The following is a 53,380-nucleotide window of genomic DNA, read 5'->3' on the forward strand; positions in this document are numbered from 1 at the left end:
CTGGTGCCGGGCAGAGCCCGGCGCTACGTTTTCAAATGTTGGACCTGATGACCGCTCCCGTTCTCGACATCGCCAGCCTCGGTGGCCACACCATGGGCACCACCTGGCAGGTCAAGCTGACCGCGCCCGTTGGCCGCGACCTGCACCCGCTGCATGCGGGCATCCAGGCGCAGCTGGATGCCGTGGTGGCGCAGATGAGTACCTGGGAGGCAGGTAGCACCATTTCCGAATTCAACCGCGCAGCGGCCGGCACCTCGCTGCCGCTGCCGGCACTGTTCGCCGAGGTCGTCGAGGGTGCGCTGGATATCGCACGGCGAAGCGACGGCGCGTTCGATCCCACCGTGGGCCCGCTGGTGTCGCTGTGGGGCTTTGGTGCCCACGCGCATGCGCAGCGCATGCCCGACCCTGCCCTGCTCGCCGCCACGCGCGAACGCTGCGGGTGGCAGCGGCTGCAGTGGCACAACAACATGCTGCTGCAACCCGGTGGCCTGGAACTGGATCTGTCGGCCATCGCCAAGGGCTTTGCGGTGGATCTCATCCACCGCTGGCTTCGCGATAACGGCGTTGCGGCAGCACTGGTGGAAGTCGGCGGCGAGCTGCACGGCTACGGCCGCAAGCCCGACGGGCAACCGTGGCGCGTGCTGGTCGAAGCCGGTCCCGAGGAAGAGGCCGAGCTGTCACATCCGCCCCGCGTGCTGGCGCTGGACGACCTGGCCGTGGCCACCTCCGGCGACCGCTGGCACCAGTACACCCATGACGGCGCGCACTACAGCCACACGCTGGACCCGCGCGTGGGCACACCGGTAAGCCGGGCCGCCGCCGCGGTAACGGTGGTGGCGCGCGACGCCATGCACGCCGATGGCTGGGCCACCGCGCTGACCGTGATGGGCGCCGAGGCCGGGCTGGAGTTCGCCACGGCAAACAGTCTTGCCGTGCGCTTCATCACCCGCAGCGCGCGTGGCATCGAGGAACACCTGAGCCCGGCGTTCGAACAGCTGCTGGCGCAGCAGGCGGCCGCATGAGCGCCCGCCCCTCGCGCGCCGTGCTCGGCAACGTGCTGGTGATGTTGCTGCTGGCACTGCTGGGCTGGCTGCTGCTGCGGCTGCACCTGCAGGAACCGTGGTGGCTAAGCGCGCCGCTTGCCTCGCAGTGGCGCTGGGCGGCCGGCAGCCTGGCGGCCTATGCCGTGTTCTGCGCGCTGCTGTGGTGGCGCGGGCGCCGTCGCGATGACGCCGCGGCCGAGGGCGAGGCGGCGCCGCTGCTGCTGGCCTGGGCCAGCCAGACCGGCTTCGCCCAGCAACTGTGCGAGCGCAGTGCCGAGGTGTTGCGCGCTGCCGGCGTGGCGGTGCGCGTACGCGGCCTGCACGAGCTGGATGCGCCGCTGCTGCAGCAGACCCGCCGCATGCTGCTGATCGCCAGCACCACCGGCGAGGGCGACGCCCCCGACCATGCCTTGCCCTTCCTGCGCCGGGTGATGCCGCAGGACCTGGCGCTGCCGGAACTGCACTACGGCGTGCTGGCGCTGGGCGACCGCAGCTACGGCCACTTCTGCGCGTTCGGCCACCAGCTCGATGCCTGGCTGCGCCAGCACGGCGCACACCCGCTGTTTGACACGGTGGAAGTGGACAACGCCGACCCGGCCGCCCTGCGCCACTGGCAGCAGTTGCTGGGCCAGCTGGGTGGCGGCGCGACCGACCTGCCGGACTGGACGCCGGCGCAGTACGCGCACTGGCAGCTGCACGAACGCCAGCTGGAAAACGCCGGCAGCCCGGGCGCCGCGACGTGGCGGGTGGGCCTGGTACCGGCCGACGGCGTGCTGCCCGCGTGGCAGGCCGGCGACGTGGTGGAGATCGGGCCGCAGCATGGCCCGGCCGATGTCGAGGCATGGCTGGCCACGCACGCGCGCGACGGTGACGCCCTCATCAACGGGCAGCCGCTGCGCACTTACCTGGCCCGCTCGCACCTGCCGGTGCTGCCCGATTCGGTACCGGCCGATGATGCGGCATTGGTGGCCACGCTCAAGCCGTTGCCGCACCGCGAATATTCCATTGCCAGCATGCCGGTCGAAGGCCAGGTGCTGCTGCTGCTGCGCCGGCTGCTGCGCCCGGATGGCACCCCGGGCCTGGGCAGCGGCTGGCTCTGCGATCACGCGGCGCCGGGTGGGCGCATCGACCTGCGCTTCCGCAGCAACCCCAATTTCCATCCTCCCGCGCACGACGTGCCCTTGATCCTGATCGGCAACGGCACCGGCATTGCGGGGCTGCGCGCACATCTGCGCGCACGGGTGGATGCCGGTGTGGCGCGCAACTGGCTGCTGTTCGGCGAGCGCACCGCCGCGCATGATTTCCATTTCGGCGACGACCTGCAACGCTGGCAGCGCGACGGCATGATCGCGCGGCTGGATACGGTGTTCAGCCGCGACGGCGGCGAGCACCGCTACGTGCAGGACCGCCTGCGCGCGGAGCTGGACACGCTGCGCCAGTGGGTGCGCGAGGGCGCCACGATCCTCGTCTGCGGCAGCCTGCAGGGCATGGCCCCGGCGGTGGATGCGGTGATCGAGCAGGCGCTGGGCCGCGAAGGAAAAGAGGCATTGATCGTGGCAGGCCGCTACCGCCGCGACGTGTATTGATCGCGCAAGCGGTGTGCCGATCGAGGCGGCCTCGGTAGAGCCGACTGGGTAGAGCGGACTGTTAGTCCGCTGATGTTCGCGCAGGGCCGGAAGCAGCGGACTAACAGTCCGCTCTACCCCGGCGGTTTTATCCGGCGTCACTCCCGCTCAAACGAATGGCGAGCAACTCGCCACCGCCACGCAACGCGTAGCGGCGCCGCGGTCCTGCCGCCAGCCACGCGGTATCCCCCTGCTGCAGCGGCGGAAGATCAGGCTCGCCCTCGAACTCGGCCTGCCCGGCCAGCAGATGGATCGCCCACGCCGTACCGGGTTCGGTGAAGAAGAACATGCTGCCCACCAGCGGCCGGTGCAGCAGCTCGGCCTCGATGGCCTCGCGCCGCCACATCAGGTTGAAGTCGTGCGTCACCCCATCCACCAGCTCGCCATGCACCTCCGCCTCGCCCGCGAAACGCAGTCGATCGTGCGGCGGAAGCAGCGTGTGCAGGGCGCCGTCGGCGAAGCGCAGGCGCAGCCCTTCGCCGCGCAGCAGCACCAGTTCGCGTTCGATGCCGGAGAAGGATGAAAACGCGGCGTCCTGTTCGATCTCGGCAATCGACAACCTTACCTGCCACGCATCGCTGTCGGGCACGCGCAGGATCTCGCGGGTCCAGCCCAGGCCGTTGCGCCAGCGTTCGCGGCGGTACTCAAAACTCGGAATGACGCGCGTGGCAGCGCTCAGGGCAGTGGTCTCTGACATGCCGGCATTGTGCCTCAGCCGGCGCTGCCACCGCAGTCCGGGCCGAGCAGCTGTGAGCGTTCCAGCCACGCCTTGTCCGGGTAATAGGCAAACACCAGCGCTCCGTCGCGCAGGCTGTCGATCAACGGCCGTGCCACGGTGAGGCGCACCGCCGGGCAGCCCAGGCTGCGGCCCAGCCGCCCCTGCAACCGCGCGATGGTGGGGTTCACGTACGGCGCACCGTGGATGACGATCGCCCGGTCGCGTGCCTTGTCGTTGAAGCCCGGCTCCAGCCCTTCCAAACGCAGCGAATAGCCGTTGCCGCCCATGTAGGTCTCCTTGGCGGTGAACGCGCCCAGGCTGGACATGAAACTGCCATCGCGATTGGAGAAACGCTCGGTCTGGTTGCCGCCGCTGTTGCGGCCATGCGCCACCCACTCCTCGAACAGCAGCTTCTGCCGCGTCAGGTCGAACACCCACATGCGCTGCTCGGTGGACGGACGCGAATAGTCGATGACGCTCAATCGACCCGGATCGATGCCCAGTTCCGGCCGCCGCAGCGCGCAGGTCATGGCCCGCGCCGCCAGCTGCAGGACCTTGCGGTCCGCATTGGGTGCGGCACGCGCGAGCATGTCGGCCAGCTGCGCCGGGGGCAGCGCGCGCGGTGCGGGCGTGGGTGCCGCGCGGGCGGTGCCGGCCGGCGCGGTCAGCACCAGCCCGCACAGGACAACGGGAGCAAGGGAAAGCAGGCGCATCAAGACGGTACCGGCGGGGCCATCCCTACAAGGTGGACCCACCCGCGTCGGATTCCAACACCGGCTGCAGATTCTGTTCATCCGCCACCGGGCGCACCGCCGGCAGGCGGGTCACCAGCAGGGTGGTGCCCGGCACCAGCGCCTTGTACAACTGAGTGGCGAAGCTGGGCGGCAGCGCCAACGGCAGGCTGGGCGTGGCCAGCAGGTCCGGGCTGGCGTTGCCTGCGCTCTGGCCGAGCAGCGGGTAGGCGGTCCACTTGTGCAGCTTCTGGGTGGCATCGAGCGGGCTGGCGGTGTCCGAATAGCCCTGCTGCATGACGAACAGCGTGGTGCCCTCGAAGGCCGGCAGCGCCTTGGCTTGCAGCCGCGATTCGCCGATCAGCACGCCGTCGCGCAGCACGTACAGGCGCTGGTCGTGCAGGCTGACCAGGATGCCCACCTGGCCGGCGGGTGCGGCGCTGTCGTTCCAGTAATGGTCCGGTGCGTCGGTGGTCTCGAGCAGCGCCTTGCCGGTGCTGTTCACCGGGGCCAGCACCGCCGGGTAGGCCAGCGTCATCGGCGCGGATTTGGCATCGGCCACCACCACGGTGTCGCCGCGCTTGGTTTCGCCGAACAGCTTCTGCGCGAAGGCCTGCGGCAGCCGCACGCAGCCGTGCGAGGCCGGGTGCCCGGGCAGGTTGCCACCGTGCAGTGCGATGCCGTCCCAGGTCAGGCGCTGCATGTAGGGCATGGGCGCGCTGTTGTAGAGGTTGGACTTGTGGTCCTTGTCCTTCTGCAGGATGGTGAACACACCGGTCGGGGTTTCATGCCCGGCCTTGCCCGAGCTGATCGTGCTCAGGCCGATGGCGATGCCATTGCGGTACACGTAGGCGCGCTGCTCATCCAGGCTGACCACCAGCACGATCGGGCCGGCGGGGGAGATTTCCGGATGCCAGAGGAACTGACCGGGCTTGAGGTCGGTGGGGCCGGGCTGCGCCTGGGTTGCTGCGGGCGCAGGCGGGCTGGCGGCGAGCGCAGGAAATACAGCCGTGGCCAATAGGGACGCAAGTCCGACGGTGAGCAGCGTGCGGCGTGTGAGCATGTGGCCTTCCTTCGGGTGGGTCGAGGACACGCATGGCGTGTCGCTACGCATGATGCACGATGTGGAAAAACGCCATCGTCCTGCGCACGTAGAAATTCGTAGTGCCACGCCCTGCGTGGCAACCGCGCGCAGCGCGGCACAAGCATCCAACACCGCATCACCGCGGCATCGGCCAACCCACCGGAGTTGAAACCCACCGGCGTTCAAACCAACCGAAGCCAAACACCCCCGGAATTCCCCCCCCCAAAAACAAAATTGCCCGGTCACACATCCCTGTGCAGACCGGGCAATCATCACATCCGTGTCGGCTTCCCGCCTTCCCCCTGTGCGTCCTGCCCAGTGTGGGTGCCGGCCATGCTCCCTGCACTCGGCCGTATATCTTTCCGCCATCCCTCCCCTTCCCGGGTCTAGATGCCACCGTCCTGGCGGATCCGCGCCATTCCTTCCGCGCCGCGTCCCTGCGTGCCGCCTCCGTGCGGCTGTCGCGGCGAGCAGGCGTCGTGCCTGTCCGCCATGACCGGCGTCATGCCGGTCGCGACCCATCCTGTTGGTCAGCGCCTTGGTACGGGTGCCGGAACTGCCCTCCTGGGCGGTTCCGCCGTGGGTGCCGTCCTGGCCCCCACCGTCATCCGTCGTCGATTCCGTTCGACCGTTGCTGTCCCTATCCCCTTCACCCGTGCCAGGTCCTCGACCCGGAGGAAAGGTCCGCGTTGTCGCCGGTACGCGACGATCGCCTGGGCCTTGTGCGGCCCCACGTTCGTCAATCCCTGCTGCAGCGTCGACGCATCTGCCGTATTGATGTTGATGCGGTCGGCCGCCAAAGCGGCTCCGGTCAACAGCAGTCCCAGCGCAAGCGCCTTCCACGAAATCCAAGGCCCCACCGTGTAGCTCCCTGTGACCCGGAACCGACTCCTGCCGTCATCCCGTCGGAGCAGTCAGTGTCCCTCGCCACATACACATAGCCTATCGTCCACATCACCTTCACACAGCCAGCCAAATACCTGACGTGGTGTAGGGAAATACCTACCCTGCGCGCAGGCGTAGAATGTCGGGATCAGATCAATGCCTTCGGAGTTGCAGATGGACAGCGCCAAACTCGGCCAATTCGTCAACGAAAAGTGGGACAACGAAATCGTCCCGCAACTGGTCGAATACATCCGTATTCCCAACAAATCGCCGATGTTCGACGCAGATTGGGTCGCAAACGGCTATATGGAACAGGCCGTCACCCTGATGGAATCGTGGGCCAAGTCCCAGAATCTGCCGGGCCTGACGGTGGAGGTGGTGCGCCTGGAAGGCCGCACGCCGCTGCTCCTGCTGGAAATTCCCGCCACCGGCGCCGAGACCGGCGACGACACCGTGCTGCTCTACGGCCACCTGGACAAGCAGCCGGAAATGACCGGTTGGGACGACGACCTGGGCCCGTGGCTGCCGGTGCTGCGCGACGACAAGCTGTACGGCCGCGGCGGCGCCGATGACGGCTATGCCATCTTCGGCTCGTTGGCCGCCGTGTTGGCGCTGCAGGAACAGAACCTGCCGCACGCGCGTTGCGTCGTGCTGATCGAGGCCTGCGAGGAATCGGGCAGCTACGACCTGCCGGCCTACGTGGACCACCTGGCCGACCGCATCGGCAAGCCGTCGCTGGTGGTGTGCCTGGATTCGGGCTGCGCCAACTACGACCAGCTGTGGTGCACCACCTCGCTGCGCGGCCTGACCGGCGGCAACTTCTCGGTGAAGGTGCTCAACGAGGGCGTGCACTCCGGTGATGCCTCCGGCGTGGTGCCGTCCAGCTTCCGCCTGCTGCGCCAGCTGCTGTCGCGCATCGAGGACGAGAACACCGGCCGCATCCTGATCGACGGCATGCACGTGCAGATCCCGGAAGAACGCCAGGTGCAGGCCAAGCGCGCGGCCGACGTGGTGGATACCGAGATCTTCGAGAAGTTCCCGATGGTCGACGGCCTCACGCCGATGAACGACGACCTGACCGAGCTGGTGCTCAACCGCACCTGGCGCCCGGCGCTGTCGGTGACCGGCGTGGATGGCATGCCGCCGCTGGCCTCGGCCGGCAACGTGCTGCGCCCGTACACCGCAGTGAAGCTGTCGCTGCGCCTGCCCCCGACCGCCGATGGCAAGGCCTGCGGCGAGCTGCTCAAGGAAGCCCTGCTGCGCGACCCGCCGAATGGCGCCGAAGTGAAGCTGGACCTGGAAAAGGCCTCGTCGGGCTGGAACGCACCGGACATGGCGCCGTGGCTGACCCAGGCGATCGATGACGCCAGCCAGACCTTCTTCGGCAAGCCGGCGATGTACATGGGCGAAGGCGGCTCGATCCCGTTCATGGGCATGCTGGGCGAGAAGTTCCCCGGTGCGCAGTTCATGATCACCGGCGTGCTCGGCCCGCACTCCAACGCACACGGCCCGAACGAGTTCCTGCATATCCCGATGGGCAAGCGGGTGACCGCCTGCGTGTCCAAGGTGATCAGCGAACATTACGCGGCCAGCACGCGTGGCGAGACCAGCGGTTCGCCGGTGGCCGCCGACAGCGGCACCCGCCACGGCGGCCACGGCTGCTGCTGAACCAGGGCGTTGCACGCGGAGGGACGCAGCCTTTTGATAGGCTGCGTCCATCTCCTGCAGGAATCATGCGATGGACGGTCTGTTCGGCAGCTCCAGCTGGCTCTACATCATCCTGGTCGGCTTCATCGTCGGCCTGTTCGGGCGTTTCTTCATGCCCGGCAACAACCGCATGGGCTGCCTGCTGACCATCGTACTCGGCATCGTCGGTGCCCTGGTCGCGGGCTGGTTCGGCCAGTACATGGGCTGGTATTCACGCGGTGAACCGGCCGGTTTCATCGGCGCCACCCTCGGCGCGATCGCCGTGCTGGCGGTGCTGCGGCTTTTCAGCAGCAAACGCTGACCCTCACTCCCTCCTTCCCTTCCACGCGCGCCATCCGGCGCCGCTTCGACGTACCTGTCCATGAACGATCCTGCTTCCGACCCGCTGCGCGCCGACCAACGCCGGCAGTGGACCGTCGCCGCACTGGGCGACCCCGACCTGCACCTGGACCGCGCCTCGGTCGATGCGGGTTTCCGCAGCTATTGGCGTGCCACCAGCACGCGCGGCAGCCACATCGTGATGGACTCGCCGCCCGGGCTGGAAGACGTGCGCCCGTGGCTGCGCATGCACGACCTGCTGGAACCCAACGGCGTACGCGTGCCGCGCGTGCTCGCCCGCGACGAGGAACAGGGCTTCCTGCTGCTGGAAGACCTGGGTGGCCCGACGCTGGCGCGGCACATCGACGACGACAACGCCGATGCATGGATGGATGCGGCGTTCGCGCAGCTCATCCGCCTGCAGTCCATCCCGGTGCCCGAGGGCATGGGGTCGTTCGGCGAGGCGCTGCTGCAGCGTGACGCCGGTCTGTTCGACGAATGGTTCCTGCAGCGCCACCTGGGCCTGACCCTGGACTGCGGCGAGGTGGAGACCCTGCAACTGGCGCATCGCCTCCTGATGGACAACGCGCTGCAGCAGCCGCAGGTGCTCACCCACCGCGACTTCATGCCGCGCAACCTGATGCCAATCGACGGCGGTCCGGCCGTGCTCGACTTCCAGGACCTGGTGCGCGGACCGATCGCCTACGACCCGGTGAGCCTGTTCAAGGATGCCTTCCTGAGCTGGCCGCTGGAACGCGTGGATGCCTGGCTGGCGCGCTACCACGCACAGGCGCAGGCGGCCGGGCTGCCGGTACGGCCGTGGCCGCAGTTCCTGCGCGACGCCGACTGGATGGGCGTGCAGCGCCACCTGAAGATACTGGGTCTGTTCGTGCGCCTGCGCGACCGCGACGGCAAAGGCCACTACTTCGACGATGCGCCACGCTTCATCCGCTACCTGGATGAAGTACTGCCGCGCCATCCGGAACTGGCGGGCTTGAACACCCTGCTGCAGGAGCGGATCAAGCCGGCGATGGCCGCGCTGGCATTGCCGGTATCGAGCCGCGCATGAAGGCGATCATCTTCAGTGCCGGCAAGGGCGAACGCATGCGCCCGCTCACGCTCACCACGCCCAAACCGCTGCTGGTGGCCGGTGGCAAGCCGCTCATCGTGTGGCATCTGGAGCGATTGGCAGCGGCGGGCTTCCGCGACGTGGTGATCAACACCTCGTGGCTGGGCGACCAGTTCGAACCGGCGCTGGGTGATGGCAGCCGTTGGGGCCTGCGCCTGCACTTCATCGACGAAGGTGCGGTGCCGCTGGAAACCGGCGGCGGCATCCTCAATGCGCTGCCACTGCTGGGCGACGCGCCGTTCCTGGTGGTCAATGGCGATGTGTGGACCGACGTGGACTTCGCCACGTTGCCGAAGCAGCCGCAGGGCGATGCGCATCTGGTGTTGGTCGACAACCCAGTGCAGCATCCGCGCGGGGATTTCATCCTGCGCAACGATGGCACGGTCAGTGATGCAGTCGATGCACCGCGTCTGACCTATGCCGGTGTGGGCGTGTACCGCCCCGCGATTCTCGACGGATGGCGCGCCGTGATCGGCGACACCGACGGCGCCGCAGCGAGCCCGCCGCAGTTCGGCCTCGCCCCGTTGATGCGCCACGCGATGGCAACCAACCGGGTCACCGGGCAGCATCATCGCGGAACATGGACCGACGTAGGCACACCCGAACGCCTGGCAACGCTGGACGCAACCCTGACGTCGGATGCCACGCGCCGGTAGGGTTGGATCCCAATCAACTGCCGATAACGCCGATCGGCGCGACGAACGCATGACCACGGCCGAAGCCCACGCCGTTTGAGGTCATGCCACAAAAGAACGTTGCCCGGTTACGTGCAGTCGATTGGGATGCGACCCTACGAGGGGCTACCCTCACAACCGGTGCGAGCCTTCCTCGACCACCTGCCGCAAGAACGGCACGGTGATGCGCCGCTGTGCCGCGAGCGACTCGCGGTCCAGCCAATCCAGCAGGCTCACCAGACTGCCCAGTTCGCGCCCGGTGCGGGTCAACAGCCACTCGATGGCCGGCTCGTCGATCGACAGCCCGCGCCGCGCCGCACGCTCGCGCAGCACCGCCGCGCGGCCTTCGTCGTCCAGCGGCTGCAGCACCACGCGCACGCACTGCTGCAGGCGCGAACGCAGGTCGGGTAACACCAGGCCCAGCTGGTCCGGCGCGTGCTGCGCGGTATACAGCAGGGTGATGCCGGCACTGCGCGCGCGGTTGTGGAAATCGAACAGCGCCACTTCGTCCTCGCGCTGCCCGGCCACCGCGTCCAGCCCATCCAACGCAACCAGGTCGCGGCCTTCCAGCGATTCCAGCGCGGCGCGGGTGCGGCCCACCACTGCCTTCAGCGGCAGGTAGGTCGGCTGGCGGCCGGCCTGTTCGGCCAGCGAACACATGGCCAGCGCCTGGTGGGTCTTGCCGGTGCCGGCCGCCCCCTCCAGGTACACCCAGTGCTGATCCGCGCCCACGGCGATCGCGCGCAGCTGCGCCAGCGCACCGTCGGGTGCGCCGATGAAGGTTTCCAGTCGCTCGTCCTGCGGGTAGCGCAGGGCGAGCGGCAGCTGCGGAACAACGCTCACTTCAGATCCGGACCCTTGGAGGTATCGACGATCAGGGTCGGCTTGTCGATGTACGAATCGAGCACGATCGCGGTCGGCTCACCGGCATACAGCTCGCTCTCGCGGTAGCGCAGGTGCGCATAGCGCAGCAGCACGTTGGTGACCGCCGCCACCGGCAGCGCCAGCAGCATGCCCAGGAAACCGAACAGCTGGCCACCGGCCATCACCGCGAAGATCACCGCCACCGGGTGCAGGCCGATCTTGTCGCCGACGATGCGCGGGGTCAGCACGTAGCTTTCCAGCAGCTGGCCCACGGTGAACACCACGCCGACCAGGATCAGCAGCTTCAGGTCGAAGCCCTGCGCCTGTACCAGCGCAGCCAGCACGGCCATGACGATGCCGGTGGTGGCGCCCAGGTAGGGAATGAAGCTGATCAGGCCGGCAATCAGTCCGATCAACAGACCCAGCTTCAGGCCGACCAGCGACAGGCCGACTGCATAGATCAGGCCCAGCGCCACCATCACCAGGAACTGGCCACGGATGAACGCGCCCAGCACCTCGTTGGACTCGCGCGCCAGCTTGGTGATGGTGCCCACGTGGTTGCGCGGGATGGTCGAGGCCACGCGTTCAACCAGCTTGTCCCAGTCGCGCAGGAAGTAGAAGGCCAGGATCGGCAGCAGCAGGATGTTGACCACCCAGGTCACCATCGCAAAGCCCGAGCGCGAGACGTAGCCGAAGAAGGTCTTGGCGAAGCCGCCCGCCTGTTCCCAGTGGCTGCGCACCCATTCGATCAGGCGGTCCGGCTCCAGCCACGGCATGATTTCCATCCCGGTCTTCTGCTCGAACCACGGGATGGCGTTCTGCATCAGCCATTGCTGGGCCTGCGGAATGGCCGCGATCAGGGTCGAAATCTGGCGCTCGATCATCGGCACCAGGATCAGCAGCGCGGCCGTGATCACCAGCACCATCGCCACGAACACCAGCACCACGCCGGTGTTGCGCGAGCGGCCGGTGGCCTCGATCCGGTCCACCAGCGGGTCGCCCAGCCAGGCCAGCGCCAGCGCCAGCACGAACGGGGTCAGGATCGGGGCCAGCAGCCACACCACCCAACCGATCGCCAGGGCCAGCAGGATGTACTTGACGCGGCGCAGGAACTGCGCGATTTCGGCTTCCGGGGTGAGGATCATCGCAGGCGGTACTCGTTGCTGGCAGGCGGCGGCGGGGTGCCGGGCGCAGCGTTCTCATCGATCGGCACCGGCAGCGGGGCCAGCGGCACGATGACGCCGTTGTCGCCCAGCATGCGGTTGAGCCCGGCCAGGCCGGCAGTCATTTCCAGCGAGAGCTCCAGGCGGTTGCCCGAGGCGCGCAGCGGGGTGATGTTGCGCACCACCGGGTTCTCACGCAGCCCCGCGGCCAGGCGCATGTAGTCCTCGGCGCTGTCCAGGCCGGTCACGGCGATGGTGTAGGTGCCGGCGGCACCGGTGGCCGCGCCGGCCTTGGCATAACGGCGCACCAGCGCATCGGCGGTGCCGTCGGCACCACTGGCCATGGCGCGGCGCGCGTCGGTGTCCTTGACCGTCCACTTGTTCAGTTCCTTGCCGCCGTCCACGAACACCCAGTCGGCGACCCAGCCGCCGCTCTTGTCGCGGTACAGCTTGCCCACCAGCTGCATCGGCGGGGCATAGCGCGACGAGGCGCGGGCCACCGCTGCGGTGTCCTGGCGCCAGATCGCCCCGACCAGGGCCTGTTCGGCGGCGCTGCCGGTAGGCAGGCCCAGCTTGTAGCCGCGCTCGACGGCGCGGTTCAGCAACGGGCGGGCCGCATTGGCCTGCCCCACCGTGACCAGGCGCGGGCCACTGCCGTCATCGATGGCCAGCCAGATCACCGGCTTGGGCCGCGGCTGCGGCCACAGCGGCAGGCCCAGGGCCGAGATCAGCCCGTCCACGTCGTCCTGGCGGAACCGGGCCACCAGCATGGTGCGGTAGCTGGGGGCGCCGCTGGCCGAGGTGCTCTGGTCCTGGCGGTAGTCATAGCTGGCCACGTAGTTCTTGGCATCGCGCAGGGCCTGCATCACCCCCGGGCGGGTCATCACGCTGCGGTCGCCCGACAGCTTGGCCAGCACGTTGCCCAGCGCGCGCGCCATTGCCCCGCCGCGATCGGAATCGCTCTGGCTGTTGACCGGCACTTCGGCCTCGTAGGCCCCGCTGGCCGTAGCCACGTCGCCTTCGGTGCGCATGCCGCTCTGGGCCATCGTGGCCACCGGCAGGCACAGCGCGAGGATCATCATTACAAAGAGGCTGCGGCGCATCAGGACTTCCATTGAGCGTATCCGGGGGGAATTGTTGCCCGAATAGGGCCTGCGCGCCAACGTGGCCTGTTAAAATCCCGCTTTCACCCCAGCGCAGCGCCGACGCCCGTGACCAATTCCCCGTCCAACCCCTCCCCCCTGACCTACCGCGACGCCGGCGTCGACATCGACGCGGGCAACGAACTGGTCGAGCGCATCAAGCCGCTGGTAAAGCGCAGCTTCCGGCCGGAGGTGATGGGGGGCCTGGGCGGTTTCGGCGCCCTGTTCGACCTGTCCAGCAAGTACCGCGAGCCGGTGCTGGTGTCGGGCACGGACGGCGTGGGCACCAAGCTGAAGCTGGCACAACAGCTGGGCCGGCACGACACGATCGGCATCGACCTGGTCGCCATGTGCGTGAACGACGTGCTGGTGCAGGGCGCCGAGCCGCTGTTCTTCCTGGACTACTTCGCCACCGGCAAGCTGGACATCGACACCGCTGCAGCGGTCGTGGGCGGCATCGCCAACGGCTGCACCGAGGCGGGCTGCGCGCTGATCGGCGGCGAAACCGCTGAAATGCCCGACATGTACGCCCCGGGCGAGTACGACCTGGCCGGTTTCACCGTGGCCGGCGTGGAGAAGAGCGAGCTGAAGGACGGCGCCAGCGTGGCCAATGGCGACGTGCTGATCGGCATCGCCTCCTCCGGCCCGCACTCCAACGGCTACTCGCTGGTGCGCCGCATCTACGACCGCGCCGGCCGCCCGGCCGAGCTGGAGCTGGAGGGCGGGGTCAAGCTGGTCGACGCGCTGATGGCGCCGACCCGCCTGTACGTCAAGCCGATCCTGGCGCTGCTCAAGACCCACGGCGCGGCGATCCACGGCATGGCCCACATCACCGGTGGCGGCCTGACCGAGAACATCATCCGCGTGGTGCCCGAGGGCCTCGGCCTGGACATCGACGCCTCCTCCTGGACCCTGCCGCCGGTGTTCCAGTGGCTGCAGCGCGAAGGCGCGGTGGCCGACAGCGAAATGTGGCGCACCTTCAACTGCGGCATCGGCTTCGTGCTGATCGTGGCCCCGGACCAGGTGGCCAGCGTGTCGGCCGCCGTCGAGGCCCAAGGCCTGGCGCAGTGGACCATCGGCAAGGTCACCCCGGCCGATGGCGCCGAACGCGTGCGGATCGGCTGATCGACCAGGAGAACGGCATGGACGCACCGCTCCCCCACGCAGCCCCGACGCTGTCGCTTGAAGACGCCTCGCAGCTGCGGCTGCTGTCGATCTTCCACTACGTCGTGGCCGGCCTGACGGCGGTGTTCTCGCTGTTTCCGCTGATCCATGTGGGCATTGGCATCGCCACGCTGACCGGCGCGATGCCGATCAACAGCAATGGCGGACCGGCGTCGCCCGGTGAGACCCAGCTGTTTGGCTGGATCTTCATCGTGATCGGGTCGGTCGTGATCCTGTGCGGGCTGACCCTGGCCGGCTTCATGGCCTATGCCGGGCGCTGCCTCGCCCGCCAGCGCCGGCATACCCTGTGCCTGGTGGTTGCAGCGCTGTCGTGCATGCTGATGCCGCTGGGCACGGTGCTGGGCGTGTTCACCCTGATCGTGCTGCTGCGCCCGGCGGTGAAAGCCGCGTTCGACGCGCCAGCCCCCTTCCAGCCCTGAGGTTTCGATGTCTTCCACGCCCCCACCCCTGCCCACCCCGGGCGGCTGGACGCAGATCCAGGTCGGCTCGCACCTGCACACGCTCAAGATCCTGTTCTACGTACTGGGCGCGGTAGAGCTGCTCATTGCCCCGCTGTTGCTGCTGGCCGCCGTGGCCGGGTATTTCAGCGAGAGCAGGAGCGCCAACCCCGATGCCTCGCCGGTGCTGCTGCTGGTGCTGCTGGGCCTGGCCGCGCTGGTCTACGCCGCGTTGGGCACGCTGAGCATCATCGCGGCGCGACGGCTGGCCGCCCGCCGGCAACACCGCCTGTGCATGGTCGCCGCCGGCCTGGCCTGCCTGGCCGGCGCGCTCGGCATCGCGCTCGGGGCGTACGCGCTGTGGGCCCTGCTGCGCCCGGAAGTACAGGCCAGCTTCCTGCCGCCGGAAAGCACGGTCATCGCATGACCACCCGCAGCCGTATCGCGGTGCTGGCATCAGGCCGTGGCAGCAACCTGCAGGCCATCATCGATGCGATCGCCGCCGGCCAGCTGGACGCCGAGGTGGTGGCGGTGCTGTCGGACAAGCCGGAAGCCTCGGCACTGCTCAAGGTCGCGCCGGAGCGACGCTGGGCGCGCTCGCCGAAGGATTTCGCCGACCGGCCCGCCTTCGACGCCGCGCTGGGCGATGCCCTGGCCGGGTTCGCGCCGGACTGGGTGGTCTGCGCCGGTTACATGCGCATCCTGGGCGAGGCCTTCGTGCAGCGCTTCAGCGGCCGGCTGGTGAACATCCACCCCTCGCTGCTGCCGTTGTACAAGGGCCTGCACACCCACGCCCGGGCGCTGGAGGCCGGCGACGCCGAGGCAGGCGCCAGCGTCCACTTCGTGGTCCCCGAACTGGACGCCGGCACGGTGCTGGCCCAGGCCCGGGTACCGGTGCTGCCCGGCGACACCGCCGAACAGCTGGCCCAGCGCGTGCTGGCGGTGGAACACCCGCTGCTGATCGCCAGCCTGCAGTGGCTGGTGGCCGGCCGCGTGGCTGAACGCGACGGACAGCTGCAGGCCGACGGCCACCCCCTGTTCAGTCCGCTGCGCCTAGATTGCGGCGGAGAGCTGCACCGATAGCCGGACGCACACGCGCCGCTGACCCGGACGCTGGCATCCTCCCTCCTCCCCCGCTCCTGCGCGCGCATGAAAACGACCCTGTCCAAGCCTGTGCTGCTGATTGCGTCCCTGCTGTGCACCGTCGCCCTGGCGCACGCGCAGGAACCGCCGCCGCCGGAACTTCCCGTGCTGCCGCCCCCGGCGGTGTGGGATGCGCCGCCGCTGGAGCCGTTCACCGCCACCTACCAGGCCTTCTACAAGGGCAAGGAAGCCGGCGATGCGACCATGCGCGTCACCCACACCGGTGGCGACCAGTGGCGCGTGGACATGCAGGTGGTGGGCCGCCGTGGCTTCGCCAGCGTGCTGGGCCTGAACCTGGAACAGAGCACGGTGTTCGAGAAGCAGGGCACCACCTATGTGCCGCTGAGCCAGGCGACCGTGCGCAAGGGCCTGTTCCTGGGCAAGAAGGTCACCGGCACCTACGACTGGAAGGCCGGCACCGCACAGTGGCTGGGCGACCTGAAGAAAGAACGCACCCAACCCATTCCGCTGCAGCCGGGCGACCTGAGCGCGCTGCTGATCAACCTGGCCATCATGCGCGACGCGCGGCCGGGTGCGCAGTTGCAGTACCGTTATGTCGACGTCGGCCGGGTGCGCCAGCACACCTACCAGGCCGCGGCAGACACCGAGAACGTCCAGGTCGGCGAGCTGTCCTACAACGCGCTGCGGGTCTACCGGACCAACGGCGGCAACGACGAAACCATCCTCTGGATCGCCAACGGGGTGCCTACCCCGGTGCGCCTCCTGCAACGTGAAGACGGCGAAGATCGGATCGACCTGCGCCTGATCGAATACCAAGGAGTTTGAGCATGACCATTCTGAACCGCCCGCTGTCCTGGATCGCCGTTGGCGCCCTGGCCCTGACCAGCCTGCCCGCGATGGCGCTGGAGCCGTTTACCGCGCAGTACCAGGCCAACTACATGGGCGTGCAGGCACCGGGCACCATGACGCTGGCCAAGGCCGACGGCAACACCTGGAAGTACAGCCTGGACGTGCGCAGCCCGATGGCCGCGCTGAGCCAGAACACGGTGTTCGACGAAACCGGCGGTGGCCTGCGCCCCCTCAGCAGCAAGGACAGCTCGGCGCTGCTGGTCAAGAAGCGCAACGTACAGGCCAACTACGACTGGACGAAGAACCAGGCCACCTGGACCGGCGACATCAAGCCTGACCGTGCCGGCCCGGTCGCGCTGAAGGCCGGTGACATGGATGCGCTGCTGATCAACCTGGCGATCGCACGCGATCTGGCCGCCGGCAAGCCGCTGAAGTACCGCATGGTCGACGAAGGCCGCATCAAGCAGCTCGGCTACAAGGTGGAAGGCAAGGAAAGCGTCACCGTGGGCGGCAAGTCCTACGACGCCACCAAGGTCTCGCGCGTGGACGGCAAGAAGGAGCAGATCGTCTGGATCGTGAAGGACTTCCCGGTGCCGGTGCGCCTGCTGCAGCGCGAGGACGGCAGGGACGCACTGGACCTGACGATCAAGTCGTTCAAATAAGGCATTGCGTGCCCACCAACGGTGGGCACCTACCGGTGACGCGACCGGCAGGTATCGACCGTTGGTCGATACGCTCAAAAAAAACGCCCGCATCTGCGGGCGTTTTTTATTTCGCGGGCGTTTCTGCCTGGAACACCGTCTTGCAGTCCACGCGGATCTGCTCGCCGGTCTTGCGCCAGTAGAACGCGCTGCAATGGCGGTTGCCTTCCTCGGTCTTGGTCACGCCCACGGCGTAGAACGATTGCAGCACCTCGCTGCGGCTCACCGTGCCGTCGCCGTTCCAGTCCATGTCCTGCTGTTCCAGGCCCTGGGTGATGGCGATGCCGGCATACCAGGCGTAGCCCAGCCACCCCAGCACCACCAGCACCAGGATCAGCAGCGCCTTGCGGCGACGGGTGAACTGCCCGCGCAGGATCATGCCGCGACGCGCCGGATGGTGGCGCCCAGCGACGACAGCTTCTCTTCGATGTTCTCGTAGCCGCGGTCGAGGTGGTAGATGCGGTCGATGGTGGTATCGCCATCGGCCATCAGCCCGGCCAGGATCAGCGACGCCGATGCACGCAGGTCGGTCGCCATCACCGGTGCGCCGCTCAGCTGTTCGGCGCCACGCACGATCGCCGTGTGGCCTTCCACCTGGATGTCCGCGCCGAGGCGCAGCAGTTCGTTGACGTGCATGAAACGGTTTTCGAAGATCGTTTCATTGATCACGCCCACGCCATCGGCCACGCAGTTGAGCGCCATGAACTGCGCCTGCATGTCGGTGGGGAACGCCGGGTACGGCGCGGTGGTCAGGTTGACCGCACGCGGGCGCTTGCCCTGCATGTCCAGCGTGATGCTGTCCTCGGTGGTCTCGATCTTCGCACCGGCCTCGACCAGCTTGGACAGCACCGCGTCCATGGTGTTCGGGCGCGCGCGGTTGACCGTGACCTTGCCACCGGTCATCGCCGCGGCCACCAGGAAGGTGCCGGTTTCGATGCGGTCGGGCAGCACTTCATGGCGGCCACCGGACAGGCGCTCAACGCCTTCGATCACCAGGCGGGCGGTGCCCAGGCCTTCGATCTTCGCGCCCAGTGCGATCAGGCAATGCGCCAGGTCGGTGACTTCCGGCTCCATCGCCGCGTTGTCCAGCACGGTGGTGCCTTCGGCCAGCACGGCCGCCATCAGCACATTCTCGGTGCCGGTCACGCTGACCATGTCGAAGGTGAAGTGCGCGCCCTTCAGGCGCTTGGCATGGGCCTTGATGAAGCCGTTCTCCACCACGATCTCCGCACCGAGGGCCTGCAGGCCCTTGATGTGCTGGTCGACCGGGCGCGAGCCGATCGCGCAGCCGCCGGGCAGCGACACTTCGGCCGCGCCGAAGCGGGCCAGCAGCGGGCCCAGCACCAGGATCGAGGCACGCATGGTGCGCACCAGCTCATAGGGGGCCACGTGCTGGTTGACCGGACGCGGATCGACCACGATCGCGCTGCCGCGCGACAGGGTGCCCTGGTCGATGGTGACCTTGGCGCCCAGCTCGCTGAGCAGCTTCACCGTGGTCACCACGTCGTGCAGGTGCGGCACATTGGTGATTTCCACCGGCGCATCGGCCAGCAGGGTCGCGCACAGGATGGGGAGGACGGCGTTCTTGGCGCCGGAAATGTTCACTTCACCGTGCAGCGGCTTGCCGCCGGTCACTACGATCTTGGCCATGGAGTCCAGGAAAATAAGAAGAAAAGGGTAGAACTCAACCAGCTTCCGCCGGCGTAACAGTCTTGAGCGCCAGCGCATGAATCGCCCCGCCCATCAGCTCGCCCAGCGTGGCATACACCATGCGGTGGCGCGCCAGCGGCAGCTTGCCGGCAAAGGCGTCACAGACCACGGTGGCCTCGAAATGCACGCCGTCATCGCCCTGCACGTCCGCGCGGGCGCCCGGCAGGCCGGTTTCGATCAGATTGCGGATGGTCTCGGCGTCCAACGGGCTTTCCTAATAAAATGAGCGCTCATTCTACTCTTCCGCGTGGCGCCCGCATGACTGTATCGCCCCTGCCCCCCCAACCCGCCGACCCCGCAGCACTGGTCGCCAGCGGCCGCCGCGTGTTCGAGATCGAGCGCGACGCACTGGCGGCGGTCGCCGAACGCCTGGGCGCCGACTTCAGCCGGGCCTGCCAGCTGGTGCTGGAAAGCCAGGGCCGGGTGGTGGCCACCGGCATGGGCAAGTCCGGCCATGTGGCGCGCAAGATCGCCGCCACGCTGGCCTCTACCGGTACCCCGGCGTTCTTCGTGCACCCCGGCGAGGCCGGGCACGGCGACCTGGGCATGATCACCGAGGCCGACGTGGTGCTGGCGCTGTCCTACTCCGGTGAATCGGACGAGGTGCTGATGCTGCTGCCGGTGTTCAAGCGCCAGGGCAACCGGCTGATCGCCATGACCGGCCGCCCGGGCTCCACCCTGGCCCAGGCCGCCGACGTGCACCTGGACGTAAGCGTGCCGGCCGAGGCCTGCCCGCTGGCCCTGGCCCCCACCTCCAGCACCACCGCCTCACTGGCGATGGGCGACGCGCTGGCCGTGGCCCTGCTGGACGCACGCGGCTTCACCGCCGACGACTTCGCCCGCTCGCACCCGGCCGGCAGCCTCGGCCGCCGCCTGCTGCTGCACATCACCGACGTGATGCACAGCGGCGACGAGCTGCCCCAGGTGGGCGAAGACGCCAGCCTGAGCGAGGCGCTGGTGGAAATGAGCCGCAAGCGCCTGGGCATGACTGCCGTGGTGGACGCCGGGCAGCGCCTGATCGGCCTGTTCACCGACGGCGACCTGCGCCGCGCGCTGGACAGCGACCTGGACGTGCGCAGCGCGCGGATCGTCGATGTGATGACCCGCCAGCCGCGCACCATCGGCGCCGACCAGCTGGCCGTGGAGGCCGCGCGGGTGATGGAAACCCAGAAAATCAACGGCCTGATCGTGGTCGATGGCGAGGGCCGCGCGGTCGGCGCCCTCAACATTCATGACCTGTTGCGGGCCCGGGTGGTTTAAACCACAGTGACCCTCCTCCATTCAGCCGACTACCGCTCCTGATGCCCTACTCCCCGCTGCCCGGATTCCCGTCCCACCTGCATGCCGTCGCCGGCCGCATCCGGCTGGCCTGCTTCGACGTGGACGGCACGCTCACCGATGGTCGGCTCTACTACGACCGGGACGGCAACGAGAGCAAGGCGTATTACGTGCAGGACGGACTCGGCCTGAAACTGCTGCAACACCATGGCATCCACCCCGTGCTGATCACCGCGCGCAACAGCCTGTCGGCACAGAAGCGCGGCGCGGACCTGGGCATCGACACCCAGATCGCGGTCGGCGACAAGCTGGCCAGCGTGCGCGCCCTGTGTGAACAGCACGGGATCGGCCTCGACCAGGTGGCGTTCATGGGCGACGACCTGCCCGACCTGGCGCCGCTGTGCGCGGTTGGTCTGGCGGTCGCCCCGGCCAACGCGCACCCGTGGATCGCCGAACGCGTGCATTGGCAGACCCGCGCCGATGGCGGCCGCGGCGCCGCGCGTGAACTGTGCGACGTGCTGCTGGCCGCGCAGGGCCACGTGGACGCGGTGCTGGCGAGGTTCGGCGCATGAGCTGGCGCAACGCTCTGGGTGGGCTGCTCCTGGTGGCCGCATTGCTCAGCGGCTGGTCGCTGCTGCGCCACCGCGACAAGGCACCGGTCGCCGCGGGCGACGATGCCAGCAAGGATTACGTGCTGCACGATTTCCAGATCATCGCGCTGGACGAGCAGGGCCGCGAATCGACCACCCTGCGCGCGCCGCTGCTGGAACGCACCCGCAGCGACGAGACGATGACCATTCAGACCCCGTTGTTCCTGCTGCCCGACCGCGACGGCAACCATTGGGAGCTGCGCAGCGACACGGGCTGGGTCAGCGCCACCGGCGACAAGCTGCGCCTGACCGGCAACGTCAGCGGCGACAGCCCGCGCGTGCCGAGCATTCCACCCACCACCTTCCGTACCGAGCAGATGGATGTGTTCCCGAAGGAGAACCGGGCCACCTCCGACGGGTTGGTGACGATGACCCGGCCGGGCATGGTGCAGTCCGGTGTCGGCTTCGCGCTGAATTCCAGCGACAAGACCTACCAGTTCCTGAGCCAGGTCAAGAGCCGCTATACCCCACGTCAATGATCCGCCCCCCCCCATTCCAACGACGGCACTGGCCGTTCCCCCGCATCTGGCAGGAAAGCCCCACGTCATGAAGATCCTCTACGCCGCCGCATTCGCCCTGAGCCTGCTGGCTCCCGCCGTCGCCGTGCAGGCGAAGACCTCCGACCGCAACCAGGAAATGACCATCGACGCAGGCGCGCAGGCCGGTTCACTGGTCGGTGACGGCGTCACCACGCTGTCCGGCGGCGTGGTCATCACCCAGGGCACCCTCGACCTGCGTTCGGCCCAGGCCGACATCCACATGAAGGATGGCCAGGCGGTGCGCGCGGTGTTCACCGGCAAGCAGGCCAAGATGAAGCAGCAGTTGGACGACGGCACCTGGATGGAAGCCCAGGCCGACAAGATCGACTACGACATCATCAAGGAAATCGTCGTGCTCACCGGCAATTACACGGTCAAGAGCGCCCAGGGCACCAACTCCGGCGGCACGATGACCTACAACACCGCCACCGGCCAGATGAACAGTGGCGGCGATGGCCAGCGCGTGCGCACCGTCATTCCGCCCAAGAACAAGGGCGCCGCTCCGGCGGCCGCGCCGGCGGCCACCAAGACCACCGTCCCCACCGCCGGGAGCAAGAAGTAATGCTCGTCGCCAAAGGCCTGCGCAAGCGCTACAAGCAGCGCGAAGTGGTCAAGGAATTCGGCCTGACCCTGGACGCCGGCGAAGTGGTGGGCCTGCTCGGCCCCAACGGCGCCGGCAAGACCACCTGCTTCTACATGATCGTGGGTCTGGTCGAAGCCGACGCCGGCAGCATCGTGCTGGACGGCAAGGACATCACTGCCGACCCGATGTACACCCGCGCCAAGCAGGGCGTCGGCTACCTGCCGCAGGAACCGTCGGTGTTCCGCAAGCTGACCGTGGCCGACAACCTGCGCCTGGTGCTGGAACTGCGCGAAGACCTGGACAAGGACGGCCGCGAGAAGGAGCTGAATTCGCTGCTGGACGAACTGCAGATCAACCATGTGGCCGACCAGCTGGGCGCCAGCCTGTCCGGCGGCGAGCGCCGCCGCTGCGAAATCGCCCGCGCGCTGGCCGCCAAGCCGCGCCTGATCCTGCTCGATGAGCCCTTCGCCGGCGTCGACCCGATCTCGGTCGGCGAGATCCAGCGCATCGTCACCCACCTCAAGCAGCGTGGCATCGGCGTGCTGATCACCGACCACAATGTGCGCGAAACCTTGGGAATCTGCGACCGCGCGTATATCCTCAACGAAGGCAGCGTGCTGGCGCAGGGGGCACCAGACGCGATCCTGGAAAACGCAGACGTCCGCCGCGTGTACCTTGGAGAGACCTTCAAGCTCTGACCGCCGGCCGCTGCAGCGCCTTCCCTCCGTTCGGCACAGGCATGAAAGCACGGCTGCAGACATCGCTGGGACAACAACTGGTCATGACGCCGCAGCTGCGTCAGGCCATCAAGCTGTTGCAGATGTCCAGCGCCGAACTGGAGCTGGAAATCGCCGAGGCCGTGGAAACCAATCCACTGCTGGACTGGGCCGAAAACGCCGAGCCCACGCTGGATGCCGCGCCCGGCGCCGATGAGCGCCCGCCAGAAGTGGCCGAACGCGACAACGGCGGCGACAGCGATGCCCCGCCGACCGGTGCCGATGACTGGGCACCCGGCGAAGGCGACTGGAGCAGCGGCAGCAGCGGCGGCTCGTTCGATGATGACGACAACGGCACGGCCGCCGAGCGCGTGGCCGAGACCGAGAGCCTGGCCGACCACCTGCTGTGGCAGCTGCACCTGTCGCACCTGTCCACCCGCGACCGCAACATCGGCGCGGCGCTGATCGACGCCTTCGAAGACGATGGCTACCTGCGCGAACCGCTGTCGGCCATCGCCGAGACGCTGCTTCCGGCCATTCATGCCGATGAAGCCGAAATCCTCACCGTGCTCCACCAGATCCAGCGCTTCGACCCGATCGGCGTAGGCGCGCGCAGCCTGGGCGAATGCCTGCAGCTGCAGCTGGACGTACTGGACCCGGAGACCCCGGGCCTGGCACTGGCCCGTCGCATCGCCGACGGCCCGCTGGAGCGCCTGCCGCGCAGTGGCGTGAACGGCCTGGCCCATGAGCTGCGCGAGCCGGTGGCCGCGGTGGAAACGGCCGTGCAGCTGCTGCGCACGCTGGACCCGCGCCCGGGCACCCAGATCGGCGAACTGGCCCACGACAGCTATGTGGTGCCCGACTGCGTGGTCTGGCGCCAGAACGGCACCTGGCGCGCCGCCCTGGCCGGGCATGCCGGCCCCCGGGTCGTGATTCACCGCGGCTATGAGCAGATGATCCGCCGCTGTGGCGAAAGCGACGCCGGCTACCTGCGTGCGCACCTGCAGGAGGCCCGCTGGCTGCTCAAGGGCCTGGAGGCGCGCGGCGAGACCCTGCTGCGGGTGATGCGCTGCCTGCTGCAGCAGCAGGCCGCCTTCCTGGAGTTCGGCGAGCAGGCCCTGCGCCCGCTCACCCTGCGCGAGGTGGCGGGCGAGCTGGGCCTGCACGAATCGACCATTTCCCGCGCCATTGCCCGCAAGTACGTGCGCACCCCGCGCGGCACGCTGGCGCTGCGCGCCTTCTTCGCCTCGGGGATCGACACCGACAGCGGCGGCGAGGCCTCCAGCACCGCCATCCAGGCCATGATCCGGCGCCTGATCGACGACGAGAACCCGCGCAAGCCGCTTTCTGACGCCAAGCTGGCTGACCTGCTCAAGACCTCGGGAATACCGGTGGCGCGACGCACCGTGGCGAAGTATCGTGAGGCCATGAACATTTCCGCCTCGCACGAACGAGTACGCATCGCCTGACGCTCCACCGCGCCGGGCGGGAAGGTTCATTGGCACATCCGAAGAGGAGAAGCACCGATGGAAATTCAGACGTATGGCAACAACGTGGAAGTCACCCCCGCCCTGCAGAGCTACGTGGAGGAGAAGGTTGGCCGGGTCGGCAAACACTTCGACCAGCACTGCCAGATCCGGGTGACGCTCAAGCTGGACAAGACCCAGCATCACGTGGACGCCGACGTGACCCTCGCCGGAAAAGCGCTTCATGCAAAGGCCGACGGCCAGACCATGTATGCCGCCATCGACATCCTGGCTGACAAGCTCGACCAGCTGGTGATCAAGCACAAGGAGAAAAAGCACCTGCATGCCCCGGTTCCGGCTCCCTTGGGTGACAATGGCGCCTGACGCCCCCGCTCCCCCCTTTCCATGCCTTTGACTGATCTACTGGCGGCCGTGCGCACCCAGGTGCTGCCGGCCGCCGATCGCGACAGTGTGCTCAAGGCGGCCGCCCGGCTGCTGGCCTGCCGCGAAGCCAATGCCGACCTGCTGTACCAGAACCTGTGCGAACGCGAGACGCTGGGCAGTACCGCCATCGGCCACGGCATCGCCATCCCCCACGGCCGCGCGCCGCTGCTGGAACGCCCCCGCGGCGCCCTCCTGCGGCTGGAGACGCCGGTGGACTTCGGCGGCGACGAACCGGTGGACCTGGTGTTCGCCATCGCCGTGCCCAGCCACTACACCCATCAACACCTGATGCTGCTGTCCGAGCTGGCCGAGCTGTTTTCCGAGCCGGCCATCCGCCAGGCGCTGCGCGAAGCGCGCGACGGCGCGGCACTGCGCCAGGTGATCGAATTCCCCCCGCCGGCGAGCGCCGCATGAATACCAGCATCACCGCGCGTGAACTGTTCGAACAGCAACGCGACCGGCTCGGCCTGCGCTGGGTCGCCGGCCAGAAGGGCGAGCGCCGCGAGCTGGAAGCCGGCAACACCGTGTCGCGGCGCCCGTCGCTGGCCGGTTACCTGAATGCGATCTACCCCAACAAGGTGCAGATCCTGGGCACCGAGGAGCTGTCCTGGCTGGACTCGCTGGACTCGCGCCAGCGTTGGGAAACCATCGAACGCATCATGCTGTCGCACCCGCTGGCGCTGGTCATCACCCGCAACCAGCCCTGCCCGGAAGACCTGCGCGCAGCCGCCGACGAATCACAGACGCCGCTGTGGATCTCGCCCAAGCGCGGCCACGAGCTGCTCAACCACCTGTCCTATCACCTGGCGCGCACGCTGGCGCCGCGGGTGATCCTGCATGGCGTGTTCATGGAGATCTACTCCATCGGCGTGCTGATCACCGGCGAGGCCGGGTCGGGCAAGAGCGAGCTGGCGCTGGAACTGCTTAGTCGCGGCCATCGCCTGGTGGCCGACGACGCCCCCGAATTCACCCAGATCGCCCCCGATGTGCTCGACGGCACCTGCCCCGAACTGCTGCAGGACCTGCTGGAAGTGCGCGGGCTGGGCGTGCTCAACGTGCGCGAGATGTTCGGTGACACGGCGGTAAAGAAGAACAAGTACCTTCGGCTCATCGTGCACCTGACCAAGCCCATGACCGAACCCACCCCACACGGCTACGAACGCCTCACCGGCGATTCCGGCACCCGCCACGTGCTGGACCTGGACGTGCCGCTGATCACCCTGCCGGTGATGCCCGGCCGCAACCTGTCGGTGTTGACCGAGGCGGCCACCCGGCTGCACATCCTGCGCACCAAGGGCATCGACCCGGCGGCGATGTTCATTGCCCGCCACAGCAATCTGTTGGAACGCCGTACCCCATGAACACTCCTGCCCCCGTACCGACCGCCGCCACCCTGATCATCGTCAGCGGGCTGTCCGGCTCCGGCAAGACGGTCGCCCTGAAGACCTTCGAGGACCTGGACTACTACTGTTCGGACAACCTGCCGATCAACCTGCTGCCGGACTTCGTGCGCAGCCTGCTGGCCGGCCACGATGCCGACGCGCCGCGCCGCCTGGCGGTGGGCATCGACGTACGTGGCCAGAGCGACCTCAGCCAGCTCTCGCACTGGCGCGAGGATGCCAATGCCGCCGGACTGGACGCACAGCTGCTGTTCTTCGATGCCACCGATGAAGCCCTGCTCAAGCGTTACGCCGACACCCGCCGCCGCCACCCGCTGAGCCAGCTGGGGCTGTCGCTGCCCGAGGCGATCGCCCGCGAACGCGAGCTGACCGCCCCGCTGCGCCGCGCCGCCGATGCGGTGATCGACACCACCACGCTCAACGTGCACCAGCTGCGCCGCAAGGTGGTGACCGAGTTCGCACTGAGCCACGGCAACAAGCTCTCGCTGCTGTTCGAATCGTTCGCGTACAAGCGCGGCGTGCCGGCCGAGGCCGACTTCGTGTTCGACGCGCGCGTGCTGCCCAACCCGCACTGGGACCCGGAACTGCGGCCGATGTCCGGTCGCGAGGCGGGCGTGCGCGACTATCTGGATGCCCAGCCGGACGTGCAGCGCTATGCCGCCCAGCTGGTCGACTTCCTGGACACCTGGCTGCCACGGCTCGGTAACGACACCCGCAGCTACGTCACCGTGGCCTTCGGCTGCACCGGCGGCAAGCACCGCTCGGTGTACCTGGCCGAGCGTCTGGCCCGGCACGCGCGCGACCAGGGCTGGCCGGAAGTGGCCACGTTCCACCGAGAACTGGATTAGCCCAGCAGATGTGGTCAACGGACCAACGGTCCGTTGCTACCGTGGTGTATCCCCAATTCATGTTGGGATGTTAACGTTCGACAATGACCTGTGGCATTCTCCTTGTAACTCATCCCGGCGTAGGCACGTCCCTGCTGGACGTAACGACCCGGCTGCTGCGGCACCTGCCGCTGAAGACCGAAGCTTTCGAAGTACCGTTCGACGCAGACATGGATGCCCTGCTCCCGCTCGCCTCGGCCGCTCTGCGGCGGGTCGACAGCGGTGAGGGCGTGCTGATCCTGACCGACCTGTATGGCGCCAGCCCGAGCAATCTGGCAGCGCAGCTGGCCCGCCTGGGCACCCCGGCACGCCGGGTCTCGGCGCTGAGCCTGCCGATGTTGTTGCGAGTGATGAATTATCCGGAACAGGGACTGGATCAACTGCCCGCCACTGCGGCGGCGGGCACTCGCAATGGAGCGATTGTCGACGATGCTTGAACGTGAACTCACCGTATCCAACCGCCTGGGCCTGCATGCCCGCGCCACTGCAAAGCTGGTGCAGGTGCTGGCGCCCTTCCGCTGCAACGTGACCATGGCCGCCAAGGGCCGCGAGATCAACGCCAAGAGCATCATGGGCGTCATGCTGCTGGCCGCCGGCCAGGGCACGCCGGTCACCGTGCGCATCGAGGGTGAAGACGAAGCGGCGGCCATGGACGCCGTGGTCTCCCTCTTCGAGCGGCGCTTCGACGAGGACAGCTGAGCATGCCGGGGCTGCCGTCGCGATCGGGCTCCAGCGCACCGGCACGAACCGCGTCCGGCGCGCTGCTGCTGACCGGCCACGGCGCCTCGCGCGGCAACGCGCTCGGCCGGGCGCGGGTGCGCCTGCCGCATGCACTGGACGTGGCCGAACAACGGATTCCCCCGGCCAAGATCGAGGCCGAACTGCAACGGCTGCACGAGGCCGTCGACGCGGCCCGCGCGGAAATGCACGACCTGCGCCTGCGCCTGCACGGCGCGCTGAACCAGGAAGTGGGCGAATTCCTCGACCTGCACGCGCTGCTGCTGGACGACCCGGAACTGCTGTTCGGCCTGGATGAGCTGATCCGCAGCGGCCCATACAGCGCCGGCTACGCGCTGCGCGTGCAGCGCGACCGCCTGGCCAAGGTCTTCGACGGCATGGACGATGCCTACCTGAAGAGCCGCATGGACGACCTGGACCATGTGATCGGGCGCATCCACGCATTCCTGCAGAAGCGCCCGCCGGACGTGAAGGGGCTGGCCGGGGAAATCCTGGTCTGCGACAACATCGCGCCGTCCGAACTGGCCCAGCTGCAGGCCCACGGCGTGGTCGGCATCGTCACCGCCGCCGGCAGCGCGCTGTCGCACAGCGCGATCCTGGCGCGCAGCCTGCACCTGCCGCTGATCGTCAACATTCCCAACCTGCTGCAGAAGATCGCCGACGGCGACGTGCTGGGCATCGACGGCAGCACGGGCCAGATCACTGTCAACCCGCTGCCGCCGGACCTGCGTGATTACCGCGCGCGGCTGCGCGACCAGGCCCGCGAGCAGCGCGAGCTGGGCCGGCTGCGCAGCAAGCCCAGCCGCACCCGCGACAACGTCGACATCGCGCTGTTGGCCAACGCCGAATCGCGCGAAGACGTGACCGAGGCGCATGCGCTGGGCGCGCACGGGCTGGGCCTGTACCGCACCGAATTCCTGTTCCTGCAGCGCGACGAACTACCCGACGAGCAGGAACAGTTCGAAACCTACCGCGACGCCGCGCTCGGCATGAGCGGGCGGCCGGTGACCATCCGCACCCTCGACCTGGGCGCAGACAAGGCCGACCGCACCGGGCTCACCCTGAGCAACGAGGAAAACCCGGCGCTGGGCCTGCGTGGCGTGCGCCTGTCGCTGGCGCGGCCGAAGGTGGCCGATACCCAGCTGCGCGCGATCCTGCGTGCCTCGGCGTACGGCAAGCTGCGCATCCTGCTGCCGATGGTGAGCACCCGCGAAGAACTGCTGGCGGTGCGCCGGCGCTTGAACAAGCAGGCCGAACTGCTGCGCGCCGACGGCCACGAAGTTGCCGAGAACATCCCCTTCGGGGCGATGATCGAAGTGCCGGCTGCGGCGATCGCGCTGGAGAGCTTCATCGATCTGGTCGACTTCCTGTCGATCGGCACCAACGACCTGGTCCAGTACCTGCTCGCCGCCGACCGCAACAACGAGGCGGTGGGCGAGCTGTACTCGCCGCTGCACCCGGCGGTGCTGCGCCTGCTGGCGCACATCCTGCGCACCGGCCGCGAATACGACGTACCGGTCGCGGTGTGCGGTGAAATCGCCGGCGACCCGCGCATGACCCGCCTGCTGCTGGCGCTCGGCCTGACCGAGTTCAGCCTGCACCCGGGCACGCTGCTGGAAGTACGCCGCGCGGTGCGCGACAGCGACCTGTCCGCACTGCAGGCGGCCGCACCGAAGCTGCTGGCCGCACGCGACCGGCGCGGCATCGAGCGTTGGATCGACAGCAATCAATAACCATCTGTCATCCATCCAAGCGATAATGACGCGGTGACCACCCCCTCTGCCGCATCCTGTCCGGGATAGCGGCCTTTTTTCTTTTTGCCGCGGGAGCTGTGCATGGCCGAAGCCGTACGCCACGACAAGACGGCGCGCCAGTTGCGACTGTTGTCCGACGCACTGGACAGCGGGCGGCTGGGTCCGGTGCGCCGCCTGGTCAACACGCTGGCGCCGGCCGAGATCGGCAACCTGCTCGAATCGCTGCCGCCGGGCAAGCGCGAAGTGGTGTGGGGGCTGGTCGACCCGGAAGACGACGGTGAGGTGCTGGTCCACGTCGGCGAGGAAGTGCGCGAAAGCCTGCTGGCCGACATGGACCCGGACGAAATCATCGCCGCGGTCGAAGACCTGGACATCGATGACCTTGCCGACCTGGTCGAAGACCTGCCGGACACGGTCATCGACGAAGTGCTCAAGTCGATGGACCGCGAGAACCGCGAGCGGCTCGAGCAGGTGCTGTCCTACCCGGAAGACACCGCCGGCCGCCTGATGAACCCGGACGTGGTGACCGTGCGCGCCGACGTCAACGTCGACGTGGTGCTGCGCTACCTGCGCCTGCGCGGCGAACTGCCCGACCACACCGACCACCTGTTCGTGGTCAGCCGCCGCCACCAGTACCTGGGCCGGCTGTCGCTGGCATCGCTGGTGACGCACGAAGACAACACCCCGATCAACCGGCTGATCGACGATGAGCAGCCGGCCATCGACGTGGGCGAGAACGCCGACGAAGTGGCCCGGCAGTTCTCCGATCATGACTGGGTCTCCGCCCCGGTGGTGGACGACAACAACATCCTGCTCGGCCGCATCACCATCGATGACGTGGTCGATATCATCCGTTCGCAGGCCGAGCACCAGGCGCTGGGCGCCGCCGGTCTGGACGAGGAAGAAGATCTGTTCTCGCCGATCAAGCGCGCCGTGCGCGGTCGCGTGGTGTGGCTGGGCATCAACCTGTGCACCGCGTTCCTGGCCGCCACCGTGATCGGCCAGTTCGAGCTGACCCTGCAGAAGGTGGTCGCGCTGGCGGTGCTGATGCCCATCGTGGCCGGCGTCGGCGGCAACGCGGCCGTGCAGGTGCTGACCCTGATGGTGCGCGGTATCGCGCTGGGCCAGGTGGGCCAGAGCAACGCGCGCATCCTGCTGTGGAAGGAATCGCGGGTGGCGTTGATCAACGGCACGATGATCGGCACGGTGGTGGGCATCATCGCCTTCATCTGGTTCCGCAGCTACCTGCTTTCGCTGGTCATCGCCCTGGCCCTGATCATCAATTTCTGCGCGGCCGCGTTGGCCGGCGTGCTGCTGCCGCTGATGCTCAAGCGCATGAACATCGACCCGGCCGTGGCCGGCACGGTGGTGGTCACGGCGGTCACCGATGTCATCGGCTTCTTCAGCTTCCTTGGCCTTGCTACCCTGATCCTGCTGCACTGACCCGGTAACCACGACATGGCGCTGACCCTCGACAACTACTTCATCGCCGGCTGGCGCGAGCAGGTGCATACCTGCCCCGCCTGCGAGTGGCAGGGCACCTCGCGCCAGATGAGCATGGAACTGCACGAAGACGAGGCGGAGTTCGACTGCCCGCAGTGCGAGAACCCGATCCTGCTGGTGCTCCACCCCAGCCTGGCGCAGATGCAGGCCGCGGCCGCCGAGGGCCACCCCGAGGCGATCGAACACCTGGCCATCCTGGCCTCGGCACCCCGCCCGGACTGATGCACTGCAAGATGCCGCGCGTCGCATGGCGGCCTAGACTGAAAACGATTCCAATCGAGGACAGGCCATGGCACGGCAGCGGATGCGGGGGTGGTGGGTGGTGCTGGCGGTCCTCTCCATGAGCGGATGTGCGTCGACCCCTGCGGCCGACACGGGGCAGTTCGTCAAACGCACGGTCACCGTCGACGGGCGCCAATCGCGTTACCAGGTGTTCGTGCCGCGCGATGCGCAGGCGCAGCGTGGTGCGCTGCCGGTGGTGTTGTTCCTGCACGGCTCCGGCGAGCGCGGCAGCGACGGCAGGCAACAGACCCATGCAGGCTTGGGACCGTACCTGCGCGAGCATGCCCGCGACTTCCCGGCGCTGGTGGTATTGCCGCAGGCGCCGAAGGACGAGGAGTGGTCGGGGATCAACAACCGCATCGCGCTGGCCGCGCTGGATGCCACTGTTGCCGAGTTCGGCGCCGATCCCACGCGCCAGTACCTGACCGGCATGTCGATGGGAGGGTATGGCAGCTGGAACATCGCGCTGGACAACCCCACCCGCTTCGCCGCCATCGTCCCGGTATGCGGCGCGGTGCTGGCACCGCACGCGGTGCGCGCCTCGTTGTTCGTGGAATCGGTGGCGGCCGAGGCCGATCCGTATGCCGCCATCGCGGCGCGGTTGAACGCCACGCCGATCTGGATGTTCCATGGCGCGCAGGACGATGTGGTGCTGCCGGAAGACGACCGCCGGCTCAAGGCCGCGTTCGACCAGGCCGGCGCGAAGGATGTGCGTTACACCGAATATCCGGAGGGTAACCACAACGCGTGGGACGCTACCTATGCGGATGCGGCGATGTGGGAGTGGCTGTTCACGCAGAGGCGGTAGCTCACCCCAACAACGTCTCCAGCACCGCCATGCGCACGGCCACGCCGTTGGCGACCTGGCGCAGCACCCACGACTGCGGGCCGTCGGCCACCTCATCGGTGACCTCCACGCCGCGGTTGATCGGGCCCGGGTGCAGCACGGCCGCATCCTGACCAGCACGCTTCAGGCGTTCGGCGGTGAGCCCGTACTGGGCGTGGTACTGCTCGATCGAGGGCACCAGCCCCTCTTCCATGCGCTCGCGCTGCAGGCGCAGCATCATCAGCGCGTCGGCACCTTCCAGCATCGCGTCGAAATCATGGCCGACGACGCAGCCCTTCAGCGTCTCATCGTCCGGCAGCAACGACTGCGGGCCACACACGCGGATCTCGCCCACGCCCAGCGTGCGCAATGCATGCAGGTCGGTGCGGGCCACGCGCGAGTGCTTCACGTCGCCGACGATCACCACCTTCATCTTCGAAAAATCACTGCCCTTGGCCTGGCGCAGGGTGAGCATGTCGAGCAGGCCCTGGGTCGGGTGCGCGCTGCGGCCATCGCCGGCATTGATCAGCGCCGTCCCTTCGCCCGCCACGGCAGCCAGTTCGGCCACCGCGCCATCGTCCGGGTGACGCACGACGAAGCCGCGCACGCCCATCGCCTCGAGATTCTTCAGCGTGTCGCACGCCGTTTCGCCCTTGCGCGCCGAGGACGTGGACGCATCGAAGTTGAGCACGTCCGCGCCCAGCCGCTGGGCGGCCAGCTGGAACGAACTGCGGGTACGGGTGGACGGCTCGAAGAACAGCGTGCACACCGCCGAACCACCCAGCACATGGCGCTTGTTGCCGACCCGGCCGACCGCGGCGTCGCGGATCTGGCCGGCGCGGTCGAGCAGCGCCAGCAGGGTTTCGCGGGGCAGACCCTCCAGGGTCAGCAGGTGGCGCAGGCGTCCGTCGGAATCGAGTTGCGAGGCAGTCATGGGCAGGGTCTGAGGGTCAGGAAACGGGAGTGGCGTCGTCGGGCGAGGACAACCAGCGCTCGATGATCACCGCCGCGGCCACCGCATCCAGGGTGGCCGCGTCGCGGCGACGCTTGCGGCCTTCGGCGCGTTCGACCGCGAACCGGCGTGCCGCTTCGACCGAGCTGGAGCGCTCGTCGATCAGCACCACCGGCAGCTTGAAACGTTCCCGCAGCTGGCGGGCAAAGCCCTGCGCGCGCTTGCGGTTGGGCTGGTCCTGGCCGTCCAGGGTGAGCGGGTCGCCCACCACCAGCCCGTCCGGACGCCATTCCTTGATGAGGCGTTCGACCGCCATCCAGTCCGGACCCGCGCTGTGCACGTCCACGACGGCGATGGCGCGGGCATGGGTGCCGAACGAACTGCCGATTGCCACGCCGATCCGGCGCGAGCCCACGTCGAAGCCCAGCACCGTGCCGTCGCGACGTATGCCGCCGGGATGGGCATTGACGGGCAGGGGCGTGGTCGGCTCAGACATTGCCGCTGTAATCGGTCAGGCGGAACAGATCCACGCCGATGCGCGAGGCCGCACCCTGCCAACGCTGTTCCAGCGGCGTGGCGAACAGCAGGTCGGCATCGGCCGGCACCGTCAGCCAGCTGTTCTCGGCGATCTCGTTTTCCAGTTGGCCTTCGCTCCAGCCCGCGCAGCCCAGCGTGACCAGCGCGTTGCGCGGGCCCTCGCCGCGCGCCATGGCTTCCAGAATGTCGCGCGAGGTGGTCAGGAACACCCCCTCCCCGACCTGCATGCTGGACTCCCAGCTACGCGCATCGTCGTGGATCACAAAGCCTCGCTCCGGGTGCACCGGGCCGCCATTGAGCACGATCTGGCCCCGCAGTTCAGGGTCGTCGGCCTGGATCTCCATCTGGGCCAACACATCGCCCAGGGTGTATTCCGACGGCTGGTTGACCAGTACCCCCATGGCACCGCTGGCATCGTGCTGACAGACCAGCGCCACGCTGCGTGCGAACGTGGGATCGGTCAGCGACGGCAGCGCGACCAGCAGGTGATGGGCAAGGGAAGTGGACAGCTCGGACATGGGCACATTCTAACCGCTGGGCATCGGCACGGGCGTGAGCCCTCGGCTACGATGCCCGCACCCAAGCAAGGATGCGCATGATGAATCACCACCCGCCCCTCCCCCTGGCCTCGCGCAGCACCATCGTATTGATCGCGCTGCTGCAGGGCCTGATGCTGTACACCGCGCAGGAAGCCGCCGACAGCTGGCCGTTCAACCACATCTGCGGGCGCTATTGCTGGTACAGCTGGGTACTGACCATTCCCACCGCGGTGGCGCTGACGCTGGTGGAGCTGCGCGATCGTCGGCTGTGGCTGCACGCGGTAGTGGGCTCGGCGGTGGTGTTGGCGCTGGCCACCTGGATCGGCTGGAACCTGGGCGGCGGCGCCACCGGGCTGAACGATGAAGTGCTGCTGTGGCCCTTCTCGATCAGCATGGCGATTGCGGTGTTCGTCACCCTGCCGTGGTGGCAGTTCCGGCTGCAGCACGGCCATTGGCGCGCCAGCTACGACGCCTTGTTCGAACGCGCCTGGCAGAACGGGCTGACCCTGGCGCTGGCCGTGGCCTTCACCGGTTTGACCTGGCTGCTGCTGTGGCTGTGGTCGGCGCTGTTCCAGCTGGTGGACGTGCGCTTCTTCCGTGATCTGTTCCGCGAAGATGCCTTCATCGCGCTGGCCACCGGCTCGCTGTTCGGCTTCGGCGTGCTGATCGGCCGCACCCAGCACCGGGCCATCCAGGTGACGCGGCAGGTGCTGTTCGCCATCTGCCGCGGCCTGCTGCCGCTGCTGTCCTTCATCGCCGTGCTGTTCGTACTCAGCCTGCCCTTCACCGGGCTGGACGCGCTGTGGCGCACGCGTTCAGCCACGGCCCTGTTGTTGACCGTCTCGCTGCTGCTGGTGGCGTTCGTCAATGCGGTGTACCAGCACGACAGCGAGCGGGCGCCCTACCCGCTCTGGCTGCGCCGCCTGGTGGATGCCAGCCTGCTGGCCTTGCCGGTGTATGCCGGGCTTGCGCTGTACGCCCTCGGCCTGCGCATCGCACAGTACGGCTGGACCCTGGAACGCTTCTGGGGCGTGCTGGTGGTGCTGCTGGTCTGCGGTTACGCGCTGGGGTATGCACAGGCGGTATTGCGTCGGCGCGGTCGTTGGCTGCAGCCGGTTGAAACGGTCAACCGCTGGATGTGCTGGACGGTGCTGGGTGCGGCCCTGCTGGCCAACTCGCCTGTGCTGGATGGCGTGCGTATCAGCGTGGCCAGCCAGACGGCGCGACTGCAGGCGACGGCACCCGCCATCCGTACCAAGGACGTCCTGGCCCTGCGCTTCGAACTGGGGCGGCGCGGCGTGGAGGCACTGCGTGAACTGCAGCGCGACCCACGCGTCAGCAGCGATGCGCGTGCGGCGAAGGTCGTCGTCGCGGTGCTGGCGCAGGAAGCGCGCTGGAGCAGCAACGGCCTGGATGACATCGACGACGGCATCCGCGACCTCGGCGCCCTGCGTCGCCAGGTCAGCGTGCCCGGCAGCCTGCCGGCACCGGACGCAGACTGGTGGCAGGCACTGCTGGACCGCAAGCTCCACACTGCGGAATGCCTTGAGCTGGGCGCGAAGTGCGTCGCCCTGCGTCGCGACCTGGACGGAGACGGCGTCGATGACATCCTGCTGTGCCGGGTGCGCGAGCGCATGGCGCCGAGTTGCAGCCTGCATACCCGCGAAAATGGCCTCTGGCAGGATGCCGGAACGCTGACGTTCTACCGCGACCGTTATGGGGATGACGCCAAGGCCAGCACGGACGCACTGCTCGCCGGGCAGATCGAACTCTCCCGTTCGCGCTGGCCCCGCATCGCGCTTCCCGGTGGCAGCGCGCAGAATGTCGACGAACCCGCCCGCAAGGAGCAGCCATGAGCGGCTACTGCCTCATCGCCCCCGGCCACCCGGTCCATGGGCACTACCACGACCACGAATACGGTTTCCCGCAGCGCGAGGAGCCGGAGCTGTTCGAGCGGCTGGTACTGGAAATCAACCAGGCGGGGCTCAGCTGGGAGACCATCCTGAAGAAGCGCGCGGGCTTCCGCGCCGCCTATGACCAGTTCGACGTGGACACCGTGGCGGCCTACGGCGAGCGGGATGTGGAACGGCTGCTCAATGACGCCGGCATCATCCGCAACCGGCTCAAGGTGCACGCGGCGATCCACAACGCGCAGGTCATCCAACAGCTGCGGGCGAGCCATGGCAGCTTCGCCGGCTGGCTGGATGCGCACCACCCGCGCGACAAGGCCGACTGGGTGAAGCTGTTCAAGAAGACCTTCCGCTTCACCGGCGGTGAGATCACCGGCGAGTTCCTGATGAGCCTGGGCTATCTGCCGGGGGCGCATGCAACCGATTGCCCGGTCTACAAGCGCCTGGCGAAAATCAAACCGCCGTGGATGGTAAAACCGCGCTGAAGGCGGGCCTCACACGCCCATGTAACGCCCCGGCCGGTGGTTGAACATCAGCACCAGGCTGAGCACCACCGCGCCGATGGCCGAATACATCACCTTGTCCGGCGAGAGCACGAAGAACGCCACGCCCATCAGCAGCGTGTCGAACGACATCTGTACCTTGCCGGCACTCCAGCCACGGGTGCGCTGCAGGTACACCGCCAGAATGCCGATGCCACCCAGACTGGCGCGGTGGCGGATGTAGAACAAAATGCCCAGCCCCGCCAGCGCGCCACCGACCAGCGCCGAGTACAGCGAGCTCATGTGCGCGAAGTCGGCCCAGCGCGGCAGCAGATCTGTGAGCAGCCCGCAGGCAGTCACGGCGGCAAAGGTCTTCAGGGTGAATTCCCAGCCCATGCGCCGCACCGCCACCCAGTAGAACGGCAGGTTGACCAGCACGAACACCAGGCCGAAGTTCCAGCCAAACGCGTAGTGCGCCAGGAACGCCAGCCCGGCCATGCCGCCGATCATCAGGCCGCCCTTGGCGAAGATCGCCAGGCCCAGCGAGGCCACCAGGGTGGCCAGGATCATGCCCTGCACGTCTTCGGCAACCGAGTGGCGCAGCGCTTTTTCATCGGCCACGGTGCCGGCGCTGTCCGGTGGCGGGGTCAGCGGACCGGCGGTGACCAGATGGCCGTCGGCGTCGTCGCACGGCGCGGAGCCATGGGATTCAAGGGACATGGGGGGTGGGGCCAGACACGTGGGGAGCGGTATTAGACACGATCGGCGTGACAGTTGCAGGTGAAATCGATTCATCCCGCAACGTTTGCCGCGTTCAACCTGCCCGGTCCTTCATGTGATGGGCCACCAGCGCATTGGCATGCCCGTGCCCCAGGCCGTGCTGTTGCTTGAGGAAGGTCACCAGCGCCATGTGGGTGAGACCGCCTTGGGTGGCCAATAGGGCCAACCAATGACCTACAGGCTGCCCATAGGTCTTCTCGATTGAGGGGAAGTACGACGCAGGGCCTTTGACGGGGGTGGTGTCGCTCATGACCTGTTCCTCTGGGTGGGTTCAGTCATTACGACGTTTGACCGGGCATGGAATCGACAGGCGTGACCACCAACGGTGGCCACCTACCGCCCCAGCCGGTAGCGCACGACCGTTGGTCGTGCGCTCGCCCTCAGCGCGTGACCTGCTTCTGCCGCTCGGCGTTGTAACGGTCGCCCACGATGGCGATGCCGTCCAGCGCCGCCGCGATCTGCTGCAGGTCGGCCTCGCCCAGCACCAGATCCACCGCGCCCAGGTTTTCCTCCAGGCGATGCAGCTTGGTGGTACCGGGAATCGGCACGATCCACGGCTTGCGCGAGAGCAGCCAGGCCAGTGAAACCTGGGCCGGGGTCGCCTGGCGGGCGCTGGCGATCGCGCCAATGGCATCCACCAGCGCCTGGTTGGCGCGGCGCGCCTCCACCGCGAAGCGCGGCAGCGTGCTGCGGAAGTCAGTGGCGGCAAACTCGGTGTCGGCCGTGATCGCGCCGGTCAGGAAGCCGCGGCCCAGCGGGCTGAACGGCACAAAGCCGATGCCCAGCTCTTCCAGTACCGGCAGCACGGTCTGCTCCGGCTCGCGCCACCACAGGGAGTATTCGCTCTGCAGCGCCGCCACCGGCTGCACCGCGTGGGCGCGGCGGATGCTGTCCTCGCCGGCCTCGGACAGGCCGAAATACTTGACCTTGCCCTCGGCGATCAGGTCCTTGACGGCGCCGGCCACCTCTTCGATCGGCACGTTCGGGTCGACCCGGTGCTGGTAGAACAGGTCGATGCGGTCGGTCTTCAGCCGCTGCAGGCTGGCCTCGCAGACGGCGCGGATGTTCTCCGGCCGGCTGTCCAGCCCGGCATCGGCGTTTGCCCCCTTGAAGCCGAACTTGGTGGCAATGACCAGCTGGTCGCGGTACGGCGCCAGGGCCTGCCCCAGCAGTTCCTCGTTGCGGAACGGGCCGTAGACCTCGGCGGTGTCGAAGAAGGTCACGCCGCGTTCGACCGCCGCGTGCAACAGGGCGATGCCGGCGCTCACATCAGGGGCGGTGCCGTAGGCGTGGCTCAGGCCCATGCAGCCCAGCCCAAGCGCGGAAACGCGCAGGCCGCTGTTGCCAAGAATTCGTGTCTGCATGTGGTGCTCCTTCCGGCGGGGGCCGGGTGGTGGATGGGGGCGGCACCGGGCTGCTGCCCGATGCGACCCCGCCACGATACGCCCGCCGTTGGCGGCGATTGCATAGCGCCGCACGCTGTGGGTAATGAACAAAATTCATTAATCCCATCGAATCAACGCAGGTACCCCTGCCCGATCAGGGCCGCGCCCACCGCGCGTCGTCGGACCCGGGCACTGCCGGCGGCGCCGGCGGCAGCGGAGGCGGCACCGGTACCGGCACCGCCACGGTGGCCTGCGACCACACCGGCTCGGCGACCCGCGCCGTTCCCGTCTTGCGGATGCGGCCGATATCCGCGCGGCGCAGCACGTAGGTGCCGGCCAGCATGTCGCCCAGGCGCTGGCGGGTACCGGACAGCAACACCACCACGCCGGCCGGAATGGCGCCGAACAGCAGCGGATTCACCTCGATCAGGCGCAGCAGGGTGCGCACGATAGCCTGCCACCAGCTGGGTCGCTCGCCGCGGATGTTCACCACCCGGGTTCCGGTCGCCAGCTTCCCCAGCGAGCCACCGTACCGGGTTTCCATCACCGGGAAATAGGCCGCGATCAAGGCCAACGACAGCCAGATGACGACCTCGCCGACGGCCTTGTCCAATGCCACCACGGGGGTGAACAACACCGCCAGCAGCAGCGCGGAGTCGATGATCGTGGCCAGCCATCTCGCGGCGATGATGGAGGAGGTGTAGCCGGCGGCGATCGTGGCCGCGCTGGAGACCGTGTCATCGCTGCCGAAGGCGATGCCTGACATGTCGGGCCCGTTGGACGCGACAGGGCGCGCAGGCGCGCGGTAAGGATCATGCAGTTCCATATGCATTCTCTTCAGTTGCAGTGCTACCGGCGCGGTGCCGGCCCCTTGAAGCACCACCTACGACAAGGGCGCGCCGGCATTGCACCGCGCGCGCCCTGCTTCCGTCCCCGCACCCTCAGCGGACTTCGGAGATCTCCACCCCATCCAGGCCCTGCGACAGCGTGCGGGCATCGCCGCCCTGCGAGAGCTTGATGCGCAGGCGCACTTCGTTCTGCGAGTCGGCATAGCGCAGCGCGTCTTCGTAGCTGATCTCGCCGGCCTGGTACAGCTCGAACAGGCTCTGGTCGAAGGTGCGCATGCCCAGCTGCACCGACTCCTTCATCACTTCCTTGAGCTTGTGGATTTCGCCGTCGCGGATGTAGTCCTGCACCAGCGGCGTACCCAGCATGATCTCCATTGCGACCTTGCGCGACTTGCCGTCCGGCGAGGGCACCAACTGCTGTGCAACCACGCCCTTCAGGTTCAGCGACAGATCCATCAGCAACTGGTTGCGGCGGTCTTCCGGGAAGAAGTTGATGATGCGGTCCATCGCCTGGTTGGCGTTGTTGGCGTGCAGGGTACACAGCACCAGGTGACCGGTTTCGGCGAACGCGATGGCGTGGTCCATGCCTTCGCGGGTACGCACCTCGCCGATCATGATCACGTCCGGCGCCTGGCGCAGGGTGTTCTTCAGCGCCGCGTCCCAGCTGTCGGTGTCGATGCCGACCTCGCGCTGGGTGATGATGCAGCCTTCGTGCTTGTGCACGAATTCGATCGGGTCTTCGATGGTGATGATGTGGCCGGTCGAATTGAGGTTGCGGTAACCGATCATCGCGGCCAGCGAGGTCGATTTACCGGTACCGGTCGCGCCCACGAACAGGATGATGCCGCGCTTGGTCATCGCCAGCGTCTTGATGATCGGCGGCAGGCTGAGTTCTTCCACGGTGGGAATGCGCGTTTCGATCCGGCGCAGCACCATGCCCACCTGGTTGCGCTGGTAGAAGCAGCTCACGCGGAACCGGCCCACGCCGGACAGGCCGATGGCGAAGTTGCACTCGTGGGTCTTTTCGAATTCCTCGCGCTGGGCCGGCGTCATCACGTTCAGCACCATGTCGCGGCTCTGCTGCGGCGTCAGTGGGGTCTGGGTGATCGGCGAGATCTTGCCGTTGACCTTGATCGCCGGCGGCATGCCCGCGGTGATGAACAGGTCCGAGGCCTTCTGGTGCGCCATCAGCTTGAGGAACGAGGTGAAGTCGATGGTGGTGCTGGTGGTGTTCATTGCGGTGTGCTCCGGAGACCTTGCCGAGGGCCGGGCAACGCCCGGCACTACCGAATCTGTCACGCCGGGCCGAGCCCGGCGCTGCCGTTATTCGAAGATACGCTTGTCCTTGGCGTATTCCTTGGCCTGGTTGCGCGTGATAAGGCTGCGCTTGACCAGGTCCTGCAGGTGCTGGTCCAGGGTCATCATGCCCATCTGCTGGCCGGTCTGGATCGCCGAGTACATCTGCGCCACCTTGTCCTCGCGGATCAGGTTGCGGATGGCCGGGGTGCCCACCATGATTTCCCACGCAGCGGTACGCCCGCCGCCGACCTTCTTCAACAGCGCCTGCGAGATGACCGCACGCAGCGATTCGGACAGCATCGAGCGCACCATCGGTTTTTCACCGGCGGGGAACACGTCGATGATGCGGTCGATGGTCTTGGCCGCCGAACTGGTATGCAGGGTGCCGAACACCAGGTGGCCGGTTTCCGCCGCGGTCAGCGCCAGGCGGATGGTTTCCAGGTCGCGAAGTTCGCCCACCAGGATGATGTCCGGATCTTCACGCAGTGCCGAGCGCAGGGCTTCGTTGAAGCCGTGCGTATCGCGGTGCACTTCGCGCTGGTTGATCAGGCACTTCTGCGAGGTGTGCACGAATTCGATCGGATCCTCGACGGTGAGGATGTGGCCGTATTCGTTCTTGTTGATGTGGTCGATCATCGCCGCCAGCGTGGTCGACTTGCCCGAACCGGTCGGGCCGGTCACCAGGATCAGGCCCTGCGGCTGATCGATCAGCTCGCGGAAGATCGGCGGCACCGCCAGGTCTTCCAGGGTCAGCACCTCGGACGGAATGGTACGGAACACCGCACCGGCGCCGCGGTTCTGGTTGAACGCGTTGACGCGGAAGCGCGCCAGGCTGGGAATCTCGAACGAGAAGTCGACCTCGAGGAATTCCTCGTAATCGCGGCGCTGCTTGTCCGACATGATGTCATAGACAAGCGCGTGCACCTGCTTGTGGTCCAAGGCCGGAATATTGATGCGACGGACATCGCCGTCCACGCGGATCATCGGCGGCAGGCCTGCCGACAAATGAAGGTCCGACGCTTTGTTCTTCACGGAAAACGCCAACAGCTCGGCGATATCCATACGCTGCTACTCCCCATAGACTGCTGCGACTGGAAGGATCTTTCCCCGAGCGGCAGTATAGCCTCCCTGATCCACCTGAAAATCCTCTTTCAAAAGCTGCCCCCACCCGTGACCGCCCTGCCCCTGCCTACCCTGCTGCTGAACCTGCACAACGCGGCCACCGCCGCCGGGCGGCCAGACCCCCGCCTGCTGGCGGTGTCCAAGACCCAGCCGGCCGAGGCCGTGGCCGCGCTGGCGGCGCAGGGCCAGCGCGCGTTCGGCGAGAACTACGTGCAGGAGGCAGTCGCCAAGATCGACGCGCTGGCGGCACTGGGGCTGGAGTGGCACCTGATCGGCCACCTGCAGTCCAACAAGGCCGAGCTGGCCGCGCAGCGCTTCGACTGGGTGCAGAGCGTGGACCGCCTCAAGCTGGTGGCCGCGCTGGCCGCGCACCGGCCGGCCCGCCTGGCGCCACTGAATGTGCTGGTGCAGGTCAATATCGACGATGAAGACAGCAAGCATGGCTGCTCGCCGGATGCGGTGCCGGCGCTGGCCGCCGCCATCGCCGCCGAACCACGGCTGTGCCTGCGCGGGCTGATGGCGATCCCCGCCCCGTGGCCGCAGGTGGAACGCCGCGCGCAGGCCTTCGAACGCATGCACGCCCTGTTCCTGGCGCTCGCCGCCGGGCACCCGCAGGTCGACACGTTGTCCATGGGCATGAGCGGCGACTACGCCGAGGCCGTTGCCCATGGTGCCACCCTGGTCCGCGTCGGCACGGCCCTGTTCGGCGCCCGCACCTGACCGCCCCCTGTTCCACGACCAAGGAATTCGCATGACCGCTGCATCCATCACCTTCATCGGCGGCGGCAACATGGCCCGCAGCCTCATCGCCGGCCTGGTCCGCCAGGGCACCGCCCCCGCCCACATCCACGTGGCCGAACCGGTGGCCGAGCTGCGCGCGCAGCTCACCGCGGACTTCGGGGTGAAGACCTATGCCAGTGCGAGCGAGGCCGCCGCGCAGGGTGGCGTGTGGGTGCTGGCGGTGAAGCCGCAGGTGCTGCGCGACGTATGCGCGGCACTGGCCGACATCGCGCAGGCCCAGCGGCCGCTGGTGGTGTCCATCGCCGCCGGCATTACCAGCCCGCAGTTGGAGCGCTGGCTGGGCGGCAACGCGGCGGTGGTGCGTGCGATGCCCAACACCCCGGCGCTGCTGGGCGCGGGCGTCACCGGCCTGTTCGCCACGGCGGGCGTCAGCGATGCACAGCGCGCACAGGCCGATCAGGTGCTGCGCAGCGCCGGCCGCACCGTGTGGATCGACGATGAGGCACGGATGGATGCGGTGACCGCGGTCTCCGGTAGCGGTCCGGCTTATGTGTTCCTGCTGGCCGAAGCGATGGAGGCGGCCGGCATCGCCCAGGGCCTGTCGGCCGACGCGGCGCGCACACTGGTGGTGCAGACCCTGCTCGGTGCCAGCCGCATGCTGGACGAATCCGGCGAGGCGCCGGCCGAGTTGCGGCGCAGGGTGACCTCGCCCAATGGCACCACGCAGGCGGCAATCGAGAGCTTCCAGGGTGAGGGGTTCGAGGCGATGGTCGCGCACGCGATCGACGCGGCGACGCGGCGTGGGCAGGCGTTGTCTGCGGCCAACGATTGATTGAACGTTGTGGGTTGGTCGCGCAGCGGGGCAGAGCCCCGCTCTACGTGACGTTGTCCAACAAAAAATCGACAAAACTGGCCAGCTTGGGCCGCGGCCGCCGATCCGCCAGATACACCAGATGCAGCGGCCTCGGCTCGGGCAGGTAATCGCCCAGCACCGGCTGCAGCCGCCCGGCGGCGATATCGTCCGCCAGTAGAACCGCCGGCTGCAGGATCAATCCCGCCCCGGCCAGCGCCGCCCGGCGCAAGCCATCGCCGTCGTTGCACAGCAGCCGCGAATGCGCCGACCAATCCTGTTCCGGATGCCCGCGCAGCCGCCACCCGTGGCCGCCGCGCCAGGCCAGGTGGGTAAGGCACTCATGCGCGTGCAGGTCCGACGGATGCAGCGGAACACCGCGCCGCCGCAGGTAGGACGGCGCGCCACAAATCTGCATGGCATACGGCGGCAGCGGCCGCGCCACCCACTCGGCCGAGCCCAGCTGGCCCATCCGCACCACCGCATCGAACTGCTCCTCGATCAGGTCCACCCGCCGGTTGCTCAGGTCCAGCTCCACGCTCACCTGCGGGAAGGCGGCCAGGTAATCGGCCACCAGCGGCGCCAGCACGCAACTGCCCCAGGTGACCGGCGCACTGATCCGCAGCACGCCCTGCGGCTGCGCCTGCAGGCCTTCCACGCTGGCCTCGGCCTGCTGCACCTGCTCAAGCACGCTGCGGCAGCCCGCCAGATAGTTGCGCCCGGCGTCGGTCAGGCTCTGCCGGCGGGTATTGCGCTGCAGGAGGCGCACGCCAAGGTGCGCTTCCAGTTGCTGCAGATACTTGCCCACCATCACCGGTGACACCCCCATCTGCTGGGCGGCAGCGCTCAGGCTGCCCCGGTCGACCACGGCCACGAAGGCCTGCATGCAGCGCAGCGTATCCATTCATAACTCACGGTTAGCAATCTGCAAAGCATACGCCGGTTACCAAACCTCCGTGGGCGGCGCAGACTGGCGATATTCCCCCTTTACTGGAGTGAGCAGCATGAAGATCCTTCTCGTAGGCGCCAGCGGAACGCTTGGCCAGGCCGTCGCAGCGACCCTGGGCGCCCACCATCAGATTGTCCGCGCCGGTCGCCACGGCGGCGATGTGCAGGTGGACCTGACCGACGATGCCAGCGTGCATGCGCTGTTCGAGCAGGTCGGCACGGTGGACGCGGTGGTCGCCACCACCGGCCGCCTGCACTTCGGGCCGCTGGCCGACATGCAGCCGGCGCAGTTCAACCTGGGGCTGCAGGACAAGCTGCTGGGGCAGGTCCGTTTGGCGCTGGCCGCGCAGCACCATCTCAGCGTGCGCGGCTCGATCACGCTGACCAGCGGCATCGTCAGCGCGCAGCCGATCCGCGATGGCGCCAATGCGACGGCAGTGAATGCAGCGTTGGAAGGCTTCGTGCGCGCCGCCGCGTGCGACCTGCTGCCGCGCGGGCTGCGCATCAACGTGGTGAGCCCGAACGTGCTGGTCGAATCGATGGATGATTACGGCGCGTATTTCCCGGGGTTTGAGCCGGTTACCGCGCATCGGGCGTCGTTGGCGTATCAGCGCAGCGTGGAGGGGGTGCAGAGCGGGCAGGTCATTGCCGTGTGGTGACCCGGTACCGCGGGGACACGCATGGCGTGTCGCTACGTGTGGCGTAATCCGGCACCGCGCTCAGCCACGCAGGGCGTGGCTCTACGCTGTGGGGCGATGAATCAGCGCGCGGTAGAGCCACGCCCTGCGTGGCTGCGCGCGGCGCGTCACCCCCAGCGCTGCGGCCCATCGCCCTGCTCGCCCAGCGCGTCGCCCGGGTTGGCCAGCCGGCAGCGCTTCAATGACAGGCAGCCGCAGCCGATGCAGTCGGTCAGCTGGTCGCGCAGCAGCAACAGCTGCTCGATGCGCTGGTCCAGTTCGGCGCGCCACAGCGCCGACATCTTCGCCCACTCCGCGCGGGTCGGGGTCTTGTCCTGGGGCAGCGCCGCGAATGCCTGCGCCACCGCTTCCAGCGGCATGCCCACGCGCTGGGCCACGCGGATCACCGCCAACCGGCGCAGCACCTCGCGGTTGAAGCGGCGCTGGTTGCCTGCCGTGCGCAGGCTGCGGATCAAGCCCTTGCGCTCGTAGAAATGCAACGCCGACACCGCAACCCCGCTGCGGCGCGACACCTCGCCTACACTCAGCTCCTGCGCGATCACGCTTGACCTCAACCATGGTTAAGGTCGCATCGTGCGGGACCGCGCCGCGCACTGCAAGCGACGCGCATCCTTCGTTGCCTGGAATCCGCATGTCTTCCGATGTTGCCGCCCCCACCGTGCCCACCGTCGCGCCCGATGCACCGCCGTCGATCCTGTCCCCGGCGTACCGCGCCACCACGATCGGCATGGTCGCGCTGGTCTCGCTGCACGCCTTCGAAGCGTTGGCCGTGGCCGCCGCCATGCCCACCGTTGCCCATGACCTCAATGGCCTGCGCCTGTACGCGTTGGCCTTCGGCGGCACCTTGGCCACCAGCGTCATCGGCATGACCCTGGCCGGGCGCTGGAGCGACCAGCAGGGCCCCGCGCGGCCGCTGTGGCTGGGCCTCGGCTGCTTCATCGCCGGGCTGCTGCTGGCCGGGTTGGCCCAGCACATGGCCGTGCTGGTGCTCGGCCGCCTGCTGCAGGGGCTGGGCGCCGGCGCGATCTCGGTGGCGCTGTATGTGCTGGTGGGGCGAACATTCCCCGAAGCGATGCGGCCACGCGTGTTCGCCGCCTTCTCCGCCGGCTGGGTGGTGCCTTCGCTGATCGGCCCGGCGATCAGCGGGCTGATCGTGCAGCACGTGGGCTGGCGTTGGGTGTTCCTTGCGGTGCCGGTATTGGCCATTCCCGCCGCACTGCTGTTGCGCCCTGCGCTGCGCGAGGTACGTGCGCTGGACAGCGCGCCGGCAGCACCGACCACACACGTGGTGCGCTGGGCAGTCGGGGCCTCATTCGGCGCGTTGTTGTTATACGTGGGCGGCCAGCAGGTGGGCTGGCAGGCTGCCGCGCTGCTGGTGCCGGCGTTGGCGTTGCTGGCCGTGTGCAGCTGGCGGCTGCTGCCACCCGGCACGTTGCGGCTGCGGCGCGGGCTGCCCAGCGTGATCGCCCTGCGCGGCATTGCCGCTGCCGCCTTCTTCGGCTGCGAGGCGTTCCTGCCGCTGCTGCTGCAGCGCGAACGCGGGCTCAGCCCCTTGCTGGCGGGCGTGGCGCTGAGCATGGGTGCGCTGGGCTGGTTCAGCGGTTCCTGGTTCCAGGGCCATCAGCGCCACGGCTGGTCGCGGCGGCAGCTGCTGCATGTGGGCGCGCTGTTGATGTGCGGCGGCATCATCGCCACCTCGCTGACGCTCCAGCCCGGCGTACCGCTGTGGCTTGCGCTCGCCGGCTGGACGCTGACCGGGCTGGGCATGGGGCTTATCTACCCGAGCCTGTCGTTGCTGACGCTGTCGTTGTCGCCGCCGGCCCAGCAGGGCGCGAATACCTCGGCGCTGCAGCTCAGTGAAGCCTTGGGCGTGGCCACCACGCTGGCGGTGTCCGGTTCGTTGTTCGCGCTGCTGCTCAACACCGATGTGACGCTGGGCTATCTGCTGATCTTCGCGATCATGCTGCTGCTCGCGGCCGCCAGCGTTGTGGTGGCGCGGCGGGTCTGATCAAGGCGACACTTCCTCCAGGTCCTCCCTGAGGATCCGCCGGATCTCCAGCACCGCCTGCGGGGTTTCCTGCACGCTGTGCCCGGAGATGATCACCTTCTCCGATACCGCGCCGGGCAGGTGCGCGCTCCAATACGGCACCAGCCCATCGTCGGACTGCTCCAGCGGCACGCCCGGTTTGCGCTGCGCGATGATGGAGTGGTATTTCAGCCCCGGCATGATCGGCAGTGCGCTGGATGCCTTCACGAACGGATCGCTGGCCTTGAGGTTGTCGATGCTGTTGGGAATCTGCAGCTTGGTCGCCTGCGCCGACTGCACTTCGGACTGCTGCAGGGTCTGGAACACATCCTCGAACTTACCCAGGATCGTGATCGGCAGGCGCACCAGGCGGCCGATGAAGCGCCCCACCCGGTTACCCGCGATGTCCGTTCCTTTGTGCGGGGCGGCGATGAAGATCGCGCGCTCCACGTTCGGCTCCGCGTCGAAATGCAGCAACGGCCCCAGCTTGGCCTCCACCCGCTTCAGGCGTTCGCCCTTGAGGTCGTAGTTGGCCAGCAGCTGGTTCCACAGCGTGTCGCCGGAACTGGTCACCAGCAGACGCGCCAATACCCCGCCCATGCTGTGGCCGATGAAGACCATGTCCTTCGATGCCGGCGAGGTGCCCTTCGGATCGAAATGCTTCAGCGTGTTGTCGAAGGCCTGGTCGATCTCGTAGCGGTTCAACGCGATCGGCGCGTTGGTCGGGTAATACACCTGCCACACCTGGAAGTGCCGGCGCAGCTCCGGGTCGCCGAGGATCTCGTTGGCGACGTTCACCCACGCCTCCGGGCTGCTGCCCAGGCCGTGCAGCATGAAGATGATGCGGCGGTTCGGGTCCCACGGCTGCATCAGGTACATGTGCGGCTCGGCAATGCCCTGGCTCAACCCGAACAGCGTGCGCAGCGACTGTGTGGCAAAGCCCGACTGCGCCAGCCACATGCCATAGGCCGCCGTGAAGTTGCCGGCCAACGGCACCTTCTCGCCGTGCAGGTCCACGCGTTCGGTGGACTCGGGCGAATACACGTCGAACAGCACCTGGGTGGTGTCCAGCACCTGCTGCAGGCTGTCGCCCTTGAAGCGCAGCAAGGCGGTGGCATTGATCGCCGACATCTCGCTGTACTGCGGAATCTCAACCTTCTCGCCGTCCACCGCTGCGATCAGTTTGGGCGGGTCCATCACCACCACCAGCTCGGCGCCGAAGCCATCGCGCCGGTAGGTGCTGCGCAGGCCGGCGAAGCTTACCGACGAGGCCGACACCATGGTGCTGGGGATGCTGGTCAGGCGCAGTTCGTCGAAGTCCGAGGTCAGCGTCCAGCGCTCGCCGGCCACCGCCGCGTTGTAGTCCTCGCCTTCCAGCGCGCTTTCGCGGCTGCGCTTGAACACCACCGTGGCGGTCTGTTCGGCGGCGTAGTTGTAGTAGTCGCGCACCTGGGTCTGGCGGTCCTCGAAGGCCCGGTCAGACGGCGTGCGCCCGCTGAAGAACAGGTAGGCATAGGCATACCGCGCCGCTTCCAGCCAGGCGTCCAGCGCCGCGTCGGACATCGGCGTCTTCTCACGGTCCTTCGGCTTGGGCGTCAGCGCCAGCGCGTTCTTCACCCACAACTCGGACAGCGTCGAGAGGCGCTGCTCCTCGGGCAGGTCGCGGGTCTCCTTCAGGGTCTTCTCGCAGGCGCCGATGTCCTTCTCGCACAGCGCCACATCCAGCCCGATCACGCTCAGCGTTTCCTGCGAGGCCATGCTGAATTTGCCAGAGGTGAGCACGTCGCCGCGCTTGCTGGCCAGGTAGTCGGTCGGCTTCACCTGTTTCATGGTGACCATCGCGCAGCCGCTGGAAAGCAGCAGCGACAGCAGCACCGCCAGCAGCGGCACTCCGCGGTGCTGGGCCCGGCTCATGGCTGCGCCTCCGCGCCGACGCCGGGCACGCCCTGGCGGATCAGCTGCGAGAAGCGTGGGTCGTTGCCGGCCGCGCGCGCACGGTCGGTGATGCGCCCGCGCGCCTTGAGCGTGGGGAAGTCCACGCCCGGCGCGAGCACGCCCAGGTCGCGCGCGTATTCGGCGAAATAGCCCGATGCCAGCAGCCGGTAATCCAGTGGCAAGCCCGGCGCGATCTGCTTGGCCAGTTTGTACACGATGGTGGTGCAGTTGCTGGTGAGCGTGTTGTAGAACGCCGGCGCGGCGTCCAGCTTGCGCGCCTCGCCCAGGTAGGAAACAAACAAGCCCTTGAGCTGGTCGCGGGTCATGCCCTGCAACCGGTAGAGATAGACGTCTTCGCCGCGCACGTTGCTGCGCACCCGCACGATGTCGGTTTCCTCGGCCGCAACCAAGGTCATCTCGAACTTGCGGAAGAACCCGCCCAGTGCCGAGAAGGATTCGCCGCGCTCCTTGCGGATCTCCAGCGAGAACACCAGCTGGCGCCCGTCGGCGAAACCGAACGACACCAGCGTGTGGGCGATCGTCGGCCCCATCCAGTAGGACAGGATCAGGTCGGCCGAGCGCAACTGGTCCAGATCGTATTCGCGGCGCTCCCAGCGCGCGTCGTGGTCGTCATCGGTGCGCCAGGTGAAGTTGCGCACGTTGTCGAGCACCACATGCTGGCCATCGAAGCTCACCACCTTGAGACGCTGCGCCACGTCGTCGGCCCAGACCCGGTCCTGGCGCGGCGTCAGCAGCAGCCACCACACACCGGTGGCCACCAGCGCGAGCAGGAACACCGCCCCCGGCCAACGGCCGACGCGGGCCCGGCCGACTGCCACCGCCGTGATCATCGCGAAGCCGGCCCATACGGCCATCAGTACACCGCGCAGCCAACCCGGCCCCGGCAGCTGATACGCCAACATGCCTGCCACCCACAGCGCCGCCACCAGCATCACCACTGCCAGCGCCCATCGTCCTGCTGTCTTCACGCATCGTTCCGTCGGTTGGTTGGGGCGCTAGTTAGCCACAACCGCGCGTGTGCAGCATGTCTGCCTGTTCAGGTTAGGGCGTGAAGGCGGGAAACGCCGGTGCACCGCCTGTTCAGCGACGTCCGCCGGATACCTTCTGCCAGGGCGCCATGCCCTTGCGGCCGTGCAGCAGCGGGCGCTTCAGCGGCGCGCGGCGCGGCATCGGGATGCCGACACCGGGGGCCGCGCTGTCGTCGCGGCGCAGGTCCTCGGCACGCTCGCCGACCAGCAGCGCCGCCACTTCTTCCAGCCCGTTGCGCATCGCTCTGGCGGCTGTCTGCAGGGTATTCATGGGGGCGTCTCCGGATCTGGCGTGGGGACGGTCTACGTTATGGCCCGCCACGCGTAGGCGCCGTGCAGGGGATGTGGCAGGAAGATGAAGCCGCCCGTCCACGCTTCGCAGCTGAGAGTCATTTGCGTTCGCATCCTCACCTTCGGATAATCGCGGCCTTCGCTCCTGGGGATTCCCGTCATGCCTGCCCTGTCGCGCCGTTCCTGCCTGTTGCTGCTGGCCCCCACCCTGCTGGCCTCTGCCCTGGCCCATGCCCAGGACACCGACAGCGCCCGCACCCTGGACGCGGTGACCGTGGTTGCCGACCGCGCCAGCACCGCGACCAAGACCGATACCCCGCTCACCCAGACCCCGCAGGCGATCAGCGTGGTGACCAACAGCCTGTTCACCGACCGTGGTGCGCAGAACCTGCAGGAGACCCTGCGCTACAGCGCCGGCGTCACCGCCGATGCCTATGGCCTGGATACCCGCAGCGACGGCAGCACCGTGCGCGGACTGGACCCGGTGCAATATCTGGACGGCCTGCGCCGCAGCTACGGCTTCAACCCGATGGCGCGTACCGAGGTATACGGCCTGGAACGCGTGGAAGTCCTTCGCGGCCCGTCGTCGGTGCTGTACGGTGCCGGCGCCACCGGCGGCATCATCAATGCCATGACCAAGCGCCCCACCTTCACCGACGTGGGGGGGGAGGTAGGCGTGCAGCTGGGCACCTTCGACCGCAAGCAGTTCCAGGGCGATGTGGGCGGCGCGCTGAACGACGCAGGCACCCTGGCCGGTCGCGTGGTCGGCCTGGTGCGCGATTCGGGCATGCAGACCGACTACATCAGCGACGACCGCGTGTATCTGGCGCCGTCGATCAGCTGGCGCGGCGAGCGCAGCACGCTCACCGTCCTGACCAGCTACCAGCACGACAAGACTGCCTCCAGCCAGCAGTTCCTGCCGGTGGCGGCCACCCTGCGGGCGCCGCCCGGCACGCCGCGGCTGGACCCGTCGACCTTCCTCGGCGACCGCGACTTCGACAAACTCGATTCCACGGTCTACAGCGTCACCGCGTTGTTCGACCACCGCTTCAACGACACCATCAGCCTGCGCTCGGCCGTGCGCTACCTCGATGGCAGCACGGAATTCCGCGAGCTGTATCCGGACACCTACAGCAACCCGACCGACCCGTTCATCGACGCCGACCGCCGCGTGCTCAACCGCAACGCCTATGGCGTGCGCCCGGACGTGCGCTCGCTGACCAGCGACAACGCGGTGCAGTTCGACTTCGCCACCGGTGCGTTCCGGCACCTGCTGCTGGCCGGCGTGGACTACAGCGACTACCGCGAGAAGTCCTACAACCTGGATGCCACGCCGACGCCGATCGACATCTACACCCCGGTGTCCACCGGCGTGACCATCAATGGCTGGGACCGCCTGCCCGACCAGCAGACCACCCAGCTGGGCGTGTACCTGCAGGACCAGATCCGCTGGGCCGACCGCGTGTCGCTGGTGCTGGGCGCGCGCCGCGACCATGCGCGCAGCAAGACCGAGGGCCTGCCCAGCCAAACCGACAACGCCACCACCTGGCGCGCGGGTCTGATCGGCGACGTGGGCGGCGGCGTGTCGCCGTACATCAGCTACAGCGAGTCGTTCCTGCCGGTCACCGGCCAGGACCTGTATGGCCGCGCGTTCAAGCCGATGCAGGGCGACCAGTGGGAGGGCGGCATCAAGTGGCAGCCGGCCTCGACCATGCTGGTCACCCTGGCGGCCTACCGCATCACCGAAACCAACCGGCAGACCAACGATCCGGACAACGTGCTCAACGTCATCCAGACCGGCGAAATCCAGTCCAAGGGCGTCGAGCTGGAGGGCCAGTTCCAGTTCGCGCATGACGTCACGTTGACCGCCGCGTATTCGCGCAACAAGGCCGAAGTGACCAAGAGCAACTTCGCCATGGAAGTGAACCAGCGCCTCAACGACACCCCGCAGGAACTGGCCTCGCTGTGGCTGGGCAAGGGCTTCCAGCTCGACGACGACGCGCGCCTGCGCCTGGGCCTCGGCGGCCGCTACGTGGGCAACACCCAGTCGCTGGGCTATGGTGGCTTCATCCGCACGCCGAGCTACACGCTGGTGGACGCCTTGTTCGAAGTGCAGGTCGTGGACTGGACGATGGCGCTCAACATCACCAACCTCAGCGACAAGAAGTACTTCGCCCCCTGCCGCAACTTCGGCGACTGCTTCACCGGCAACCCCCGCACCGTGACCGGCACGATTTCGTACCGGTTTTGATCGCCAGAGAACCGCATGCAACGCACCACCCTCAAAGCCTGGTTCCTGGTCCACAAGTGGACCAGCCTGATCTGCACCCTGTTCCTGCTGTTGCTGTGCGTGACCGGCCTGCCGCTGGTGTTCGGCGAGGAAATCGCCCACCTCAGCGAACCGCACGTGGAAACGCCGCAGACACAGGCGCCGCACCGCGACCTGGATGCACAGGTGCGCACCGCGCTGGCGCAGTACCCGGGCAACGTACCGCTGTTCGTCGGCTGGGATTGGGAAGGGCACACCGTGTACGTGAACACCGGTGCGCGCGTCGACACCCCGCCGCCGCAGATGAAAACGGCGCTGCTGCACGCCAGCAGCGGCGCGCTGGTGCCCGCGCCGCAGTTCAACGAAGGGGTGATGTACTTCCTGCTTCGCCTGCACACCGACCTGTTCCTCGGCCTGCCCGGCATGCTGTTCATGGGCGCGATGGGCCTGCTGTTCGCCGTGGCGATCATCTCCGGACTGGTGCTGTACGGCCCCTTCATGCGTCGCCAGCGCTTCGGCACGCTGCGCACCGGCCGCAGCCGCCGGCTGGCCTGGCTGGACCTGCACAACGTGATCGGCGTGGT

The 53,380-nt window shown here is 68.0% G+C and carries 60 protein-coding genes (1 of these 60 cut by a window edge); 36 read left to right on the forward strand and 24 right to left on the reverse strand.

All coding sequences use genetic code 11. The features are described from left to right. Positions 1-47: 47 nt before the first annotated feature. Together ACREPD_RS06740 and ACREPD_RS06745 are read left to right on the forward strand one after the other, a co-directional pair. Complete coding sequence (locus ACREPD_RS06740; RefSeq protein WP_431598607.1) at positions 48-1,022, forward strand: FAD:protein FMN transferase; 975 nt, start codon at positions 48-50, stop codon at positions 1,020-1,022. Further along, positions 1,019-2,629, forward strand: a complete 1,611-nt coding sequence (locus ACREPD_RS06745) for a flavodoxin domain-containing protein (protein WP_431598608.1) — start codon at positions 1,019-1,021, stop codon at positions 2,627-2,629. The genes ACREPD_RS06740 and ACREPD_RS06745 overlap by 4 nt, the downstream gene beginning before the upstream one ends. Positions 2,630-2,756: 127 nt before the next feature. Here the strand turns inward: ACREPD_RS06745 and ACREPD_RS06750 are convergent, their stop codons facing one another. The 4 genes from ACREPD_RS06750 to ACREPD_RS06765 all read right to left on the reverse strand — a co-directional run bounded on the left by ACREPD_RS06750 (position 2,757) and on the right by ACREPD_RS06765 (position 6,061). Beyond that, complete coding sequence (locus ACREPD_RS06750; protein ID WP_431598609.1) at positions 2,757-3,365, reverse strand: HutD/Ves family protein; 609 nt, start codon at positions 3,363-3,365, stop codon at positions 2,757-2,759. A 14-nt stretch (positions 3,366-3,379) separates the two neighbouring features. Then, entirely contained in the window at positions 3,380-4,099 is a 720-nt protein-coding gene (locus ACREPD_RS06755; protein WP_431598610.1) for a murein L,D-transpeptidase catalytic domain family protein, read from the reverse strand. Positions 4,100-4,124: 25 nt separating this feature from the next. After that, complete coding sequence (locus tag ACREPD_RS06760; protein ID WP_431598611.1) at positions 4,125-5,180, reverse strand: L,D-transpeptidase; 1,056 nt, start codon at positions 5,178-5,180, stop codon at positions 4,125-4,127. 551 nt (positions 5,181-5,731) lie between these two features. Then, positions 5,732-6,061, reverse strand: a complete 330-nt coding sequence (locus tag ACREPD_RS06765; protein WP_431598612.1) for a ComEA family DNA-binding protein — start codon at positions 6,059-6,061, stop codon at positions 5,732-5,734. A gap of 199 nt (positions 6,062-6,260) precedes the next feature. Between ACREPD_RS06765 and ACREPD_RS06770 the strand changes: the two genes are divergently transcribed. The 4 genes from ACREPD_RS06770 to murU all read left to right on the forward strand — a co-directional run bounded on the left by ACREPD_RS06770 (position 6,261) and on the right by murU (position 9,896). Then, a complete protein-coding gene (locus ACREPD_RS06770; protein ID WP_431598613.1) occupies positions 6,261-7,754 on the forward strand; it encodes a M20 family metallopeptidase in 1,494 nt (497 codons plus the stop codon). Between the two features lie 70 nt (positions 7,755-7,824). Next, entirely contained in the window at positions 7,825-8,094 is a 270-nt protein-coding gene (locus tag ACREPD_RS06775) for a GlsB/YeaQ/YmgE family stress response membrane protein (RefSeq protein ID WP_421568445.1), read from the forward strand. Between the two features lie 60 nt (positions 8,095-8,154). Then, the gene (locus ACREPD_RS06780) at positions 8,155-9,180 is read left to right on the forward strand and encodes an aminoglycoside phosphotransferase family protein (protein WP_431598614.1); all 1,026 of its coding nucleotides are present in this window, start codon (positions 8,155-8,157) and stop codon (positions 9,178-9,180) included. Further along, a complete protein-coding gene (gene murU, locus ACREPD_RS06785; protein WP_431598615.1) occupies positions 9,177-9,896 on the forward strand; it encodes an N-acetylmuramate alpha-1-phosphate uridylyltransferase MurU in 720 nt (239 codons plus the stop codon). Before ACREPD_RS06780 ends, murU begins: the two co-directional genes overlap by 4 nt. 150 nt (positions 9,897-10,046) lie before the next feature. On the opposite strand, the gene hda is transcribed toward murU, so the two are convergent. The 3 genes from hda to ACREPD_RS06800 are packed head-to-tail and all read right to left on the reverse strand — an operon-like array spanning position 10,047 to position 13,044. Further along, on the reverse strand, positions 10,047-10,757 hold the full coding sequence (gene hda / locus ACREPD_RS06790; RefSeq protein WP_431598616.1) for a DnaA regulatory inactivator Hda: 711 nt from the start codon (positions 10,755-10,757) through the stop codon (positions 10,047-10,049). Further along, on the reverse strand, positions 10,754-11,923 hold the full coding sequence (locus tag ACREPD_RS06795; RefSeq protein ID WP_431598617.1) for an AI-2E family transporter: 1,170 nt from the start codon (positions 11,921-11,923) through the stop codon (positions 10,754-10,756). Before ACREPD_RS06795 ends, hda begins: the two co-directional genes overlap by 4 nt. After that, positions 11,920-13,044, reverse strand: coding sequence for a DUF2066 domain-containing protein (locus ACREPD_RS06800; RefSeq protein ID WP_431598618.1), 1,125 nt, complete (start codon positions 13,042-13,044; stop codon positions 11,920-11,922). The genes ACREPD_RS06795 and ACREPD_RS06800 overlap by 4 nt, the downstream gene beginning before the upstream one ends. 138 nt (positions 13,045-13,182) lie before the next feature. Between ACREPD_RS06800 and purM the strand changes: the two genes are divergently transcribed. The 6 genes from purM (at position 13,183) to ACREPD_RS06830 (ending at position 17,320) form a co-directional block, all read left to right on the forward strand. Then, positions 13,183-14,208 carry a phosphoribosylformylglycinamidine cyclo-ligase gene (purM, locus tag ACREPD_RS06805; RefSeq protein ID WP_431598662.1) on the forward strand — a complete coding sequence of 342 codons (1,026 nt, stop codon included), beginning with the start codon at positions 13,183-13,185 and terminating at the stop codon, positions 14,206-14,208. A 17-nt stretch (positions 14,209-14,225) separates the two neighbouring features. Further along, the gene (locus tag ACREPD_RS06810) at positions 14,226-14,687 is read left to right on the forward strand and encodes a hypothetical protein (protein WP_431598619.1); all 462 of its coding nucleotides are present in this window, start codon (positions 14,226-14,228) and stop codon (positions 14,685-14,687) included. Positions 14,688-14,694: 7 nt separating this feature from the next. Next, the gene (locus ACREPD_RS06815; protein WP_431598620.1) at positions 14,695-15,132 is read left to right on the forward strand and encodes a hypothetical protein; all 438 of its coding nucleotides are present in this window, start codon (positions 14,695-14,697) and stop codon (positions 15,130-15,132) included. Further along, positions 15,129-15,788 (forward strand): phosphoribosylglycinamide formyltransferase, encoded by a 660-nt coding sequence (purN, locus tag ACREPD_RS06820; RefSeq protein ID WP_431598621.1) that lies wholly within the window; start codon positions 15,129-15,131, stop codon positions 15,786-15,788. The genes ACREPD_RS06815 and purN overlap by 4 nt, the downstream gene beginning before the upstream one ends. Positions 15,789-15,854: 66 nt before the next feature. Next, a complete protein-coding gene (locus ACREPD_RS06825; RefSeq protein ID WP_431598622.1) occupies positions 15,855-16,634 on the forward strand; it encodes a DUF3108 domain-containing protein in 780 nt (259 codons plus the stop codon). A gap of 2 nt (positions 16,635-16,636) precedes the next feature. After that, positions 16,637-17,320, forward strand: coding sequence for a DUF3108 domain-containing protein (locus ACREPD_RS06830; protein WP_431598623.1), 684 nt, complete (start codon positions 16,637-16,639; stop codon positions 17,318-17,320). A 106-nt stretch (positions 17,321-17,426) separates the two neighbouring features. Here ACREPD_RS06830 and ACREPD_RS06835 read toward each other — a convergent pair whose 3' ends face one another. From ACREPD_RS06835 to ACREPD_RS06845, 3 genes are read right to left on the reverse strand one after another with little or no spacing between them, the layout of a single operon-like run. Then, positions 17,427-17,738 carry an EF-hand domain-containing protein gene (locus ACREPD_RS06835; RefSeq protein WP_431598624.1) on the reverse strand — a complete coding sequence of 104 codons (312 nt, stop codon included), beginning with the start codon at positions 17,736-17,738 and terminating at the stop codon, positions 17,427-17,429. Continuing rightward, positions 17,735-19,009 (reverse strand): UDP-N-acetylglucosamine 1-carboxyvinyltransferase, encoded by a 1,275-nt coding sequence (gene murA / locus ACREPD_RS06840; RefSeq protein ID WP_421568463.1) that lies wholly within the window; start codon positions 19,007-19,009, stop codon positions 17,735-17,737. Before murA ends, ACREPD_RS06835 begins: the two co-directional genes overlap by 4 nt. Before the next feature lie 34 nt (positions 19,010-19,043). Continuing rightward, entirely contained in the window at positions 19,044-19,274 is a 231-nt protein-coding gene (locus tag ACREPD_RS06845; protein ID WP_339445965.1) for a BolA family protein, read from the reverse strand. Between the two features lie 53 nt (positions 19,275-19,327). On the opposite strand from ACREPD_RS06845, the gene ACREPD_RS06850 reads away from it, so the two are divergent. The 16 genes from ACREPD_RS06850 to ACREPD_RS06925 all read left to right on the forward strand — a co-directional run bounded on the left by ACREPD_RS06850 (position 19,328) and on the right by ACREPD_RS06925 (position 32,117). Continuing rightward, positions 19,328-20,329, forward strand: coding sequence for a KpsF/GutQ family sugar-phosphate isomerase (locus tag ACREPD_RS06850; RefSeq protein WP_431598625.1), 1,002 nt, complete (start codon positions 19,328-19,330; stop codon positions 20,327-20,329). Positions 20,330-20,370: 41 nt separating this feature from the next. Continuing rightward, on the forward strand, positions 20,371-20,919 hold the full coding sequence (locus ACREPD_RS06855) for a KdsC family phosphatase (protein WP_431598626.1): 549 nt from the start codon (positions 20,371-20,373) through the stop codon (positions 20,917-20,919). Continuing rightward, positions 20,916-21,476 (forward strand): LPS export ABC transporter periplasmic protein LptC, encoded by a 561-nt coding sequence (lptC, locus tag ACREPD_RS06860; RefSeq protein WP_431598627.1) that lies wholly within the window; start codon positions 20,916-20,918, stop codon positions 21,474-21,476. The genes ACREPD_RS06855 and lptC overlap by 4 nt, the downstream gene beginning before the upstream one ends. 67 nt (positions 21,477-21,543) lie before the next feature. Then, complete coding sequence (gene lptA, locus ACREPD_RS06865; RefSeq protein ID WP_431598628.1) at positions 21,544-22,098, forward strand: lipopolysaccharide transport periplasmic protein LptA; 555 nt, start codon at positions 21,544-21,546, stop codon at positions 22,096-22,098. Continuing rightward, positions 22,098-22,817, forward strand: a complete 720-nt coding sequence (gene lptB, locus ACREPD_RS06870; RefSeq protein WP_431598629.1) for an LPS export ABC transporter ATP-binding protein — start codon at positions 22,098-22,100, stop codon at positions 22,815-22,817. Before lptA ends, lptB begins: the two co-directional genes overlap by 1 nt. 83 nt (positions 22,818-22,900) lie before the next feature. After that, on the forward strand, positions 22,901-24,304 hold the full coding sequence (locus ACREPD_RS06875; protein ID WP_431598663.1) for an RNA polymerase factor sigma-54: 1,404 nt from the start codon (positions 22,901-22,903) through the stop codon (positions 24,302-24,304). Positions 24,305-24,361: 57 nt separating this feature from the next. Then, positions 24,362-24,685 (forward strand): ribosome hibernation-promoting factor, HPF/YfiA family, encoded by a 324-nt coding sequence (gene hpf / locus ACREPD_RS06880; RefSeq protein WP_431598630.1) that lies wholly within the window; start codon positions 24,362-24,364, stop codon positions 24,683-24,685. Positions 24,686-24,706: 21 nt separating this feature from the next. Further along, complete coding sequence (locus ACREPD_RS06885; RefSeq protein ID WP_339445973.1) at positions 24,707-25,159, forward strand: PTS sugar transporter subunit IIA; 453 nt, start codon at positions 24,707-24,709, stop codon at positions 25,157-25,159. Continuing rightward, a complete protein-coding gene (gene hprK / locus ACREPD_RS06890; RefSeq protein WP_421568475.1) occupies positions 25,156-26,106 on the forward strand; it encodes an HPr(Ser) kinase/phosphatase in 951 nt (316 codons plus the stop codon). Before ACREPD_RS06885 ends, hprK begins: the two co-directional genes overlap by 4 nt. Further along, positions 26,103-26,993 carry an RNase adapter RapZ gene (gene rapZ, locus ACREPD_RS06895; RefSeq protein WP_431598631.1) on the forward strand — a complete coding sequence of 297 codons (891 nt, stop codon included), beginning with the start codon at positions 26,103-26,105 and terminating at the stop codon, positions 26,991-26,993. Before hprK ends, rapZ begins: the two co-directional genes overlap by 4 nt. A gap of 83 nt (positions 26,994-27,076) precedes the next feature. Then, on the forward strand, positions 27,077-27,469 hold the full coding sequence (locus tag ACREPD_RS06900) for a PTS sugar transporter subunit IIA (protein WP_431598632.1): 393 nt from the start codon (positions 27,077-27,079) through the stop codon (positions 27,467-27,469). Further along, entirely contained in the window at positions 27,462-27,731 is a 270-nt protein-coding gene (locus ACREPD_RS06905) for an HPr family phosphocarrier protein (RefSeq protein ID WP_431598633.1), read from the forward strand. The genes ACREPD_RS06900 and ACREPD_RS06905 overlap by 8 nt, the downstream gene beginning before the upstream one ends. A 2-nt stretch (positions 27,732-27,733) precedes the next feature. Then, positions 27,734-29,503: a phosphoenolpyruvate--protein phosphotransferase gene (gene ptsP / locus ACREPD_RS06910; protein WP_431598634.1), complete on the forward strand. Its 1,770-nt coding sequence runs from the start codon at positions 27,734-27,736 to the stop codon at positions 29,501-29,503. 102 nt (positions 29,504-29,605) lie between these two features. Continuing rightward, entirely contained in the window at positions 29,606-30,967 is a 1,362-nt protein-coding gene (gene mgtE, locus ACREPD_RS06915) for a magnesium transporter (protein ID WP_421568481.1), read from the forward strand. A gap of 15 nt (positions 30,968-30,982) precedes the next feature. Further along, positions 30,983-31,249: a hypothetical protein gene (locus ACREPD_RS06920; RefSeq protein WP_431598635.1), complete on the forward strand. Its 267-nt coding sequence runs from the start codon at positions 30,983-30,985 to the stop codon at positions 31,247-31,249. Positions 31,250-31,316: 67 nt separating this feature from the next. Beyond that, complete coding sequence (locus ACREPD_RS06925; protein WP_431598636.1) at positions 31,317-32,117, forward strand: prolyl oligopeptidase family serine peptidase; 801 nt, start codon at positions 31,317-31,319, stop codon at positions 32,115-32,117. Position 32,118: 1 nt separating this feature from the next. Here the strand turns inward: ACREPD_RS06925 and ACREPD_RS06930 are convergent, their stop codons facing one another. Genes ACREPD_RS06930 through ACREPD_RS06940 form a run of 3 tightly spaced genes read right to left on the reverse strand, consistent with a single transcriptional unit; the run spans position 32,119 to position 34,142 of the window. Next, positions 32,119-33,069, reverse strand: coding sequence for an aspartate carbamoyltransferase catalytic subunit (locus ACREPD_RS06930; RefSeq protein ID WP_431598637.1), 951 nt, complete (start codon positions 33,067-33,069; stop codon positions 32,119-32,121). A 16-nt stretch (positions 33,070-33,085) separates the two neighbouring features. Beyond that, entirely contained in the window at positions 33,086-33,583 is a 498-nt protein-coding gene (gene ruvX, locus ACREPD_RS06935) for a Holliday junction resolvase RuvX (RefSeq protein ID WP_431598638.1), read from the reverse strand. Beyond that, entirely contained in the window at positions 33,576-34,142 is a 567-nt protein-coding gene (locus tag ACREPD_RS06940) for a YqgE/AlgH family protein (protein ID WP_431598639.1), read from the reverse strand. The genes ruvX and ACREPD_RS06940 overlap by 8 nt, the downstream gene beginning before the upstream one ends. 80 nt (positions 34,143-34,222) lie before the next feature. Here ACREPD_RS06940 and ACREPD_RS06945 point away from each other — a divergent pair, with 80 nt between their 5' ends. Further along, entirely contained in the window at positions 34,223-36,019 is a 1,797-nt protein-coding gene (locus ACREPD_RS06945) for a DUF4153 domain-containing protein (protein ID WP_431598640.1), read from the forward strand. Then, entirely contained in the window at positions 36,016-36,558 is a 543-nt protein-coding gene (locus tag ACREPD_RS06950; RefSeq protein WP_431598641.1) for a DNA-3-methyladenine glycosylase I, read from the forward strand. Before ACREPD_RS06945 ends, ACREPD_RS06950 begins: the two co-directional genes overlap by 4 nt. Positions 36,559-36,567: 9 nt before the next feature. On the opposite strand, the gene ACREPD_RS06955 is transcribed toward ACREPD_RS06950, so the two are convergent. From ACREPD_RS06955 to ACREPD_RS06980, 6 genes are all read right to left on the reverse strand, one after another. After that, positions 36,568-37,275 carry a YitT family protein gene (locus ACREPD_RS06955; protein WP_431598642.1) on the reverse strand — a complete coding sequence of 236 codons (708 nt, stop codon included), beginning with the start codon at positions 37,273-37,275 and terminating at the stop codon, positions 36,568-36,570. Positions 37,276-37,369: 94 nt separating this feature from the next. Continuing rightward, positions 37,370-37,585 carry a DUF4287 domain-containing protein gene (locus ACREPD_RS06960; RefSeq protein ID WP_431598643.1) on the reverse strand — a complete coding sequence of 72 codons (216 nt, stop codon included), beginning with the start codon at positions 37,583-37,585 and terminating at the stop codon, positions 37,370-37,372. A gap of 130 nt (positions 37,586-37,715) precedes the next feature. Further along, entirely contained in the window at positions 37,716-38,699 is a 984-nt protein-coding gene (locus ACREPD_RS06965) for an aldo/keto reductase (protein ID WP_431598644.1), read from the reverse strand. Positions 38,700-38,874: 175 nt separating this feature from the next. Next, complete coding sequence (locus ACREPD_RS06970; protein WP_431598645.1) at positions 38,875-39,486, reverse strand: RDD family protein; 612 nt, start codon at positions 39,484-39,486, stop codon at positions 38,875-38,877. Between the two features lie 175 nt (positions 39,487-39,661). Then, positions 39,662-40,804: a PilT/PilU family type 4a pilus ATPase gene (locus tag ACREPD_RS06975; protein WP_421568500.1), complete on the reverse strand. Its 1,143-nt coding sequence runs from the start codon at positions 40,802-40,804 to the stop codon at positions 39,662-39,664. A gap of 87 nt (positions 40,805-40,891) precedes the next feature. Next, complete coding sequence (locus ACREPD_RS06980; RefSeq protein ID WP_070208322.1) at positions 40,892-41,929, reverse strand: type IV pilus twitching motility protein PilT; 1,038 nt, start codon at positions 41,927-41,929, stop codon at positions 40,892-40,894. Positions 41,930-42,037: 108 nt separating this feature from the next. On the opposite strand from ACREPD_RS06980, the gene ACREPD_RS06985 reads away from it, so the two are divergent. Together ACREPD_RS06985 and proC are read left to right on the forward strand one after the other, a co-directional pair. Then, positions 42,038-42,709 (forward strand): YggS family pyridoxal phosphate-dependent enzyme, encoded by a 672-nt coding sequence (locus ACREPD_RS06985; RefSeq protein WP_431598646.1) that lies wholly within the window; start codon positions 42,038-42,040, stop codon positions 42,707-42,709. Between the two features lie 31 nt (positions 42,710-42,740). Continuing rightward, positions 42,741-43,562 (forward strand): pyrroline-5-carboxylate reductase, encoded by an 822-nt coding sequence (proC, locus tag ACREPD_RS06990; protein WP_431598647.1) that lies wholly within the window; start codon positions 42,741-42,743, stop codon positions 43,560-43,562. Positions 43,563-43,605: 43 nt separating this feature from the next. On the opposite strand, the gene ACREPD_RS06995 is transcribed toward proC, so the two are convergent. Beyond that, positions 43,606-44,484, reverse strand: coding sequence for a LysR family transcriptional regulator (locus ACREPD_RS06995; protein ID WP_431598648.1), 879 nt, complete (start codon positions 44,482-44,484; stop codon positions 43,606-43,608). A gap of 100 nt (positions 44,485-44,584) precedes the next feature. Between ACREPD_RS06995 and ACREPD_RS07000 the strand changes: the two genes are divergently transcribed. Next, on the forward strand, positions 44,585-45,187 hold the full coding sequence (locus tag ACREPD_RS07000; RefSeq protein WP_431598649.1) for a short chain dehydrogenase: 603 nt from the start codon (positions 44,585-44,587) through the stop codon (positions 45,185-45,187). A 146-nt stretch (positions 45,188-45,333) separates the two neighbouring features. On the opposite strand, the gene soxR is transcribed toward ACREPD_RS07000, so the two are convergent. Further along, positions 45,334-45,768 carry a redox-sensitive transcriptional activator SoxR gene (gene soxR, locus ACREPD_RS07005; protein WP_421568508.1) on the reverse strand — a complete coding sequence of 145 codons (435 nt, stop codon included), beginning with the start codon at positions 45,766-45,768 and terminating at the stop codon, positions 45,334-45,336. Positions 45,769-45,857: 89 nt separating this feature from the next. Between soxR and ACREPD_RS07010 the strand changes: the two genes are divergently transcribed. Then, positions 45,858-47,234, forward strand: a complete 1,377-nt coding sequence (locus ACREPD_RS07010; RefSeq protein WP_431598650.1) for an MFS transporter — start codon at positions 45,858-45,860, stop codon at positions 47,232-47,234. On the opposite strand, the gene ACREPD_RS07015 is transcribed toward ACREPD_RS07010, so the two are convergent. From ACREPD_RS07015 to ACREPD_RS07025, 3 genes are all read right to left on the reverse strand, one after another. Then, entirely contained in the window at positions 47,235-49,166 is a 1,932-nt protein-coding gene (locus ACREPD_RS07015; protein WP_431598651.1) for an esterase/lipase family protein, read from the reverse strand. Then, positions 49,163-50,140, reverse strand: coding sequence for a DUF4105 domain-containing protein (locus tag ACREPD_RS07020; protein ID WP_431598664.1), 978 nt, complete (start codon positions 50,138-50,140; stop codon positions 49,163-49,165). The genes ACREPD_RS07015 and ACREPD_RS07020 overlap by 4 nt, the downstream gene beginning before the upstream one ends. Positions 50,141-50,288: 148 nt before the next feature. Then, entirely contained in the window at positions 50,289-50,507 is a 219-nt protein-coding gene (locus tag ACREPD_RS07025) for a hypothetical protein (RefSeq protein ID WP_421568513.1), read from the reverse strand. Positions 50,508-50,687: 180 nt separating this feature from the next. Here ACREPD_RS07025 and ACREPD_RS07030 point away from each other — a divergent pair, with 180 nt between their 5' ends. Both ACREPD_RS07030 and ACREPD_RS07035 read left to right on the forward strand, forming a co-directional pair. Continuing rightward, positions 50,688-52,778: a TonB-dependent siderophore receptor gene (locus ACREPD_RS07030; RefSeq protein ID WP_431598652.1), complete on the forward strand. Its 2,091-nt coding sequence runs from the start codon at positions 50,688-50,690 to the stop codon at positions 52,776-52,778. 15 nt (positions 52,779-52,793) lie between these two features. Then, positions 52,794-53,380 carry the 5' portion of a PepSY-associated TM helix domain-containing protein gene (locus ACREPD_RS07035; RefSeq protein WP_431598653.1) on the forward strand. It continues 550 nt past the right edge of the window, so only the first 587 of its 1,137 coding nucleotides appear in the window; its start codon is at positions 52,794-52,796; the stop codon falls past the right edge of the window.

The sequence above is a fragment of the Stenotrophomonas sp. genome (assembly GCF_050737075.1).
Lineage (GTDB): Bacteria > Pseudomonadota > Gammaproteobacteria > Xanthomonadales > Xanthomonadaceae > Stenotrophomonas.

What these genes read in the sequence shown, in the direction of transcription:
- ACREPD_RS06815 (WP_431598620.1), top strand. Translation starts at nt 14,695, where the DNA reads ATGTCTTCCACGCCCCCACCCCTGCCCACCCCGGGCGGCTGGACGCAG.
- mgtE (WP_421568481.1), top strand. Translation starts at nt 29,606, where the DNA reads ATGGCCGAAGCCGTACGCCACGACAAGACGGCGCGCCAGTTGCGACTG.
- ACREPD_RS06875 (WP_431598663.1), top strand. Translation starts at nt 22,901, where the DNA reads ATGACGCCGCAGCTGCGTCAGGCCATCAAGCTGTTGCAGATGTCCAGC.
- ACREPD_RS06900 (WP_431598632.1), top strand. Translation starts at nt 27,077, where the DNA reads ATGACCTGTGGCATTCTCCTTGTAACTCATCCCGGCGTAGGCACGTCC.
- ACREPD_RS06945 (WP_431598640.1), top strand. Translation starts at nt 34,223, where the DNA reads ATGAATCACCACCCGCCCCTCCCCCTGGCCTCGCGCAGCACCATCGTA.
- ACREPD_RS06940 (WP_431598639.1), bottom strand. Translation starts at nt 34,142, where the DNA reads ATGTCCGAGCTGTCCACTTCCCTTGCCCATCACCTGCTGGTCGCGCTG.
- ACREPD_RS06925 (WP_431598636.1), top strand. Translation starts at nt 31,317, where the DNA reads ATGGCACGGCAGCGGATGCGGGGGTGGTGGGTGGTGCTGGCGGTCCTC.
- ACREPD_RS06855 (WP_431598626.1), top strand. Translation starts at nt 20,371, where the DNA reads ATGCCCTACTCCCCGCTGCCCGGATTCCCGTCCCACCTGCATGCCGTC.
- ACREPD_RS06800 (WP_431598618.1), bottom strand. Translation starts at nt 13,044, where the DNA reads ATGCGCCGCAGCCTCTTTGTAATGATGATCCTCGCGCTGTGCCTGCCG.
- ACREPD_RS06920 (WP_431598635.1), top strand. Translation starts at nt 30,983, where the DNA reads ATGGCGCTGACCCTCGACAACTACTTCATCGCCGGCTGGCGCGAGCAG.
- ACREPD_RS06755 (WP_431598610.1), bottom strand. Translation starts at nt 4,099, where the DNA reads ATGCGCCTGCTTTCCCTTGCTCCCGTTGTCCTGTGCGGGCTGGTGCTG.
- ACREPD_RS06930 (WP_431598637.1), bottom strand. Translation starts at nt 33,069, where the DNA reads ATGACTGCCTCGCAACTCGATTCCGACGGACGCCTGCGCCACCTGCTG.
- hpf (WP_431598630.1), top strand. Translation starts at nt 24,362, where the DNA reads ATGGAAATTCAGACGTATGGCAACAACGTGGAAGTCACCCCCGCCCTG.
- ACREPD_RS06905 (WP_431598633.1), top strand. Translation starts at nt 27,462, where the DNA reads ATGCTTGAACGTGAACTCACCGTATCCAACCGCCTGGGCCTGCATGCC.
- ACREPD_RS06775 (WP_421568445.1), top strand. Translation starts at nt 7,825, where the DNA reads ATGGACGGTCTGTTCGGCAGCTCCAGCTGGCTCTACATCATCCTGGTC.
- ACREPD_RS07015 (WP_431598651.1), bottom strand. Translation starts at nt 49,166, where the DNA reads ATGAGCCGGGCCCAGCACCGCGGAGTGCCGCTGCTGGCGGTGCTGCTG.
- ACREPD_RS06740 (WP_431598607.1), top strand. Translation starts at nt 48, where the DNA reads ATGACCGCTCCCGTTCTCGACATCGCCAGCCTCGGTGGCCACACCATG.
- ACREPD_RS06885 (WP_339445973.1), top strand. Translation starts at nt 24,707, where the DNA reads ATGCCTTTGACTGATCTACTGGCGGCCGTGCGCACCCAGGTGCTGCCG.
- ACREPD_RS06750 (WP_431598609.1), bottom strand. Translation starts at nt 3,365, where the DNA reads ATGTCAGAGACCACTGCCCTGAGCGCTGCCACGCGCGTCATTCCGAGT.
- ACREPD_RS06770 (WP_431598613.1), top strand. Translation starts at nt 6,261, where the DNA reads ATGGACAGCGCCAAACTCGGCCAATTCGTCAACGAAAAGTGGGACAAC.
- ACREPD_RS06760 (WP_431598611.1), bottom strand. Translation starts at nt 5,180, where the DNA reads ATGCTCACACGCCGCACGCTGCTCACCGTCGGACTTGCGTCCCTATTG.
- proC (WP_431598647.1), top strand. Translation starts at nt 42,741, where the DNA reads ATGACCGCTGCATCCATCACCTTCATCGGCGGCGGCAACATGGCCCGC.
- purN (WP_431598621.1), top strand. Translation starts at nt 15,129, where the DNA reads ATGACCACCCGCAGCCGTATCGCGGTGCTGGCATCAGGCCGTGGCAGC.
- ACREPD_RS06950 (WP_431598641.1), top strand. Translation starts at nt 36,016, where the DNA reads ATGAGCGGCTACTGCCTCATCGCCCCCGGCCACCCGGTCCATGGGCAC.
- ACREPD_RS06795 (WP_431598617.1), bottom strand. Translation starts at nt 11,923, where the DNA reads ATGATCCTCACCCCGGAAGCCGAAATCGCGCAGTTCCTGCGCCGCGTC.
- ACREPD_RS06980 (WP_070208322.1), bottom strand. Translation starts at nt 41,929, where the DNA reads ATGGATATCGCCGAGCTGTTGGCGTTTTCCGTGAAGAACAAAGCGTCG.
- ACREPD_RS06970 (WP_431598645.1), bottom strand. Translation starts at nt 39,486, where the DNA reads ATGTCAGGCATCGCCTTCGGCAGCGATGACACGGTCTCCAGCGCGGCC.
- lptC (WP_431598627.1), top strand. Translation starts at nt 20,916, where the DNA reads ATGAGCTGGCGCAACGCTCTGGGTGGGCTGCTCCTGGTGGCCGCATTG.
- ACREPD_RS07025 (WP_421568513.1), bottom strand. Translation starts at nt 50,507, where the DNA reads ATGAATACCCTGCAGACAGCCGCCAGAGCGATGCGCAACGGGCTGGAA.
- ACREPD_RS06825 (WP_431598622.1), top strand. Translation starts at nt 15,855, where the DNA reads ATGAAAACGACCCTGTCCAAGCCTGTGCTGCTGATTGCGTCCCTGCTG.
- ACREPD_RS06835 (WP_431598624.1), bottom strand. Translation starts at nt 17,738, where the DNA reads ATGATCCTGCGCGGGCAGTTCACCCGTCGCCGCAAGGCGCTGCTGATC.
- hprK (WP_421568475.1), top strand. Translation starts at nt 25,156, where the DNA reads ATGAATACCAGCATCACCGCGCGTGAACTGTTCGAACAGCAACGCGAC.
- ptsP (WP_431598634.1), top strand. Translation starts at nt 27,734, where the DNA reads ATGCCGGGGCTGCCGTCGCGATCGGGCTCCAGCGCACCGGCACGAACC.
- murA (WP_421568463.1), bottom strand. Translation starts at nt 19,009, where the DNA reads ATGGCCAAGATCGTAGTGACCGGCGGCAAGCCGCTGCACGGTGAAGTG.
- rapZ (WP_431598631.1), top strand. Translation starts at nt 26,103, where the DNA reads ATGAACACTCCTGCCCCCGTACCGACCGCCGCCACCCTGATCATCGTC.
- ACREPD_RS07030 (WP_431598652.1), top strand. Translation starts at nt 50,688, where the DNA reads ATGCCTGCCCTGTCGCGCCGTTCCTGCCTGTTGCTGCTGGCCCCCACC.
- ruvX (WP_431598638.1), bottom strand. Translation starts at nt 33,583, where the DNA reads ATGTCTGAGCCGACCACGCCCCTGCCCGTCAATGCCCATCCCGGCGGC.
- ACREPD_RS06850 (WP_431598625.1), top strand. Translation starts at nt 19,328, where the DNA reads ATGACTGTATCGCCCCTGCCCCCCCAACCCGCCGACCCCGCAGCACTG.
- ACREPD_RS06830 (WP_431598623.1), top strand. Translation starts at nt 16,637, where the DNA reads ATGACCATTCTGAACCGCCCGCTGTCCTGGATCGCCGTTGGCGCCCTG.
- ACREPD_RS06960 (WP_431598643.1), bottom strand. Translation starts at nt 37,585, where the DNA reads ATGAGCGACACCACCCCCGTCAAAGGCCCTGCGTCGTACTTCCCCTCA.
- lptA (WP_431598628.1), top strand. Translation starts at nt 21,544, where the DNA reads ATGAAGATCCTCTACGCCGCCGCATTCGCCCTGAGCCTGCTGGCTCCC.
- ACREPD_RS07000 (WP_431598649.1), top strand. Translation starts at nt 44,585, where the DNA reads ATGAAGATCCTTCTCGTAGGCGCCAGCGGAACGCTTGGCCAGGCCGTC.
- ACREPD_RS06955 (WP_431598642.1), bottom strand. Translation starts at nt 37,275, where the DNA reads ATGTCCCTTGAATCCCATGGCTCCGCGCCGTGCGACGACGCCGACGGC.
- ACREPD_RS07020 (WP_431598664.1), bottom strand. Translation starts at nt 50,140, where the DNA reads ATGCTGGTGGCGGCGCTGTGGGTGGCAGGCATGTTGGCGTATCAGCTG.
- murU (WP_431598615.1), top strand. Translation starts at nt 9,177, where the DNA reads ATGAAGGCGATCATCTTCAGTGCCGGCAAGGGCGAACGCATGCGCCCG.
- ACREPD_RS06780 (WP_431598614.1), top strand. Translation starts at nt 8,155, where the DNA reads ATGAACGATCCTGCTTCCGACCCGCTGCGCGCCGACCAACGCCGGCAG.
- ACREPD_RS06745 (WP_431598608.1), top strand. Translation starts at nt 1,019, where the DNA reads ATGAGCGCCCGCCCCTCGCGCGCCGTGCTCGGCAACGTGCTGGTGATG.
- ACREPD_RS06995 (WP_431598648.1), bottom strand. Translation starts at nt 44,484, where the DNA reads ATGGATACGCTGCGCTGCATGCAGGCCTTCGTGGCCGTGGTCGACCGG.
- lptB (WP_431598629.1), top strand. Translation starts at nt 22,098, where the DNA reads ATGCTCGTCGCCAAAGGCCTGCGCAAGCGCTACAAGCAGCGCGAAGTG.
- ACREPD_RS06965 (WP_431598644.1), bottom strand. Translation starts at nt 38,699, where the DNA reads ATGCAGACACGAATTCTTGGCAACAGCGGCCTGCGCGTTTCCGCGCTT.
- ACREPD_RS07010 (WP_431598650.1), top strand. Translation starts at nt 45,858, where the DNA reads ATGTCTTCCGATGTTGCCGCCCCCACCGTGCCCACCGTCGCGCCCGAT.
- ACREPD_RS06975 (WP_421568500.1), bottom strand. Translation starts at nt 40,804, where the DNA reads ATGAACACCACCAGCACCACCATCGACTTCACCTCGTTCCTCAAGCTG.
- ACREPD_RS06810 (WP_431598619.1), top strand. Translation starts at nt 14,226, where the DNA reads ATGGACGCACCGCTCCCCCACGCAGCCCCGACGCTGTCGCTTGAAGAC.